General features: G+C 62.4%; 53 protein-coding genes (2 of these 53 only partly in view). 39 read left to right on the forward strand and 14 right to left on the reverse strand.

Annotated elements, in window-relative coordinates; all coding sequences use genetic code 11:
- The 3 genes from AWB70_RS17185 to AWB70_RS17195 all read right to left on the reverse strand — a co-directional run.
- On the reverse strand, positions 1 to 82 hold the beginning of the coding sequence (locus AWB70_RS17185; RefSeq protein ID WP_053570532.1) for a MarR family winged helix-turn-helix transcriptional regulator. 374 nt of this gene lie to the left of the window's left edge; the window shows 82 of its 456 coding nt (coding positions 1-82); its start codon is at positions 80 to 82; its stop codon lies beyond the left edge, outside the window.
- Positions 83 to 245: 163 nt separating this feature from the next.
- Positions 246 to 515, reverse strand: coding sequence for a hypothetical protein (locus AWB70_RS17190; RefSeq protein ID WP_053570531.1), 270 nt, complete (start codon positions 513 to 515; stop codon positions 246 to 248).
- Positions 516 to 560: 45 nt separating this feature from the next.
- Positions 561 to 1007, reverse strand: coding sequence for an Ohr family peroxiredoxin (locus AWB70_RS17195; protein WP_053570530.1), 447 nt, complete (start codon positions 1005 to 1007; stop codon positions 561 to 563).
- Positions 1008 to 1265: 258 nt separating this feature from the next.
- On the opposite strand from AWB70_RS17195, the gene AWB70_RS17200 reads away from it, so the two are divergent.
- Positions 1266 to 2933 (forward strand): Na/Pi cotransporter family protein, encoded by a 1668-nt coding sequence (locus AWB70_RS17200; RefSeq protein ID WP_053570529.1) that lies wholly within the window; start codon positions 1266 to 1268, stop codon positions 2931 to 2933.
- A 6-nt stretch (positions 2934 to 2939) separates the two neighbouring features.
- Here the strand turns inward: AWB70_RS17200 and AWB70_RS17205 are convergent, their stop codons facing one another.
- Positions 2940 to 3719, reverse strand: coding sequence for a DeoR/GlpR family DNA-binding transcription regulator (locus AWB70_RS17205; RefSeq protein ID WP_053570528.1), 780 nt, complete (start codon positions 3717 to 3719; stop codon positions 2940 to 2942).
- Positions 3720 to 3880: 161 nt separating this feature from the next.
- On the opposite strand from AWB70_RS17205, the gene AWB70_RS17210 reads away from it, so the two are divergent.
- From AWB70_RS17210 to AWB70_RS17230, 5 genes are read left to right on the forward strand one after another with little or no spacing between them, the layout of a single operon-like run.
- Entirely contained in the window at positions 3881 to 4999 is a 1119-nt protein-coding gene (locus AWB70_RS17210) for an ABC transporter substrate-binding protein (RefSeq protein ID WP_014193425.1), read from the forward strand.
- A 20-nt stretch (positions 5000 to 5019) separates the two neighbouring features.
- On the forward strand, positions 5020 to 5958 hold the full coding sequence (locus tag AWB70_RS17215; RefSeq protein WP_053570527.1) for an ABC transporter permease: 939 nt from the start codon (positions 5020 to 5022) through the stop codon (positions 5956 to 5958).
- Positions 5955 to 6746, forward strand: coding sequence for an ABC transporter permease (locus AWB70_RS17220; RefSeq protein ID WP_053570526.1), 792 nt, complete (start codon positions 5955 to 5957; stop codon positions 6744 to 6746). The genes AWB70_RS17215 and AWB70_RS17220 overlap by 4 nt, the downstream gene beginning before the upstream one ends.
- 19 nt (positions 6747 to 6765) lie before the next feature.
- Positions 6766 to 7842, forward strand: a complete 1077-nt coding sequence (locus AWB70_RS17225) for an ABC transporter ATP-binding protein (protein WP_053570525.1) — start codon at positions 6766 to 6768, stop codon at positions 7840 to 7842.
- A 20-nt stretch (positions 7843 to 7862) separates the two neighbouring features.
- Positions 7863 to 9401 (forward strand): hypothetical protein, encoded by a 1539-nt coding sequence (locus tag AWB70_RS17230; protein WP_053570524.1) that lies wholly within the window; start codon positions 7863 to 7865, stop codon positions 9399 to 9401.
- Positions 9402 to 9508: 107 nt separating this feature from the next.
- Here AWB70_RS17230 and AWB70_RS17235 read toward each other — a convergent pair whose 3' ends face one another.
- Entirely contained in the window at positions 9509 to 10117 is a 609-nt protein-coding gene (locus AWB70_RS17235) for a carbonic anhydrase (RefSeq protein WP_053570523.1), read from the reverse strand.
- A gap of 263 nt (positions 10118 to 10380) precedes the next feature.
- On the opposite strand from AWB70_RS17235, the gene AWB70_RS17240 reads away from it, so the two are divergent.
- From AWB70_RS17240 to AWB70_RS17280, 9 genes are all read left to right on the forward strand, one after another.
- On the forward strand, positions 10381 to 11379 hold the full coding sequence (locus tag AWB70_RS17240; RefSeq protein ID WP_053570522.1) for a GlxA family transcriptional regulator: 999 nt from the start codon (positions 10381 to 10383) through the stop codon (positions 11377 to 11379).
- 127 nt (positions 11380 to 11506) lie between these two features.
- The gene (locus AWB70_RS17245) at positions 11507 to 12148 is read left to right on the forward strand and encodes an HD domain-containing protein (RefSeq protein WP_053570521.1); all 642 of its coding nucleotides are present in this window, start codon (positions 11507 to 11509) and stop codon (positions 12146 to 12148) included.
- A gap of 113 nt (positions 12149 to 12261) precedes the next feature.
- Positions 12262 to 13143 (forward strand): NmrA family NAD(P)-binding protein, encoded by an 882-nt coding sequence (locus AWB70_RS17250; RefSeq protein ID WP_053570520.1) that lies wholly within the window; start codon positions 12262 to 12264, stop codon positions 13141 to 13143.
- Between the two features lie 53 nt (positions 13144 to 13196).
- On the forward strand, positions 13197 to 13661 hold the full coding sequence (locus AWB70_RS17255; protein WP_053570519.1) for a MarR family winged helix-turn-helix transcriptional regulator: 465 nt from the start codon (positions 13197 to 13199) through the stop codon (positions 13659 to 13661).
- Positions 13662 to 13730: 69 nt separating this feature from the next.
- Positions 13731 to 14357 (forward strand): helix-turn-helix transcriptional regulator, encoded by a 627-nt coding sequence (locus AWB70_RS17260; RefSeq protein ID WP_232355603.1) that lies wholly within the window; start codon positions 13731 to 13733, stop codon positions 14355 to 14357.
- 232 nt (positions 14358 to 14589) lie between these two features.
- Positions 14590 to 15885, forward strand: a complete 1296-nt coding sequence (locus AWB70_RS17265) for an acyl-CoA dehydrogenase family protein (RefSeq protein ID WP_053570518.1) — start codon at positions 14590 to 14592, stop codon at positions 15883 to 15885.
- 77 nt (positions 15886 to 15962) lie between these two features.
- Positions 15963 to 17279 carry an acyl-CoA dehydrogenase family protein gene (locus AWB70_RS17270; protein WP_053570517.1) on the forward strand — a complete coding sequence of 439 codons (1317 nt, stop codon included), beginning with the start codon at positions 15963 to 15965 and terminating at the stop codon, positions 17277 to 17279.
- 125 nt (positions 17280 to 17404) lie between these two features.
- Positions 17405 to 18436 carry an alpha/beta fold hydrolase gene (locus AWB70_RS17275; protein ID WP_053570516.1) on the forward strand — a complete coding sequence of 344 codons (1032 nt, stop codon included), beginning with the start codon at positions 17405 to 17407 and terminating at the stop codon, positions 18434 to 18436.
- Between the two features lie 57 nt (positions 18437 to 18493).
- Positions 18494 to 18874, forward strand: coding sequence for a DUF3331 domain-containing protein (locus tag AWB70_RS17280; RefSeq protein WP_060854111.1), 381 nt, complete (start codon positions 18494 to 18496; stop codon positions 18872 to 18874).
- A gap of 8 nt (positions 18875 to 18882) precedes the next feature.
- Here the strand turns inward: AWB70_RS17280 and AWB70_RS17285 are convergent, their stop codons facing one another.
- Entirely contained in the window at positions 18883 to 19629 is a 747-nt protein-coding gene (locus AWB70_RS17285; RefSeq protein WP_014193410.1) for a response regulator transcription factor, read from the reverse strand.
- Positions 19630 to 20095: 466 nt separating this feature from the next.
- Here AWB70_RS17285 and AWB70_RS17290 point away from each other — a divergent pair, with 466 nt between their 5' ends.
- The 7 genes from AWB70_RS17290 (at position 20096) to AWB70_RS17320 (ending at position 31245) form a co-directional block, all read left to right on the forward strand.
- The gene (locus tag AWB70_RS17290) at positions 20096 to 20935 is read left to right on the forward strand and encodes an enoyl-CoA hydratase/isomerase family protein (RefSeq protein WP_053570514.1); all 840 of its coding nucleotides are present in this window, start codon (positions 20096 to 20098) and stop codon (positions 20933 to 20935) included.
- A gap of 142 nt (positions 20936 to 21077) precedes the next feature.
- Positions 21078 to 27044: an ATP-binding sensor histidine kinase gene (locus AWB70_RS17295; RefSeq protein WP_053570758.1), complete on the forward strand. Its 5967-nt coding sequence runs from the start codon at positions 21078 to 21080 to the stop codon at positions 27042 to 27044.
- A gap of 31 nt (positions 27045 to 27075) precedes the next feature.
- A complete protein-coding gene (locus tag AWB70_RS17300) occupies positions 27076 to 27933 on the forward strand; it encodes an alpha/beta fold hydrolase (protein ID WP_053570513.1) in 858 nt (285 codons plus the stop codon).
- Positions 27934 to 28079: 146 nt separating this feature from the next.
- Positions 28080 to 28427, forward strand: coding sequence for a BON domain-containing protein (locus AWB70_RS17305; RefSeq protein ID WP_063786727.1), 348 nt, complete (start codon positions 28080 to 28082; stop codon positions 28425 to 28427).
- 65 nt (positions 28428 to 28492) lie between these two features.
- The gene (locus AWB70_RS17310) at positions 28493 to 29812 is read left to right on the forward strand and encodes an epoxide hydrolase family protein (protein ID WP_053570511.1); all 1320 of its coding nucleotides are present in this window, start codon (positions 28493 to 28495) and stop codon (positions 29810 to 29812) included.
- 55 nt (positions 29813 to 29867) lie between these two features.
- The gene (locus AWB70_RS17315) at positions 29868 to 30251 is read left to right on the forward strand and encodes a nuclear transport factor 2 family protein (RefSeq protein ID WP_053570510.1); all 384 of its coding nucleotides are present in this window, start codon (positions 29868 to 29870) and stop codon (positions 30249 to 30251) included.
- 55 nt (positions 30252 to 30306) lie between these two features.
- A complete protein-coding gene (locus tag AWB70_RS17320; RefSeq protein WP_053570757.1) occupies positions 30307 to 31245 on the forward strand; it encodes an aldo/keto reductase in 939 nt (312 codons plus the stop codon).
- Here the strand turns inward: AWB70_RS17320 and AWB70_RS17325 are convergent, their stop codons facing one another.
- From AWB70_RS17325 to AWB70_RS17335, 3 genes are read right to left on the reverse strand one after another with little or no spacing between them, the layout of a single operon-like run.
- The gene (locus AWB70_RS17325) at positions 31246 to 32796 is read right to left on the reverse strand and encodes an efflux transporter outer membrane subunit (protein WP_053570509.1); all 1551 of its coding nucleotides are present in this window, start codon (positions 32794 to 32796) and stop codon (positions 31246 to 31248) included.
- On the reverse strand, positions 32793 to 33869 hold the full coding sequence (locus AWB70_RS17330) for an HlyD family secretion protein (protein ID WP_053570508.1): 1077 nt from the start codon (positions 33867 to 33869) through the stop codon (positions 32793 to 32795). The genes AWB70_RS17325 and AWB70_RS17330 overlap by 4 nt, the downstream gene beginning before the upstream one ends.
- A gap of 11 nt (positions 33870 to 33880) precedes the next feature.
- The gene (locus tag AWB70_RS17335) at positions 33881 to 35452 is read right to left on the reverse strand and encodes an MFS transporter (RefSeq protein WP_053570507.1); all 1572 of its coding nucleotides are present in this window, start codon (positions 35450 to 35452) and stop codon (positions 33881 to 33883) included.
- Between the two features lie 490 nt (positions 35453 to 35942).
- Here AWB70_RS17335 and AWB70_RS17345 point away from each other — a divergent pair, with 490 nt between their 5' ends.
- Complete coding sequence (locus AWB70_RS17345) at positions 35943 to 37175, forward strand: MFS transporter (protein WP_053570505.1); 1233 nt, start codon at positions 35943 to 35945, stop codon at positions 37173 to 37175.
- A gap of 37 nt (positions 37176 to 37212) precedes the next feature.
- Here the strand turns inward: AWB70_RS17345 and AWB70_RS17350 are convergent, their stop codons facing one another.
- The 3 genes from AWB70_RS17350 to AWB70_RS17360 all read right to left on the reverse strand — a co-directional run bounded on the left by AWB70_RS17350 (position 37213) and on the right by AWB70_RS17360 (position 39044).
- On the reverse strand, positions 37213 to 37947 hold the full coding sequence (locus AWB70_RS17350) for an enoyl-CoA hydratase/isomerase family protein (RefSeq protein WP_053570504.1): 735 nt from the start codon (positions 37945 to 37947) through the stop codon (positions 37213 to 37215).
- The gene (locus AWB70_RS17355) at positions 37944 to 38396 is read right to left on the reverse strand and encodes a DUF2000 domain-containing protein (RefSeq protein WP_082378148.1); all 453 of its coding nucleotides are present in this window, start codon (positions 38394 to 38396) and stop codon (positions 37944 to 37946) included. The genes AWB70_RS17350 and AWB70_RS17355 overlap by 4 nt, the downstream gene beginning before the upstream one ends.
- Positions 38397 to 38495: 99 nt before the next feature.
- Entirely contained in the window at positions 38496 to 39044 is a 549-nt protein-coding gene (locus AWB70_RS17360; RefSeq protein ID WP_053570755.1) for a DUF2889 domain-containing protein, read from the reverse strand.
- A 179-nt stretch (positions 39045 to 39223) separates the two neighbouring features.
- On the opposite strand from AWB70_RS17360, the gene AWB70_RS17365 reads away from it, so the two are divergent.
- The 14 genes from AWB70_RS17365 to AWB70_RS17430 all read left to right on the forward strand — a co-directional run bounded on the left by AWB70_RS17365 (position 39224) and on the right by AWB70_RS17430 (position 53178).
- A complete protein-coding gene (locus AWB70_RS17365; protein WP_053570503.1) occupies positions 39224 to 40369 on the forward strand; it encodes a CoA transferase in 1146 nt (381 codons plus the stop codon).
- A gap of 19 nt (positions 40370 to 40388) precedes the next feature.
- Complete coding sequence (locus AWB70_RS17370; RefSeq protein ID WP_053570502.1) at positions 40389 to 41606, forward strand: CaiB/BaiF CoA transferase family protein; 1218 nt, start codon at positions 40389 to 40391, stop codon at positions 41604 to 41606.
- Entirely contained in the window at positions 41603 to 42787 is a 1185-nt protein-coding gene (locus AWB70_RS17375; protein WP_053570501.1) for a thiolase family protein, read from the forward strand. Before AWB70_RS17370 ends, AWB70_RS17375 begins: the two co-directional genes overlap by 4 nt.
- A gap of 8 nt (positions 42788 to 42795) precedes the next feature.
- Positions 42796 to 43230, forward strand: a complete 435-nt coding sequence (locus AWB70_RS17380; protein ID WP_235024275.1) for a Zn-ribbon domain-containing OB-fold protein — start codon at positions 42796 to 42798, stop codon at positions 43228 to 43230.
- Positions 43231 to 43443: 213 nt separating this feature from the next.
- Positions 43444 to 44091 carry a GntR family transcriptional regulator gene (locus AWB70_RS17385; protein WP_045456864.1) on the forward strand — a complete coding sequence of 216 codons (648 nt, stop codon included), beginning with the start codon at positions 43444 to 43446 and terminating at the stop codon, positions 44089 to 44091.
- Positions 44092 to 44140: 49 nt separating this feature from the next.
- Positions 44141 to 44920, forward strand: a complete 780-nt coding sequence (locus AWB70_RS17390) for an SDR family oxidoreductase (RefSeq protein WP_053570500.1) — start codon at positions 44141 to 44143, stop codon at positions 44918 to 44920.
- A gap of 200 nt (positions 44921 to 45120) precedes the next feature.
- Positions 45121 to 46428 (forward strand): MFS transporter, encoded by a 1308-nt coding sequence (locus AWB70_RS17395; RefSeq protein ID WP_063786726.1) that lies wholly within the window; start codon positions 45121 to 45123, stop codon positions 46426 to 46428.
- A 1-nt stretch (position 46429) separates the two neighbouring features.
- Entirely contained in the window at positions 46430 to 47482 is a 1053-nt protein-coding gene (locus tag AWB70_RS17400; RefSeq protein WP_053570498.1) for an amidohydrolase family protein, read from the forward strand.
- 99 nt (positions 47483 to 47581) lie between these two features.
- Positions 47582 to 48481 (forward strand): MBL fold metallo-hydrolase, encoded by a 900-nt coding sequence (locus tag AWB70_RS17405; RefSeq protein WP_053570497.1) that lies wholly within the window; start codon positions 47582 to 47584, stop codon positions 48479 to 48481.
- 66 nt (positions 48482 to 48547) lie between these two features.
- Complete coding sequence (locus AWB70_RS17410) at positions 48548 to 49723, forward strand: ABC transporter substrate-binding protein (protein ID WP_053570496.1); 1176 nt, start codon at positions 48548 to 48550, stop codon at positions 49721 to 49723.
- 87 nt (positions 49724 to 49810) lie between these two features.
- On the forward strand, positions 49811 to 50680 hold the full coding sequence (locus AWB70_RS17415) for a branched-chain amino acid ABC transporter permease (RefSeq protein WP_014193385.1): 870 nt from the start codon (positions 49811 to 49813) through the stop codon (positions 50678 to 50680).
- Positions 50677 to 51708 carry a branched-chain amino acid ABC transporter permease gene (locus tag AWB70_RS17420; protein ID WP_053570495.1) on the forward strand — a complete coding sequence of 344 codons (1032 nt, stop codon included), beginning with the start codon at positions 50677 to 50679 and terminating at the stop codon, positions 51706 to 51708. The genes AWB70_RS17415 and AWB70_RS17420 overlap by 4 nt, the downstream gene beginning before the upstream one ends.
- Positions 51705 to 52490 (forward strand): ABC transporter ATP-binding protein, encoded by a 786-nt coding sequence (locus tag AWB70_RS17425; RefSeq protein WP_053570494.1) that lies wholly within the window; start codon positions 51705 to 51707, stop codon positions 52488 to 52490. The genes AWB70_RS17420 and AWB70_RS17425 overlap by 4 nt, the downstream gene beginning before the upstream one ends.
- Positions 52468 to 53178 carry an ABC transporter ATP-binding protein gene (locus tag AWB70_RS17430; protein WP_053570493.1) on the forward strand — a complete coding sequence of 237 codons (711 nt, stop codon included), beginning with the start codon at positions 52468 to 52470 and terminating at the stop codon, positions 53176 to 53178. Before AWB70_RS17425 ends, AWB70_RS17430 begins: the two co-directional genes overlap by 23 nt.
- 67 nt (positions 53179 to 53245) lie before the next feature.
- Here AWB70_RS17430 and AWB70_RS17435 read toward each other — a convergent pair whose 3' ends face one another.
- Together AWB70_RS17435 and AWB70_RS17440 are read right to left on the reverse strand one after the other, a co-directional pair.
- Positions 53246 to 54157 carry an SMP-30/gluconolactonase/LRE family protein gene (locus tag AWB70_RS17435; RefSeq protein ID WP_053570492.1) on the reverse strand — a complete coding sequence of 304 codons (912 nt, stop codon included), beginning with the start codon at positions 54155 to 54157 and terminating at the stop codon, positions 53246 to 53248.
- Positions 54158 to 54192: 35 nt separating this feature from the next.
- Positions 54193 to 54828 (reverse strand): flavin reductase family protein, encoded by a 636-nt coding sequence (locus AWB70_RS17440; protein ID WP_053570491.1) that lies wholly within the window; start codon positions 54826 to 54828, stop codon positions 54193 to 54195.
- Positions 54829 to 54992: 164 nt separating this feature from the next.
- Here AWB70_RS17440 and AWB70_RS17445 point away from each other — a divergent pair, with 164 nt between their 5' ends.
- Together AWB70_RS17445 and AWB70_RS17450 are read left to right on the forward strand one after the other, a co-directional pair.
- Positions 54993 to 56306, forward strand: a complete 1314-nt coding sequence (locus AWB70_RS17445) for an MFS transporter (protein ID WP_053570490.1) — start codon at positions 54993 to 54995, stop codon at positions 56304 to 56306.
- 50 nt (positions 56307 to 56356) lie between these two features.
- Positions 56357 to 57342 carry the 5' portion of an acyl-CoA dehydrogenase family protein gene (locus AWB70_RS17450; RefSeq protein WP_053570489.1) on the forward strand. The gene runs 217 nt beyond the window's last position, so only the first 986 of its 1203 coding nucleotides appear in the window; its start codon is at positions 56357 to 56359; its stop codon lies beyond the right edge, outside the window.

Raw genomic sequence — 57342 nt, forward strand, 5'->3', positions numbered from 1 at the left:
CAAACGCCAGATTCGTCGAATAGACGGCGAAGCATAGAAAGTCGGAGAGGGGCAGGGGGGCGGGCGGGATAGCGGTTTTCATTGATGACCTCGGTCGGCACGAGACGCATTGTGCGTAAATGAAATACTTATCGCATACGATTATATCGCAAAAGATTCGATCAGGCTTGGGCCCGATCGATGGAGCGCCACTGGGCCATCGCGACCGACATGCACGATGGCCCAGTGGTGACCAGGGTCACGCGTCAGTGGTGCGTATAGAGCGAGTCGTTCGTTACCGAAGTGGCGCGCATGCCCGCCTCAGAGCGGCCTTGGCTCGCGCCGCCATATTCGGTGGTCGAGCCGGCGGCGTCGCGCCCGGCGGCCAGCGTCTGTGCGCTCGGACCGCTTTGCGACGCCGGCGCGCCGACCGTTCCCCGGTAGCCGGGGGACGGACCATAGCCGCTCGCGAATGCGGGGGCGGTCACGAGCGCCGAAGCGGTGAGGAACAATGCAGCGATGGAATTGCGTTTCATGAGCGATCTCGGCAAATCAGGTTAGAGAGAGGATGGGTTGCGATTTCACGCCGTGACGACGTTCATCTCGACTTCAATGTTTCCGTGCACGGCTTTCGAGTACGGGCAGATCTGATGTGCGGCCCGCGCGATCGCCTCGGCCACTTCCTGATCGATGCCGGGGATGCGCACGGTGAAATGTGCGCCGAGGAACCAGGCGGCGCCCGTTTGACCAATGTTGACCTGGATATCGACGGAATGATCCTCGGGCAGCGTGACCTTCTTTAGCGACGCGGCGATACCGAGCGCAGCGATATAACAGGCCGACCACGCGCCGGCGAACAGCTGTTCGGCAGTCGGATGCGGCTCGGCCGCGATGAAGTCGTACGCCTGGCCGCCGGGCGCCGAGAGCTTCAGATCCACGACACCGTGCTCGCCGCGCTGAAGGGCGGGGTCGCGATTGATGGTGGTGTGGGTCTTGCCAGAGAAGAGGACTTTTTCGATCTTTGCCATGGTGGATTCCAGGTTGGGTGCGAGTGATGTTTATATCGCATGCGATGTAATCGCATGCGTCGCAGAATGCACGATCTCAAAAGCGATGTCAAGCGTATGAGATTAAATCGTATGCGATTCTTTGTGGGGCGCAAAGCCGTGTTGAGTCGCCGTTATACGCCGCTAACGCTGAATCCACCTCGTCCAGCCCCGACATTGCAACGCCGCAGAACTGTGTAACACTACTGTCATAATTCGAAGATACGAAATGGATCGGCCGTGCTAATTCTGCTCAATCTCTTATCTGGCGTCGCGCTGTTGGTGTGGGGTTCACATATTGTCCGTACCGGCATTCTCCGGGTGCTCGGCGCCGATCTTCGCGCGATTCTGGGGCGCAGCACCGGCAGCAAGATGCGAGCATTTCTGGCGGGTATCGGCGTCACGAGCCTCGTACAGAGCAGTAATGCCACTGCGGTGATCATCACGTCGTTCGCCGCGCAAGGCCTGGTGCCGCTGGCGGCCGGACTGACGGTCATGCTCGGCGCGGATGTCGGAACTGCGCTGATGGCGCGCGTGCTCACGCTCGATCTGTCATGGCTTTCGCCGATTCTGATTCTGTTCGGCGTCCCGCTTTTTCTGACCCGCAAGCAGACGCGAGCGGGGCAGGTAGGGCGCACGATTATCGGCCTCGGACTGATTTTGCTGGCGCTGCACCTCATCGTCGAAGCCGCACAACCGATGACGCAGGGTGCGGGCGTGCGCGTGATGTTCGGCGCCCTCACAGGCGACACCATGCTCGACGCGCTGGTGGGCGCCGGCTTCGCCATGCTCTCGTACTCGAGCCTCGCCGCCGTCCTGCTGACGGCGACACTGGCTTCATCAGGCGTGATCTCGCTGAAGGTCGCCTTGTGCCTGGTCGTTGGCGCGAATCTCGGCAGCGGGCTCCTCGCCCTGCTCAATGCCTTTCCGCAGAACGCGGCCGCACGGCGGCTCTCCGCGGGCAGCTTTGCGTTCAAGCTGGCGGGCGCGATCGTCATCCTGCCGTTTGCGTCGCTGCTCGCACGCGGATTGCCGGTTCTGATCACCAATCCACGCGAGGCGGTGGTGGGCTTTCATGTGATCTACAACCTCGTGCGCTGCTGTGCTTGCCTCGCGCTCGTCGACCGTGTCGCTGCGATCAGCCGACGCGTGCTGCCCGATCGTGCCGTCGCGACGGGCGAACTGCGTCCGCTCTACCTCGATCCCGCCGGACTCGTGACGCCGAGTCTGGCACTGGCGAACGCGTCACGGGAGGTGCTGCGCATCGGCGACATCGTACGGGTCATGCTCGACAACGTGTCGGATCTTCTGCGACGCAACGATCTCGCTGTCGCTCGCGAGACGATGCGCATGGACGACGACGTCGACCAGCTCTATGCCGAAGTCAAAAGCTATCTGACGCTGATCTCCCGCGAACAACTCGACCAGGCGGAAAGCCGTCGCTGGACCGACATCATTTCGTTGACGATCAATCTCGAACATGCCGGAGACATCATCGAGCGAATCGTGAGTGACATCGAAGAGAAGAAGATCTCCCAGCGCCTGGCGTTTTCCGAGCAAGGCCTCGGCGAGCTCGATGATCTGCACGCGCGCCTCGTCAGCAATCTGCGTCTTGGACTGTCCGTGTTCCTCAACAACGATCTGCGGTGCGCGGAGCAGTTGCTGGCGGAAAAGGAGCGTTTTCGCGATCTGGAGCGGGCGTACTCCCACAAGCATCTCGATCGCCTCGCGGGGCAGTCCATGAGAAGCATGGAAACCAGCGCGCTGCATCTCGACCTTATCGGCAACATGAAGCGCCTGAACTCGCTCTTCTGCTCGACGGCCTATCCGGTGCTCGATGCGGCGGGCGCGCTGCATGACACACGCTTGCGCAAGCGTTCGCTCGACACGCTGCACGTCAAGGAGTGAGGCCGCTTACGCAAGCACCAGATTGCCGACTGTCTTCTTCAGGGCCCGAAAATCCGCTGCCTCGCCCGACTTGCGGTCCGTCACCAGGACGTCGATCTCGCGCGGTGCGCAAAACGTGATGCGGCTGCGCTGGCCGATCTTGCTGTGATCGGCGAGTATGGCGACGCGGTCTGCATTCTCGACCATCGCACGCGCGATCTCGGCTTCCGCCCGATCGAAGTTGCTCGCGCCGTGCTCCTGGTCGATGCCGACGGGCGATAGCATCGCGAGATCCGCCCGATAGCGCTGAATGTCGAGCACGGTCGTTGCGCCCGTGGTGGCCGCCGCCCGGTCGCTCAGCGTGCCGCCGAGCAGGATGACCTCGTTGATGGCGCGTGCGCGTTCATGCGGTTCCGATGCGCGGCGCAAGCGGAGCGCGACGTCGACCGAATTCGTGACGACAGTAAGGTTGGCGAGCTTCGCGAGCTGGTCGGCGAGAATGGCGGTGGTGGTGCCGGCATCGACGAATACGGTCTGAGCGTCGTGGATGATGCCGATGGCCGCCCGGGCGATGGCCATCTTCGCCCGGACGTGGGCATGCGCGCGCTCGCCAATCGGCGCCTCGTCGCCGGCGGGCACGGCACCCCCATGCACGCGCCGCAGAACGCCTGTCTCTTCCAGATCCAGCAGGTCGCGGCGCACCGTCTCGCGCGATACGCCGAGATCCGCCATGATCCGCTCGTTCGAGACCCGGCCCAGCATCGACAGGAGCGCGCAAATACGCTGATGACGGTCTTTCTGCCACATATGAAATGTTCAATTGTGGGGACGCGACGCGCTTCAGCTTACATCCACCAAAACGCGGCGTTGCACTTTTTTGGCAGCTTGCAAATTTGAGGATTTGAATCTAGCCTGCACAGCAGTCGGCGGATCTCTTCAACGCACTATCTTCCTTGTTGGGAGCAGCGATGACGATGAAGCGTATCTGGACGGGCCGCGTTCTTTTGATCTGCACGGCGGCCGGACTGGCTGCGGGCGGCGTTCACACTGCATCGGCTGCGCCACCCGACGCGCTCGTTGCCGCCGCCAAGCAAGAAGGGCAGTTGACCACGATCGCGTTGCCCCATGACTGGTGCGGGTACGGCGCGCTGATCGACACATTCCAGAAGAAGTACGGCATCCACGTCAACGAACTCAACCCCGACGCAGGCTCGGGCGACGAGATCGAAGCGATCAAGGCGAACAAGGGAAACAAGGGGCCGCAAGCACCCGATGTGATCGATGTCGGTCTGTCGTTCGGTCCATCCGCGAAAAAGGAAGGCCTGCTGCAGCCTTACAAGGTATCGACATGGGCTTCGATCCCGGCGTCTTCCAAGGATGCGGACGGCTACTGGTACGGTGACTATTACGGCGTGCTTGCCTTCGAAGTCAACGCGGACATGATCGACAAGCCGCCGGCCGACTGGGGCGATCTGCTCAAACCGGAGTATCGCAATGCGGTCTCGCTCGCGGGCGACCCGCGCTCGGCGAATCAGGCCATTCAGGCTGTCTACGCGGCAGGCCTCTCGCAGAGCAAGGGCGACGCAACGAAGGCCGACCAGGCAGGCCTGAAGTTTTTCGCCGATCTGAACAAGAGCGGCAACTTCGTGCCGGTGATCGGCAAGGCGGCGTCGCTCGCGCAAGGCACGACGCCCATCATCGTGCGCTGGGACTACAACGCGCTGGCTGACCGCGACACGCTCAAGGGCAATCCAAAAGTGCAGGTGATCGTGCCGAAGACGGGCGTGGTGGCCGGTGTCTATGTGCAGGCGATCAGCGCTTACGCCCCGCATCCGAACGCCGCGAAGCTGTGGATGGAATTCCTCTATTCCGACGAAGGGCAGCTCGGCTGGCTGGCCGGTTATTGCCACCCGATGCGCTATAACGAACTCGTCGCGCAAAAGAAGGTGCCGCAGGCGTTGCTCGCGAAGCTTCCGCCCGCATCGGCTTATAGCAATGCGGTGTTTCCGACACTCGATCAGCAGAACGCCACGAAGGATGCCGTGACCAAAGGCTGGGATCAGGTCGTTGGCGCGAATGTGAAGTAGGCACACGCGAGACCGCCGGGATGAGCGCATCTCCGCAGCCAGGCGCCCCGGGCCCGAACTTGCTGACGCCGGCCGGGCCCGCGCCGGAATCCGGACCTGTGCGCGAAAGCGGCGGCGCGAACTGGCTGACCTATCTCGGCCTCGCGCCGTTTTTCGCGTTCGCGCTGCTGTTTTTGCTATTGCCGACGGCTTTTCTGATGATCGGCGCGTTTCAGGACGCGCAGGGGCACTTCACGCTGGCGAATCTTCGCGAGCTGTTTCAGCCGGCCGTGCTCGATGCGTACTGGATCAGCGTGAAGGTGAGCGTCGCATCCGCGGCGGGCGGCGCGATCTTCGGCGTGCTGCTCGCGTGGGCCGCCGTGCACGGCCGGTTGCCCGCGTGGATCCGCCCGACGCTCATGACCTTTTCGGGCGTTGCGTCCAACTTCGCGGGCGTGCCGCTCGCCTTCGCGTTCATCTGTACACTCGGGCGCGTGGGCCTCGTGACGGTGCTGGCGAGGAAATATCTCGGCTTCAATCTCTATTCCACCGGATTCAGCATTCTCAGCTTTTTCGGGCTGACCATCACGTACCTTTACTTCCAGATTCCGTTGATGGTGCTCATCGTCACGCCGGCGCTCGATGGTCTGAAGCGCGAGTGGCGCGAAGCATGCGACTGCCTCGGCGGCACGGCAGCGCAGTACTGGCGCTACGTCGGATTGCCGGTCCTCTGGCCGAGCCTTCTGGGCGCGACGCTGCTGCTGTTCGCCAATGCATTCGGCGCGGTGGCGACGGCCTACGCGCTGACCGGCAGCTCGCTCAACATCGTTCCGATCCTGCTGTACGCGCAGATTCGCGGCGACGTGCTGCACAACCAGAATCTCGGTTACGCACTCGCACTCGGGATGATCGTCGTGACGGGTTTGTCGAACGGCGCCTACATCTGGTTGCGCGCACGCGCCGAAAGGGGACGCCGATGAAATCGCAGTCCCGCGCGGGCGCCTGGATCGCGATGATCATCGGCACACTGTATTTTTTGATTCCGCTCGCCGCGACCTTCGAGTTCAGTCTGCGGATGCGTCGTGACGCGTACAGTTTCGATGCTTACCGGGTCGTGCTCGGCGATCCCCATTTTCAGGCTTCATTCGGCTATTCGGTGCTGATGGGGTTGCTCACCATCGTGATCGGCGTGCTGCTTGTCGTGCCCACCGCGTACTGGGTGCAATTGCGTTTGCCGAAGCTGCGGCCGGTCGTCGAGTTCATCACGTTGCTGCCGCTCGTGATACCGGCCATCGTGATCGTCTTCGGCTACCTGCGCATCTACAACAGCAGTTCGCTTCTCCCTCTCACCAGCAATGAACGCGCGACCGATCTCCTGCTCGTGTTCGGTTATGTCACGTTATCGCTGCCGTATATGTACCGCGCCGTCGATGCGGGCATGCGCGCCGTGGACGTGCGTTCGCTGACCGAGGCCGCTGAATGCCTCGGCGCGGGCTGGACGACGATCCTATTCCGCGTGATCTTCCCGAACGTGCGCTCGGGAATTCTGTCCGGCGCGTTCCTGACGTTCGCCGTCGTGATCGGTGAATTCACGATCGCGAGCCTGCTGGATCGCCCGGCGTTCGGCCCGTACCTGCAACTGATCGGTGCGAACCGCGCTTACGAGCCCTCGGCGCTGGCGATCATCGCCTTCATCGTGACGTGGGCATCGATGGGGTTGATCCAGGTGTTCGGCTCGGCGCGTGCGCTGGCCGGCCATAAAACCTGAGCCGACGAGGCCGCGACCGATGGCATTCCTCGAAATCGACAATCTTCACAAGACGTTCGGACCGAACGTCGCGCTGCATCGGTTCGACATGAAGATCGAGCAGGGCGAGTTCATCACGTTTCTCGGTCCGTCCGGGTGCGGAAAGACCACCGTGCTGCGCATGATCGCCGGATTCGAAACGCCCACGCGTGGCACGATCCGCCTCAACGGGCGTGACGTCACGCACGTGCGCACGCGCGATCGCGCTGTCGGCATGGTGTTTCAGGCTTATGCGCTATTTCCCAACATGACGGTGGCGCAGAACATCGGCTTCGCGTTGAAGGTCGCGAAGCGCTCGCAGAAGGAGATGGACGCGCGCGTGGCCGAGATGCTCGACCTGATCAAGCTGCCGCATCTCGCGGGGCGTTATCCGTGGCAGTTGTCAGGCGGGCAGCAACAGCGCGTCGCGCTGGCGCGTGCGCTTGCGAGCAAGCCGCAGGTGTTGCTGCTCGACGAACCGCTTTCCGCGCTCGACGCGAAAATCCGCGTCTCGCTGCGCGAAGACATCCGGGCGCTGCAGCGCGATCTCGGCATCACGTCGATTTTCGTCACGCACGATCAGGAAGAAGCGCTGTCTATCTCGGACCGCATCGTCGTGTTGAACGACGGGCGCGTCGAGCAAGTGGGTTCGCCGCTCGACATCTATAACTTTCCACGTACGCGCTTTGTTGCGTCGTTCGTGGGGACGCTCAATATCTTCGCCGGCCGGGTGATCGATCCCGCAACGGGGCGCATCGCGGTCGAAGGTCTGGAGCTGGTGACTTCGCGGTCGCTGTCCCCGGACGATGCCGGCAAGGAGCGCACGCTTGCGCTGCGGCCCGAGGCGATCCTGCTGGAGCCGCCATCGAACGGCCGTAATTCGCTGGCGGCGACGGTCGAAGAGATCAGCTTCCTCGGTTCCGTGGTGCGTATTCGCGCGCGGGTCAACCGCGCAGTCGTTTCGCTCGATGTCTTCAACGATCCGAACCGGATTCTTCCCGAGCGCGGGCAGCCGGTGGCTCTTGGGTTTTCGCACGACAACCTGCTCGTGCTGGATGAGAGCGTGCAATCCGTATAAACACGACACCAAGGCGCGACATGGCGACTCGCTCAGCATCACTTCTGATCTCAATCGCAATCACGCTGATATTTTCAGGTTGCGCATCGCACTATGCGTATCGGGGCAAGATCCTCGTTCCCGAGCCACCCGAGCAGACTTGTCCTGCGGATGAGCAGGGCGACGTCGATACGAAATGCGCCAATGTCACTCCAGAGGTCGTCGATTCGAAATACGAGCTGCATTTCGTCGAATTCGACGATCAGGGCTGGACTTACGCCGATGATGAATCGAAGCCCGACGAACATCCTTCGCAACAGATCGACAAGCTGATGCAACGCCTGCGCACTTTGCTTTCAAGAGGCGAGAAGGTAAAGCTTATCTTGTTCGTTCATGGATGGAAGCACAACGCGATGACGGAGGACAGCAACGTTCGCGACTTTCGCAGGCTGCTTGAACGCGCGGCCGCGGACGAGCTCTATCACGAGGGCGACAAAGATCGCATGCGCAAGGTGATAGGCGTGTATGTCGGGTGGCGGGGCAACCCGTGGCAGACCGTGAGTGGCAATCCGCTTCTGAATATCACGTTCTGGACCCGCAAGGACGCGGCGTCGCGCGTGGCGGCTGGATCGGTGCGCGAGCTGTTTGCGAGGCTTCGTTCGATGCGCCGGTATTACAACACGATGGCGCTGCAAAATTTCGATCCGGTGCCCCCCGTGCGGTCTCTGATGATCGGCCACAGCTTCGGCGGATTGATACTCTATACGGCGACGTCGGGCCCATTGATCGAGTCGCTCTCGGTCAAGAAGGATCTCAAGGGGCTGGAGGATCCCGAATGGAGCGTCAATCTAGGCGACGACTCCGCGCAGGCTTTCGAATCCGTCGATCGCGTGGCGGATATGATCGTGCTCGTCAATCCGGCCTTTGAGTCTTCGCGGTTCCAGCCGCTCTACACTGTGGCTCAGCGCCGCGATCCCGCGCCACGATACGAGGCGCCAGTGCTCGTGTCGATCACGTCGGCCACAGACCAGGCCACCCGTCTGGCCTTTCCCGCCGGGCGCTTCATCAACACGCTTTTCGAGCGGCCGACTTCGTCCGACGAGCAGGCTAGCGCGATCAAGCAGACCCCGGGCAACATGCAGGATTACGTGACCCATCACCTCAACAGGCCGAAGGACGGTACGTTCACCGAGCCGTGCGGGACCTGGACGACCGTGGGGAACCTGTTGACGATAAAGGGTCCGGAGCTGGACGCCAGAGTCACGAACAACAAGAGGCTTGAGAACGACATGGCCGACGACCAGATAGCATCGATCACGAAAAAGCAGCGCGATCACGAGCCCTGGACCAGAAAGTTCTGCGGCGGCGCCACGCTTGAGGTTGCGGGCGGTCCCGGCACGGGCAACATCAATACGGCGGTCTGGAACGTCGTGGCGCAGGACACGGTCATCGACGGGCACGGCGATGTGATGAACCCCGCATTGCTCGATGTCGTCCGGCAGCTTTTCAGCGACACGGACGAGGGCAGGAAAGCAAAGGCGAAATCGGTCTCGGTGAAACCGGACGCGATCGCTCAATGAGGGCATCGCATGAAAATACTTTATAGGCCTGACGGACCACTCAATAGAACCAAGAACCGATTCTTCGCATAGTCCGGCAGCGGGCCGCGTGAATCTCGCGCATTCATTCAAGCAACACCCTCAGCCGGAATGTCGCGCACCACCTCGGACAACTTGCCCGAATTGATCTCGTAGAAGAAGCCGTAAAGCTTGACGTTTTTCGGCACGGCCGCGCTGGCACGAAGCAACTGAACGTCGTGTTTTATCGAGTCCTCGAAGTTGGAAATGGCCAGGCTATCGTGATCGAACATCGTCGATATGTCGGCGTGGTGATGCTCATGGAACTCGCCAACGAGGTCTTCAGGATGGAAAGCCGTTGCGCCGCAGAACGAATGATGGACGACCACGACGTTTTGAACCTTGAAGAGATAGTCCATCGTTGCGACCGATTGCAATGCTGAAAACGCGCGGCCTCCTGCGTTCGACACGGCAAACAGCGTACGCGTGTTTCCGATCCGGTTGCCCGCGTCGTCAAGAATGTTCTCGCCTGGATAGACCTCATCCCCAAGATAGTCTGCGACAGCCTGCGGGATTTCACTTGCCCTCGGATCGAAGCAGTGAATCACGATGGTCTTCATCGGGATGAAACCGCTGAATCCTTGAAAGTTCGACCGGTCGAACCACGCCAGATCGAACCACGGTTGTGTCCTGAACTCGAATTCGCTGTATTGACTCATTTGCCTTGCTCCACGCTGTACGTTTCTCGACTGATCGGAAGGGCAGCGACCCGGCGCTGCATGTGCGGCGAGTATAGGTTGGTGAATCGGCGGCACGAATGACATTGAGCCCTCGATTCCTGCCATTGCGTCGCCGCGCGAAATATCGCTGCGCGGCACGGCCAGACGCTGGCAGAAAACGAGGTATGGTTGTCATTGCGCTCCTGCGCCGGATGCCTGTAGCGTGTTCCCCTCGAAACATCCGCACTTCGATATGTCCGCCCATGCCAGGAACCGACCATTCAGATAAGCGAGCGCCGCGTAAGGTGGTCATCGTCACGTATGACGGCGCGAAGCTCATGGACATATCAGGCCCGCTGCAGGCCTTCAGCGACGCTTGCTTTGAAAGCGGTCGCCCCGCGTATGACGTCGTCCTGGCGTCCGAAGCGGGCGGCGCGGTGGCCACGGACACGCGCGTGAAGCTTGAAACGGTGCGCCTCGATGACGCGGTGATGGCGTCCGTCGACACGCTGCTCGTCGCCGGCGCCGACCTGATCATGCCGGCGGCCGCCACCGCATCGCTGAGAGCGAGGCTCGTGAACTACCTGGACTGGCCGCGCCGGCTCGGTTCAGTCTGCACAGGCGCGTTCATCCTCGCGCAACTCGGCATCCTCGACAGCCGGGACGTGACGACACACTGGGGCGCTTGCAGCCGGCTGGCGCAACAGCATCCCGCCATCAACGTGAAACCCGACGCGATTTTTGTCACGTCTGACCATATCTGGACTTCCGCGGGCGTCTCCGCCGGAATCGACATGGCGCTGGCCATGATCGAGGCCGATCTGGGCCATCTGACAGCGCTCAATGTCGCTCGCGGCATGGTTCTTTTTCTAAAGCGGCCAGGCGGCCAGTCGCAGTTCAGTATCGAGCTGCGTCAGCAGATGCGCGACGCGCGCGGCCGGTTCGAAGACCTTCATGACTGGATTCGCACCCATCTCGACGCGGATCTGTCGATTCCCGCTCTGGCGGATGCGGCACGGATGAGTCCGCGCAACTTCGCTCGCGTTTATCTTCGGGAAACCGGTGAAAGCCCCGCGAGAGTCGTCGAGCGGCTGCGCATAGAAGCTGCCAGACGTCTGCTCGAATCTGCGCACGACCCTATTCAGGTGATCGCTCGCCGGACGGGTTTTGGCGACGATGAACGCATGCGCCGGGCATTCACGAAGGTGCATGGCGTGTCTCCGCAGGATTATCGCCGCCGCTTCGGAGCGCCGAAGGTATGACGCGCATCGCGCCCAAGAAACCTGCAGGCGCAGCCGAACGACAATGTCCCGATACGAGGGGTGTTTGTCATTGCTGACGAAGACGGGCTGCATTATTTTCACCGGATAGAACATTCAAGGACTATCCATGAAACATGCTGTCACCGTCGGAGGCATTACCGCGCCGGACTCGGAACTTGCACGTAAAGCGGCCGCGCTCGTCGAAACATCCCATACCAGGCCGCTCTTGAATCATGTTCACCGGACATGGTGGTTCGCGGAGTTCATCGGCAAGAAGCGGCAAATGAAATACGACCGCGAACTCGTGTATCTTGCCTCGCTGCTTCACGATCTCGGTTTGTCCGAGCATCACGCCGCGGACAAGCGCTTCGAAGTGGATGGCGCCGACGCTGCGAGCAGATTCCTGCATGCGCATGACTATCCGAAAACAAAAATCGATGTGGTCTGGGATGCGATCGCGCTTCACGCTTGCGCCGATATCGCCGATCGCAGGGAGCCGGAAGTCGCGCTCGTTCACTTCGGCGCCCACGTCGATGTGATGGGGCTCAGGATGGACGAGATCCCCGTGCAACTGATCGACGATACGCTCGCGCTTTATCCGCGGCTGGGATTCAAAAAGGCGTTCACGCAGGCCCTCGCCGAAGTTGCGAGAAAGAAACCGCACACTGCCATCGGTACGGGCCTGGCCGACATTGGACGCCGCCTTGCACCGGCTGTCGAGATCCCTGATGTGTGTGACTTGCTCCTTGCGGCACCGTTCGAAAGCTGACCCGCATTGCGTGCCGTTTTTTTCGGGAACAAAAACTCTCTTGCATTTACGTGTGTATGCACCTATATTGTGTTTAAGGGCATATGCTCTCAATCTATGAGTAGAGGAACGCTATGAGCGAATCAAGTATTCTTGTCAGCGGCGCAACGGGCCGCACGGGTGGCGCAGCGATCGACGAGTTGCTCCGGATGGGCAGGCGCGTACGTGCTTACGTGCGATCGGACGATGAGCGCGCAGCAGCGCTGAGGGCGCGCGGCATCGAGATCGCGGTGGGAGACTTCTCTGATATCGATGCGATTCGTGCCGCCATGGAAGGGGTCAGTTCTGCCTACTTCCTGCATCCCATCGCACCGGGAATTCTCGGCGCCGCGGCATACTTCGCACAAGCCGCGAAGGAAGCCGGCGTCTCCGCGATCGTGAACATGTCGCAGATCTCGGCGCGGCGGGAATCCACCAGTCATGCAGCGCAAGATCACTGGATTTCAGAACGAATCTTCGACTGGTCGGGCGTGCCGACCACGCATCTGCGCCCCACCTTCTTCGCTGACTGGCTGGTCTATCCGCATTTCGCCAAGCAAATCTGGGCTAGAAAGAAGATCGACTTTCCCTTTGCGGATGGACGTCACGCTCCCATCAGCTCGGACGATCAAGGACGCGTGATTGCACACATCCTCGCCAATCCCGCAAGCCATGGCGGCAAGACTTACACGCTGCACGGCCCGGTCGAGATGAATCACACGGAAATCGCTGCCGCCATGAGCCAGGTACTTGGCGTGAACATAGAATACGCGCCGACTTCCATTGAAGACTTCAAGCAGCAGATGGAGGAGGTGTATAAGTTTCCGCCCTTTCTTGTTCAGCATCTTGTCGAAGTGGCGCAACACTATCGGGAAGGGGTGTTCGAAGGCACTAACGATGTCGTCGAGACGATCACAGGAAGGCCCGCGCTTTCAGTCCCTGCTTTCATCGAGCAGAATCGGAGCGTTTTCGCCTGACGACCGCGCGAAGCGTCGGGTCATTTGAACGGCTTTTTATGAGGAAATGCGAGATGCAGGAAGTGCAACCGGTCGGAGTCGAACAGTGCAATTGCTTTGCTGTGAGAAAGGCCGCGCGCCAGATCTCGCGTCTCTACGACGCCTTCCTTGAGCCTTCTGGCCTTCGCATCACGCAATTCCTTATCCTGGCAACGCTGGATGAGCAGCAGAGCGCGTCGATCAATGCCCTGGCCGAGCGCCTCGATATCGAGCGCACGGCCATGGGAAAGATGATCGGCTTTCTGGAGCGGGATGGTTTTGTCACGATGCGGCCGGCGCCAACAGATGGTCGCGTCCGTATCGTCGAACTCACCGCGGAGGGCAGGGCTCTTTTCGAACGGGCGACGCCGCTCTGGCTCGAAGCGCAGCATCAGTTCAGCGTCATGAACGGGGCAAAGAAGGTAGCCGGGCTGCGTCGAAGTCTTGCAGGGATGAAGGTCGATGGCGGACCGTCATCCTCGCTGGAAGAGCTGAGTTGATCGGTATATTCTTGAGTCAGGCACGCAGATCTTCTTCTGCCAACTTGAATCGATATGGCTACCGATCCGATGTCCAGCACCCGTCAGGGGATTCTGGACTTCCTGCTCGAGCGAAAGAGTGGTTCGACGGTCGATGAAATCATCGAAGCTATCGGCTTGAGCAGGACTGCGGTCAATCAGCATCTGATCGCTCTGGAACGCCGCAATCTCATCGAAAAGGGCACGCCCAGAAAAACCGGCGGACGGCCGGTCCAGGTCTATGTGCTCACTCAGGAGGGCACGAATCAGTTTCCCAAGCAGTATTCGTGGTTTTCCGCTTTGCTGGTTTCGACTTTGCGCGATGAACTGGGCCCCGAGCGGCTCGATCGCTACATGTTCGATCTGGGTGTCAAAACTTCGGCGAGCATGATTCCGCGCCTTGTCGGCAAGACGCGTTCCGAGCGCGTCACTGAAACCGTCAAGATCATGAACGAAGCAGGCTTTCGGGCTATGGAGATCGGTCCGGACCGCGTGTCTACGCTATCGCGCGTCGAATGCACCAACTGCGTGTACCACGATCTGACAAAAACGTATCCCGAGGTGTGCCGTTTCGATATCGGCTTTCTCACGGGGCTGATGGGCACCGAGGTCGAACATCAGGCCTGCATGCAACGCGGCGGCGACGCCTGCCGTTTTCGCTTCAAGCCATTCCCCTAGATCGCAGCCGGTCTGTTATCGAACGTTCGCTCGATATCGGTGTGGGACACCGTCTCTCACAGCGATTCTGCTGTCACTCGCGCTCCGCTTTCGCAAAGTTGTAACAGTCGAGCCTTTCAACACTTTTGACTATTGTGCCTGTCGAAAGCAATGCCTATTGTGATGCCACGGGCCTTGCTGCCTGGCCAGCGTGACACGCGCGGTCCAGATATCTATTCGATGGAGGCATCAGATGGCCATTGATTTCACGATGTCCTTGGCGCAAAAGGCGGTGCAAGCGAGAGCACGGGCGTTCTCGGAGAACGTTCTGGCACCGTTGATTCGTACGGCTGATCCAGATGCCGATCTGGCCACGGCATTCGTGAAGAAGAAGCCGGCATACGTCGAGGCTTATCGGCAAGGTATTGCGACGGCGATGCTGCCAGCGGCATATGGAGGAGGGGGTTATTCATGTCTCGACTTCACGATAGCCACGGAGGAGATATCGGCGATAGATCCGGGATTCGCATGCACCGTGCTTTGCAATGGTCTTGGACTCATGCCGGTCATCTGGTACGGCACGGAAGAGCAGAAACGACGCTTCGTCGGCGCGGCCACATCGGATCCCAGCGAACAGTATCTCGCCGCCTGGACGGCGGCCGAGCCGCGTCGATCGCCGCTTGCGGTGAATGACATCGAAGACCCGCGTTCGCTGTCCGACATCGAATTGACCGCGGCCCTGCGCGGCGACCGCTATGTGCTGAACGGAAGAAAGAAGTGGTCGTCGGCCGCCGGATGGGACGGACTCGGCGCCGATTGTCAGACGGTCATCGTTCGCACGGACAGGAAAATCGTGGGCGCACGAGGCCTTTCTGCGATTGTCGTGGAACGCGGCACGCCGGGCATCGCGTGTCATGCGCCGGCACGCGACGACGATCGAATGGAAACGACCGCCACCATTGAATTCGACGATGCCGAGGTCGCCGCGGAAAATCTGCTGCCGGGTAGCGAAAGCAATGGAGATCGGGTCATCGACCGAAACTTCGCATGGTTCGGACCGATGGCAGCTATCGCGGCGGCCGGCGTTGCGCGCGCGGCTTATGAAGTGGCTCTGAGATTCTCCAAACGATACGCGGGCCGCTCGCTCGCGCCCCTAAGCCGCTTGGAGAATGTGGGCATCATTCTGGGTGACGTCGCGGCCAAAATAGAATCCGCTCGCTACTTTGCGTGGCGCGCGGCCGACTATCTCGACAAGCACGATCAGCATGGCGAAATCTTCGGCGCGATGTGCAAGATCAACGTCACCGAAATGATGTTCGACTGCGTGTTCAAGTGTATGCAGGTCGTCGGTTCCCGCGAAGGCGATAGCGAATTCGGTTTCAACAGACATTTGCACGATGCCGCATTGCTGCCCATTTATGACAGCGGCAATATGGCCGCGCAGCGGCGTCGTGTGCGGGGCATCATGGCGCACGAACGGTTCAATCCGCGGGCCGCGCTCGATGACGACGCTGTCTTTTCCCTGTCGCTCGCAGAGGGCGTCGGATGAAGCGAGGTCATTGACTCAATCAACATGAGCGTACGCTCGATATGCTTCGAACGATGCAGACGTCAGGGGCTCATTCAATGCCAATCGACTTCACACTGACCGGCGCGCAACGGAAGTTGCAGAAAAACGCGCGCGAATTCGCCATGGAGATTCTCCACCCGGTGGTCAGGCGAGCGGATGAGGAACGTGATACACAGAAGGCATTCGCCATCACGAAGAGTGCCTATCTCGAGTGCTACAAGCTCGGCTTTGCAACGGGATTCCTGCCGCGAGAGTATGGCGGCGGCGGTATCAGCAATGTGGACTTGCAGGTCGTCGCGGAAGAGATCACTGCTGTCGATCCTGGCTTTGCAACCGTTTTGCTGGTGAACGGCCTCGCGCTGATGCCGATCGTCTGGTTCGGATCCGACGCACAGAAGCAGAAGTGGCTGCGACAGGCCACGAGCGATCCACGCGGAGAATACATCGCCGGATGGACGGTCAGCGAGGCGGTCGGTGAAACGGGCGGCACTGCAAATTTCGATCATCCCTCGGCGCATCCGGCGGGCATCGGTCTGGTCGCGAAGCATGACAAGGGTCGCGGCGAGTATGTGCTGAACGGCACCAAGTACTGGCCGTGCAATGCGGGCGGATGGGATTTGAAGGGCGCGGACGTGAACGTCTGTATCGTGCGCACCGATCCGGAAAAAGGCGGGCGGGAAGGACTGAGCGCGATCGTCGTGCCCCGAGGCACTGCGGGTGTCGCTTACGGCGAGCCGATTTCCAAGCTCGGGCATCGTTTATGCCAGAACAATGCGATGACGTTCTCGGACTGCCGCGTTTCCGAAGAGAATGTGTTCGCCGTAGGGGACGGCGACCTCGTCGTGAGTAAGGCATTCACGTGGTCCGGGCCGGTGGCGGCCATCGCGGCGGTCGGCGTTGCGCGATCGGCATATGAGTTTGTCCTGAACTGGTCGAAGACGCACAGCGCGGGCGGCGGCTCGCCCATGATTCATCACCAGGCGGTCGGCTACATGCTCGCGGATATCGCGATGAAGATCGAGGCATGCCGGGCCTTTTCGTGGAAAGCGGCGCATTATCTCGACCAGTTCGATTCGGAGGGCCATGCCGTCGCAGCGATGGCCAAGGTGTTCTGCGGCGAAGCGCTGTTCACCGCGGTCTTTCGGGCGCTTCAGATCATGGGCGTGAACGCGCTCGACAGGCAGCATCCGATGGAAAAATTCCTGCGCGAAGCCGCCGTGTTTCCTTTGTACGATGCGGGCAATATAGGAATGCAAATGCGCAAGATCTGGGGTGTCATGCTGGACGACCAGTTCGATCCGCGGGCGATTGCCGACACCCGCCAAATGACCTTCCGTAAATCGATGGAAAGCGCGGGCGCCTTGCTGCCATGAAGCGGCGCGAAATACTATTGGATGCGTCGAGCATATCAATCGACGATGCGGCAATACCAATGGAAGGCTGTCAATGCCGGCCTCGCTTCATAGACTGTTAGACAGGTCGACGCGGAGAGCCGGACATGGACGACATCATCAGCAGGCAACGCCGCCGCACGCTACGCGCCGGTATCGCCATAATGGGCGCGGGAGCATGGCATGTCGCAACCGGGGCGCGCGCACAGTCAACGCAAACGCAGGCGTCCGGTAGCGGTGCGACGCTCGACGATATCCGGCAGATCGACGCTGGCGTCCTCAATGTGGGCTACGCGCAGGCAGGTCCGCCCGATGGTCCCGTGGTGATCCTTCTGCACGGCTGGCCGTACGATATTCATAGCTACGCCGACGTCGCGCCCCTGCTCGCATCGAACGGATATCGCGTGATCGTGCCTTACTTGAGAGGCTACGGCTCCACGCGCTTCCGCTCGCCGGAGACGCCGCGCAACGGGCAACAGGTCGTCACCGCGATCGATGTCGTCGCGCTGATGGATGCGCTTCGAATCGATCAGGCCGTGCTCGGCGGATACGACTGGGGCGCGCGCAGCGCGGATATCGTCGCCGCGCTCTGGCCCGAACGCGTGAAGGCACTGGTTTCGGTGAGCGGCTATCTGATCGGCAGTCAGAACGCCAACCGCAAGCCGCTGCCGCCTTCGGCCGAACTCCAGTGGTGGTATCAGTACTATTTCGCCACGGAGCGCGGAGCGCTCGGCTACGCGGCGAATGTCGATGCGTTCAACAAACTCATCTGGCAACTCGCATCGCCACGATGGACGTTCGACGACGCGACCTATCGACGTTCGGCCGCCGCGTTCCGTAATGCGGATCATGTGGCGATCGTGATCCACAACTACCGATGGCGCCTCGGCCTCGCGCAAGGCGAGCCGCAATACGACGCCCTTGAACAGCGACTGGCCGCCGCACCCACGATCTCTGTGCCGACGGTCACGCTGGAGGGCGACGCGAACGGCGCTCCGCATCCCGAACCGGCGGCATACACGCGGAAGTTCAGCGGCAAGTACGCGCACGAGACGATCGAGGGCGGCGTTGGCCACAACTTGCCGCAGGAAGCACCCCGTGCTTTCGCCAATGCGATCGTGCGCGCTGCCAATCTCTGACAGCCGCCGATCAACACGACTGCTGCGCACTCAAAGAGGCCGGTTATGCCTTTCCACATGAAGACATCCGACGCATGGTCACGGACGATCGTGATGATGCATTCGTGCATGAATCCTGCCGGCCTCGCTATGCCGCCGCGCGAAGTACACGCGCTGCGCGACAAGGCCGCCGATGCATTCGGCGATGCACTCGTGGTGAGCGTGATAGAGCGCCCCACACCGACGACCGCCACGATCTGCTGGCGCGATCCGACACGCTGCAGCTATCGCGATCAGTCATGGAGAATCCGGCGCGCGCGTAGACGCGGACGGTGCGCAATGAGCGGCGAGTCGATTGCGGCAGGCGATTTCGTCTATGCACCGATACGAACGTCCAGCGTGTGCAACGGGCACGCGATGATCCTCGCGTCCGTGATCGAGCAATACGCGTTGTCTTGAGGAGCGGTTCAAGCCGTACCCTGATGCGCGGTCAGCGCGGTCGCGACGCGTCCAATCGAATCCGGAGCCAACGAGGGCAGGATCGTTGAGGCGACGCACGCGATTCCGATGCCGAGCACCTCCGCCTTCCTGACCAGATCGGGCAAATTGCGCGAAGCCATCTTCCTCATGACCTGCCCACGATAAATCTTCACGGTGACTTCGCTCAGGTTCATATCGTACGCAATCTGCTTGTTCAGCATGCCCGCGACGACCCGTTGCATCACGTCCTTTTCGCGCACGTTGAGTGACTCGTACGACGAAAGCACGAGGGCGAGCGCCGCTTCGGAGGCTCGGCGTGCCGCATCGCGCTTCAGTGCGTCCGCGATCGCATCGAGCATGTCCTGGTCGCGGAAAGGCTTCTCGAAGAAGTCGAGCGCGCCGGCTTTCATCGCCTTGACGGTCATCTCGATGTCGCCGTATGCGGTCATGAAAAGTATCGGCATGCGCACGCCGTAACGCGCTACGTCTGCCTGAAACGCGAGGCCGCTCGCGCCGCGCAATCGAACGTCGAGGATCAGGCAGCTCGGCACATCGTACTTGGGGAACGCAAGGAACTCGGCGGGCGAATCGAAGGTCTGGACGCGCAGCCTGACCGAACGAACGAGGCTTTGCAATGTGAAGCGAATGGACTCGTCGTCATCGACGACATACACCACTGGCGTGTGCTCGTCCGGCCCCGTATCACGGGACGTGGATTGCGGTACGGAGTTCATCTTTGCTCCTGTGCAGAGACCTTGCGCACATGAATCCGGGGCAAGAGTCGGGATCTATACGACAGGAAAATCACGGCAGGAAAGGGGAAGGGTCGAAGCGGCCGACTCATTCGGCCCAGTCATTTGGCCGATCGGAAGCCGGTAGATGTTATCCTCCGCGATGCAAATCACTTTAGCAGGATTCGATAAAAAAATTCTGCCGCGTTATGGGCATTGTGGGTAGCGATTCGGATTCCGACGCACCGTCACGGGTCGAATATGCTGCGGCGAAGCGGCTGCGTCTCGCGCTACACGCGACCTCGTATAGCGCGATATACGTTGGTATAGACGCGCCTCCGGCACGCTGTTTCGGCCACTATAGTTTCCTCATCACGCGACCGAAAAAGACAGCATCGCATCGCGGCCGCAACACGTTGTCGAGAATGTGCTGTCACTGAATCGGATACTGCCCCGCTAGGAGAGCGACATGACCTTGGATAGCAACAACGCGCAGATCGGAATCGAACGTCGCAGCCCGTCGTACTGGCGCGTCATCGTGAATAACCCGCCGTTCAACATATGCGGGCCGGATATGCTGCCGCAACTTGGCGCGGTGGTCACCGCGCTCGAAACAGACCCGCATGTGAAAGTGGTGGTGTTCGAAAGCGCAGTGCCGGGCTTTTTTCTCACGCATTACGATTTCATTCCGCCGCTCGAAGCGACGACGAGCATGGCGGCGGGTCCGACCGGTTTGCCGCCGCTGCCCGACATGCTCGTGCGTATCGGCCGGTCGTCGGTGATCTCCATCGCGAAGATTCGCGGCCGCGCAACGGGAGTCGGCAGTGAACTGGCGCTTGCGAGCGATATGCGCTTCGCCAGCCGCGAGAAGGCGTTGCTGTCGCAATGGGAGATCGGTGCGGCGCTCGTCCCCGGAGGCGGGCCGATGACGCGGCTGTCACGATTGATCGGCCGGGGGCGCGCGCTCGAAGTGCTGACGAGCGGAAACGACTTCGACGGCGCGCTTGCGGAACGATACGGATACGTCAACCGTGCATTGCCCGACGACGAACTCGACGACTTCGTCGATGCACTTGCCACGCGCATCGGTTCGTTCGACAAAGAATCGCTCGCGGTCATCAAACAGCATGTCAATGCAGAGACGCTGCCGCCGGATACGTCCGTCGCACCCGAGTGGGATGCCTTCATTGCCGCCGTTCAGCGGCCTGCCGCTCAGGAAAAGATCGCGCAATTGATGCAGATGGGCCTGCAAAAGAATCCGGACGTGGAAGCGAGGCTTGCGGAATACACCGGATCGCTGTGGCGCTGACCGTTCTACCGGAAAGCGACGAACGCGACGGAAGGTTTGGCGGGCTCCTTGCGTGATAGGCTACTTTTCGCTTCGGGAAACGATACGTGTCGTCGGATGCGAATCGATTTTGTCGGAAGAGAGCGGCGAAAGGGAGCATCTCATGGACCTCACCGGCTTTTCGCTCGAACCCTTGCATGACGACGGCGACCTCCTCACGTACCGCGCGAATCGCCCGGATTCGCCGCTCACGCTGCTCGCGCGAGTAGCGAATCAGCCGGCGTCGCAAAGTATTGTCCGGCTCGAACACGAATACAGTCTGGCGCCGTTGCTTGCGCCCGAGTGGTCCGCGCAACCGCTCGCGCTCGATCTCGGCCGCGTGCCGCCCGTGCTGATTCTCGACGACAGCGGCGGCGATCCGCTTATCCGGGCGCTGGGCAAGCCGCTTGCACTCGCGCGCTGCCTGCGCATCGGCGTGAACCTCGCGCGGGCCATGGTCGAAATGCACGCGCTTGGCATCGTGCACAAGGACATCAAGCCCGCGAACGTGCTCGTCGATAGCAACGACGAGGTGCGCCTGACCGGCTTCGGCATTGCATCGCTGCTGCCGCGCGAGCATCAGCCGGCCGTGCCGCCGGAAGTCATCGCGGGAACGCTGACCTATATGTCGCCTGAGCAGACCGGACGCATGAACCGATCGATCGACGCGCGCAGCGATCTGTACTCGTTCGGCGTGCTGTTCTACGAGATGTTGACAGGCGCGCCGCCATTCGCCGCATCCGACGCGATGCAGTGGATCCATTGCCACATTGCGCGCCGCCCCGTGCCCGCGACGGAGCGCGTTCAAGTCTTGCCTGCGGTCGTCGGACGCATCGTCGACCGGCTGCTCGCCAAGACCGCGGAAGAGCGATACCAGACCGCGCTCGGCGTGCTCGACGATTTGCGGACCTGTCTCACGGCATGGGAAACAAGTGGCGACATACCGGATTTCATGCTCGCGACGCGCGATGCCTCCGACCGCTTGCTCGTCCCGGAAAAACTCTACGGGCGCGACGCACAGATCGATGCGCTGCTCGCGGCCTTTGACCGCGTCGTGAAGCAGGGCGACGCGGAAGTCGTTCTTGTCTCGGGTTATGCGGGCATCGGGAAGTCGTCCCTGGTCAACGAGTTGCAGAAGGCGCTCGTACCATCGCGTGGCCTCTTTGCATCCGGCAAGTTCGACCAATACAAGCGCGATATGCCGTATCTGCCGCTTACGCAGGCGTTCCAGTCGCTCGTGCGCGTGCTGCTCAATAAAAGCGATGCGGAGTTGAAGCACTGGCGGCTCGCACTGACACAAGCGCTCGCACCCAACGGCCAGTTGATGATCGGCTTGATTCCGGAGTTGGCCTTGATCATCGGCGAGCAACCGGCGGTGCCGGCATTGCCGCCGCAAGAAGCGCGCAACCGCCTTCATATCGCGTTTCGACGTCTGCTTGGCGTGTTCGCGCGACCGGAGCATCCGCTTGCGTTGTTCATCGACGATCTGCAATGGCTCGATGCGGCCACGCGGGAACTCATCGAAGATCTCGCGGCGCACACGGACGTGACGCACTTGCTGTTGATCGGCGCATATCGCGCCAATGAAGTCGAGCCGGGACATCACCTCGCGCAACTGATCGGCGCAATGAGCGGCGCAACGGGCGACGCGGGCATGAAGGTGGAGCATATCGATCTCCAGGCGCTCGGCACTCACAGTACGACGGAACTCCTCTGCGATGCACTACGCTGCGGCGCGCAGGACGCGGCGCCGCTCGCGCAACTCGTGCATGAAAAGACCGGCGGCAATCCATTCTTCCTGATCCAGTTCCTGACGATGCTCGCCGATGAAGGACTGCTCGCATTCGACCATCATGCCGGCAACTGGACGTGGGATCTGGCGCGTATCCGCGCGAAGGGATTCACCGAGAATGTCGCCAGCCTCATGACGGCCAAGCTTGGCCGCCTCCCGCACGCGACGCGCGAAACGCTGAGCCGCCTCGCGGTGCTGGGCAACGTGGCGAAAATCGACGCGTTGATGCGCGTCTATGGCGAACCCGAGGCCGCGATCGACGCAAAGCTGTGGGAGGCCATGAAGAGCGGTCTCGTTCGTCGTGCCGGCGATGCCTATGTATTCGCGCATGACCGGGTGCAGGAGAGCGCTTATGCGCTGATTCCGCAAGACGAGCGGGCCGCGATACATTTGCATATCGGCCGCGCGCTGGCTTCAGGCGAGTCGTCGAACGATCACGGCGAGCGCCTCTTCGACATCGTCAATCATCTCAATCGCGGGGCCGAGTTGATGACCGATGCGAGCGAGCGCGAACGCACCCTCGTGCTGAACGGCGAGGCGGGACGGCGCGCGATGAGTTCGGCCGCGTTTGCCGCGGCGCGCAACTACCTTGCGCAAGGGGTCGCGCTCTTGTCCGCCGATGCGTGGACGCACCACTACGCGCGTACCTTCGATCTCTATCTGGCGTTCTCGGAATGCGAATACCTGGCTGGCCATTTCGCGGTTGCTGACGCGCTTTTGGGCATGATGCTCGAACGCGCATGTTCGAGCCTGGACCGGGCCAAAGTCTTCGGCTTGCGGATGGAGTTGTACCAGGTCGCGGGCCGGTTCGACGACAGTTTCGACGTGGCCGTTCTCGCGTTGCGCGAACTGGGCGTGCTGCTGCCGCTGCACGACGACGCGGTCGGCGCCGAGGTCGATCGGGAACTGCGCGATGTTTCGGACGGTCTCGCAGGACGCGCCATCGAAACGCTGGTCGAAGCGCCAGTCGCGACCGAGCCGGCCACATGGACGATCATCGACTTGCTCGTGGAGTCGATGCCCTGCGCATTCATCGCGCGTCCGGCTTTCTATCCCCTCATCACGTTGAAGGCGGTGAATCTGTCACTGCGGGCGGGCAACACCGACAAGTCGAGCTTTGCCTATGGCAACTACGCGCTGATGCTGGTATCGAGTATCGGCGACATTGCGTCCGCGGTGCAATTCTCCGAGATGTCGCTCACGTTGAACGAGAAGTTCGGCAACCGGCGCTTCAAAGGCAAGCTGCTGCATCTTCATGGCAATCACATCAATTTCTGGCGTCGTCACATCGTGACCGATCTGCCGATTCTCGAGCGCGCGAACACCGCGTGTCTCGAAGTCGGTGATCTGGCGTTTGCCGGATACCTTGCCTTCACCACCGTCTGGCAGACGATCGAAAAGGGTACGCCGCTTGCCGAAGTGCTGCAGCTTTCGGAGCGCCACGCATCGTTCGCACGCCAGAGCCGAAACGACGCGGTGTACGAGACGATTCGCCTGCAACAGCATTTCGTGACGACCCTGCGAGGCGAAGTCGGCAACAGCACACCGGCGGAGGTCCGCTTCGACCCCGAGGCGGCGTTTTCGGTCATCGTGCGGGCAAACTTCGGCTGCGGTATTGCGTTCCGGCACATCATGGACCTGATGCTGGCGTATCTGGAAGGGCGTTACGACGACGCGCTCGATGCCGCTCAGCGCGCACAGAGCAATCTCGATGCCGCGATGGCGCTGCCGATCGAAGCGACGTTTCACTTCTTTCAAGCGCTGACTTTGGCAGCGCTCGACGCATCGGCAAGCGAAGAAGAGCGGATTTCGCGGCGCCGCACGTTGCACGCCGTGTGCGCCAGGTTCGCGGATTGGTCGAGCCATTGCCCGAGCAACTTCCAGCATCGCCACGCGCTGTTATCCGCCGAGGCCGCGCGACTGGAAGGCCGCGCGTCCGATGCCATGCACCACTACGAAGAAGCGGTGCGCTCGGCGCGCGAGCATGGCTTCATACATCATCAGGCGCTCGCGCATGAACTTGCCGCGCGCTTTTTCATCGAGCGTGGTCTGGAGACGATCGCGGACACGTATCTGACGAACGCACGATCCTGCTATGAGCGCTGGGGCGCGCACAGCAAGGTTCGCCAACTGGCGCGAGACCACGCGCAGATTCAGCGCTCGCCGGCGAAGTTCGACGGAACCATCGCGACCACCAGCGAGCAACTCGACCTGGAGACGGTGGTCAGCGTGTCGCGCGCGATCTTCAGCGGCGTCGATCTGACCCAATTGATTCACACGCTGATGAAGCTATCGCTGGAGCATGCGGGTGCGAATCGCTGCCTGTTGCTGCTCAAGCGCCGCAGGGAAATGCGCGTCGAAGCCGAGGCAACGGCGAGTGCGGATCGCGTCGAAGTGCGCTTGCTCAGGTCGCGCGTCGATCAAGTGGACCTGCCGGAATCCGTGCTGCGCTACGTGATGCGCGCGAGTGACAGCCTGCTGCTTCACGATGCATCGTCGACGAATCCCTACTCGTCGGACGAGTACGTCATGCGTCACGATTGCCGTTCTATCTTGTGCTTGCCGCTCATCAAGCAGACCCGCCTGATCGGCGTGCTTTATCTCGAGAACAATCTGGCGTCGAACGTCTTCACGCCCGCCCGCACCGCTATTTTGCGGCTGCTTGCATCGCAGGCGGCGATGTCGCTCGAGACCGCGCGCCTCTATGCCGATCTGCAACATGCGGAAGCGCTGCTGGCCGACGCGCAGCGACTGAGCGACACCGGAAGCTTCGACTGGCACGTTTCGAGCGGCGAGATGGCCTGGTCGAAGCAAAGCTTCAGGATATTCCAGTACGATGCCGACACGGTGCCGACGCTCGAACTGATGCTCGCGCGCGTTCATCCCGACGACGTCACCTTCGTGCGCCTGATGCTCGATCGGGCGATGCGTGAACGCCAGCCCTTCGATATCGAGCACAGGCTGCTGATGCCGGATGGCTCGACACGGCACCTGCAACTCGTGGCGCACGTGGTTGACGAGATCGACGACGGCATACGCGTGCTCGGCGTACTGAAGGACATCACGACGCGCAAGCAGGCCCATGCCGCGTTGCTGCGCAGCGAGCATCGCTATCGCAGCCTTTTCTTCGACATGCCCGTGGGACTCTGGCAGATCGACGCCCAGCCGCTTATCGCCTTGCTGTCCGATCTGCGCGCGCAAGGCGTGGAGAGTCTGTCCGACTATATCGACGATCATCCCGGATGGCTGAACCGCGCAATGGAGCTGCTCGTCATCGAGGAAGTCAATCATCATGCGGCGGCCATGTTCGGCGCGCACGACACGAACATGCTGCTCGGCCCATTGCCCTGGGTGTGGCGAGAGAGCCCCGGCACCTTCCGGCGCGCGCTGGAAAGCCGTTACGGCGGCGCATCGTTCTTCCAGGAGACGACGAGAATTCCGACGCTCGACGGACGGATCATCGACGTCCTGTTGACGATCGCACGGCCCATCGCGGCCGAGGATCTCGGTATCGCGCTGATCAGTCTTGTCGATCTGACGGAGCGCATCCGCGCGCAGGACATGTTGCAGCGGCTTCAGGCGGATTTCGCCCACGCGGCGCGCATTGCCACGCTCGGCGGACTGAGCGCATCCATCGCGCATGAACTGAAGCAGCCGCTGGCCGCGATTACGATGAACAGCGCGCTCAGCACCCGCTGGCTCGATCGCAAGACACCCGACGTGAACGAAGCGCGCCTCGTCAATCAGCGCATCAGGATCGATGCGCAGCGCGCGGTGGATATCGTCGATCGCATCAGGGCGATGGCGATGCGCCGCAGACTGACGCGCGCCGCCGCGCCGCTCGATGAACTCATCGACGAAGCGCTGTTGTTTCTTCAGCATGATGTGGGCTCACGCGGCGTCACGATCGAACGCAAGCGCGCGAGCCCCGCGCCCGTTGTCGTCGTCGATCGCGTGCAATTGCAACAGGTTATCGTGAACCTGGTCGTCAACGCGATGCAGGCCATGGAAGCGGCCGCCGTGAGCGCCTGCATCGTCACGGTACGCACCCACATGTCCGAGTCTTCCAGCGTCACGTGCTGCGTGGAAGACAGCGGTCCGGGACTCGATGAAGAGGACATGGCGCGCATCTTCCAGAGCTTCTTTACGACGAGAGAAAGCGGCATGGGCATGGGCCTCGCAATCTGCCGGTCGATCATCGAGGCGCATGGCGGACAGATCGATGCCGACAACGCGTCGGCGCACGGCGGCGCGCGCTTTTTCTTCACGCTTCCCATGGCGCAGTCCGGCCCATCATGAATCCGATTCACATGTTGCGGAGCCGATCATCATGCATGTTCGATATCAATCCATCGCTGTCGGCGAGTTATCGATTTTTTATCGTGAATCCGGCTGCGACAATCGACGCGTCGTGCTCCTGCTGCACGGATTTCCCTCGTCGTCACGCATGTTCGAACCGCTGCTGAGAAGCCTCGGCGACGAATATCGCCTGATTGCACCGGATTTTCCGGGCTTCGGTCATAGCGACGCGCCTTCCCCCGAGACATTCGCCTACACGTTCGATCACATTGCCGAGGTGATCGGGGACTTCGTGGATGCGCTGGGACTTGAGTCGTACACGCTCTACGTGCAGGACTACGGCGGGCCAGTGGGTTTTCGGCTTGCGCTCGCCCATCCCGAACGTGTAGAGGCGATCATCGTGCAAAACGCCGTGACGCACGAGTCGGGTCTCGGGCCGTTATGGGATACGCGTCGCGCGTTCTGGGCCAATCGCCACAAATATCAGGCTGCGGTCGAGCAGAACCTGATGTCGCTCGCGGCCGCGAAAGCGCGTCATGTCGGCACGAGCCCGTACGCCGATCGATACGATCCCGATTTGTGGACCGACGAATTTGCGTTTCTGTCGCGCCCGAACCAGACGAGAATACAGAGCGATCTCTTCTACGACTACCGGACCAACGTCGCTTCCTATCCGAAGTGGCAGGCATGGCTTCGCCGCCATCGGCCGCGCATGCTGGTCGTATGGGGACGTTACGACCCATCGTTTCTGCCGGGCGAAGCGCATGCGTACCGGGACGACGTTCCCGATGCGGAGGTTCATTTGCTCGATGCCGGGCATTTCGCGCTCGATGAGAAGGCCGATGAAATCACCGAGATCGCCCGCGATTTTTTACGCCGTTCAAGTTAGCGAAAACATACCGGCGGCATGATTCGCCATACCCTGGGACGATTGAAGGAAAGCGCGCGCCGTCCTGTAATGAAGCATGCCGACTGGCGTCCTGCGTTGTGCCGGTCGTTCTTCGTTACTGAAAGGAGGATGGCATGCGAATCCGAATGTCGAGTATCACCGTCGCTGCGGCCGCTTCATTGATGTTTCTATCGGCCGTTACCATTCCGCGGGCATCGGCCGCGGATTCATCGTCCGATAGCACGGCAGCGGGCAGCAAGAAGACAGTCCGCACTGAGAATCGCGCACTGAGCCATTCCGTGCGCCAGTCACTCACGAAAGTGCCGGGTCTGGACTCGTCGCATATCAATGTGCTTGCACGCGGCGGCACGATCACGTTGGCGGGGTATGCACCGGATCAGTCGCAGATCGATTCGGCACAGACGGCCGCATCGAAAGTTGCAGGTGTTCAGCGGGTCGACAACCGGCTCACCGTCCTCGAACCAGGCAATTGAATCGCGGCGCACACAGGCAGCATGACAGCGGCGCGCGTGAAAAAACGAACCCCGAGAGGAGTGACATGGCAGACAGTACTCGACCCGAAGCGTCGTCACGTCGTCGCTTCATGGAAACGGCGGTTGCGGCTGCGGCAGCGGGTTCCGCGAGCAGATTCGTCTTCGCCGATACGGCTATCACCACCACATCCGGACCGCCCGGCAGCGACAAGACCGCGTTGCGGCGCTTGCACGTGCATGTGCCGGAGGCGCAGCTTACGGAGCTTAGACGACGCGTCAAGGCGACCAAGTGGCCTGTTCGCGAGACGGTTCCCGATGCCTCTCAGGGCGTGCAGTTCGCGACGATGCAGAGCGTCGCGCATTACTGGACCACGACGTATGACTGGCGAAAAGTCGAGGCGAAGCTCAATGCGCATCCTCAGTTCGTCACCGAGATCGACGGCGTCGACGTTCATTTCACACACGTGCGCTCGCGCCACGCGAATGCGTTGCCGATCATCATCACGCATGGCTGGCCCGGCTCCGTCATCGAGCAGATGAAGATCATCGATCCGCTGACGAACCCGACTGCTCACGGCGGCGCGCCGGCGGATGCGTTCGATGTCGTGATTCCGTCGCTGCCGGGATACGGCTTCTCCGGTACGCCGACGACGACGGGCTGGGACCCGGCTCGCGTCGCGCGCGCCTGGGTCGTGCTGATGGAACGCGTTGGCTACACGCGATATGTTGCGCAGGGCGGCGACTGGGGCAATGCAGTCACCGAGCAAATGGCGCTGCTGAGGCCGCCCGGTTTGCTCGCCATGCATACCAACATGCCGGCGACCGTTCCCGACGATATCGCCAGTGCTTTGAAAGACGGCAAGCCCGCGCCGGCGAATCTGTCCGAAGACGAGAAGCATGCATTCGATCAACTCGACTTCTTCTACAAGCATGGCCTTGGCTATGCGCTGGAGATGGCCAATCGTCCGCAAACGCTGTACGGACTCCAAGACTCGCCGATAGGGGCGGCAGCCTGGATGCTCGATCACGACGCAAGCAGCCAGGCAATGATCGCGCGCGTTTTCCAGGGACAGCCCGAAGGCCTGACGCGCGATGACGTCCTCGACAACATTACGCTGTACTGGCTGACGGGCACATCCATTTCGTCGGCGAGACTGTACTGGGAGAACAAGTTCAACTTCTTCGCGCCGAAACATGTCGAGATTCCGGTCGCCGTCAGCGTATTCCCCGACGAGATTTATGCCGCGCCGCGCAGCTGGACGGAGCGGGCGTATCCGAAGCTGATCCATTACAACCGTCTTTCCAAGGGCGGACATTTTGCGGCGTGGGAGCAGCCTCAGCTTTTCACTCAGGAGATCCGCGCGAGTTTTCAGTCGGTACGCTAACTGAATGATCGACGAAGACTACGATATAGAAATCGACGAAGCATAGGAGAACGCCATGCACGATGAGACGATACGTAAAGCACTGGATGCACACTGGCTCGCCTCGGCCGCCGGCGATCTCGACGCGGAGCACGATATCTACGACGACAGCGCCGTTTGCGACTATCCTCAATCAGGCGAACGTATCTGTGGCAGAGCGAATCTCCAGGCACTGCGTTCGAGCCATCCGGACCGGCCATCGGGCTTCGAGGTGAGGCGGATACAGGGAGCAGGCGACCTTTGGGTGACGGAATACGTCATCACGTATCGGGAGCGCGCGGCTTATACGGTGAGCATCATGTCGTTTGCGAACGGAAAGGTCACGCACGAGACTCAGTACTTCAGCGAAGCGTTCGAGGCGCCCGCGTGGCGGAGTCAATGGGTGCAGCGCATTCCCTGACGCCTTAGGGCACGGCGGCGTCGATCCAGAGCACACCGACTGCGGAGGTATGAACATGAACATGCCCGATGATTTCCGGCTGAAGAAGTTGCCGCTCGAACACGGTGGTGGTCAAATGCCCGCCATCGGTTTCGGCACATTGATCGCCGATTCGGCCCTTACGTCGAGCGCAACCCGAACCGCGCTGAAGGTGGGCTATCGACACTTCGACTGCGCCGAGCGATACCGCAACGAACGCGAAGTCGGTGACGCTTTGCAAGCGGGACTGTCGAGCGAAGGGCTTTCGCGCGCCGACATCTTCGTCACCACCAAACTGTGGAACACGAATCATCGGCCGGAACGTGTCGAAGCGGCGTGCGATGCAAGCTGCGAACGGCTTCGGACCGACTATCTGGATCTGTATCTCATTCACACGCCTTTCGCCTTTCAGCCCGGCGACGAGCAAGATCCGCGCGATGCGAAAGGAAATGTGCTTTACGATGAAGGCGTAACACTGCTCGATACCTGGAAAGCGATGGAGCGCCTCGTCGATAACGGCCGATGCCGCGCCATCGGGCTATCGGATATCGGTCTCGAAGATCTGCGCTCGCTCTACGAATCTGCGCGAATCAAACCGGCCGCGGTGCAGGTCGAAGCCCATCCGTATCTACCCGAGAGCGAGTTGCTGGCGTTTTGCAAGGCGCATGGAATCATATTTCTCGCCTTCGCGCCTTTGGGACACGGAATCAGACCGGGACCGCTCGATGATCCGGTCGTCGCCCGGCTTGCCACGCGATTGAGCAGAACGCCGGCACAGTTGCTGCTCGCATGGGCCGTGCAACGCGGCACCGCGCTGCTGACGACGCCCAAGACCGAAGAGCGCGCGCGCGAGAACTTCGATATCTCCGCGTTGCCGGATGACGCATTCGACGAGATCGATGGCATCGAGACGAGGCAGCGTTTCAATGAAGTCGTCAAGACCGGGAGCCCCGGATTCATTCCTCGAATCAGTTAGTCAGCGAGGCTCGCTTGTCAGCGGGGTGGCATCGCCATAGGTCGACTCCCATCCGCCGCCGAGCGACTTGCACAGTGTGATGAGATTCTCCGCAGCCGTCGCCTTGCTTTCCTCGAGCTTGCTCTGCGCATCCAGCAACTGTCTCTGCACGTTGAGCACGTCGAGATAGTCGAGCGCGCCCGCCTTGTAGCGTTGCTGCGCGATACCGAGCGCACGCTTGTTCAACGTAACAACGGTCGTCAGGCGCTCATGCCGCCGCTGTTCGGCATCGTAGACGAGCAGGGCATCATCGACCTCGCGCCATGCTTCGAGCACCGTGCGCTTGTAGACGATCGCCGCCTCCTGCTGCTGCGCCTCGCGAAGCTGCAGTGTTCCCTTGAGCCGTCCGCCCTCGAAGATCGGAAACGTGATGGAAGGCCCCACGACGAATTGTCCCGACGCCCAATCGGCGAGATTCGAAAGCTGAAGACTTTGGAATCCCGCGCTGCCATTCAAGGCAATGCGCGGATAAAAATCGGCTTTCGCCATGCCGATGGATGCGGTCGCGGCATGCAACCGAGCTTCGGCCTTTTTGATGTCGGGCCGGCGCTGCGCGAGCTCGGACGGAAAGCCGACCGGAACCTGACGCGGAAGCGTGGGCACATCACGCGTGTCGGCGAGCATGTGTTGCAATGCGCCCGGTTGCTCGCCGAGCAGAACGCCGATGGCGTTGATGCTCGTATCGCGATGGGATTCGAGCGTAGGAATGAGGCTTTCGATGATTTCCATCTGCGCGAGGGCGTTGGCGACGTCGAGGTCAGTGGTGACGCCTTCTCGCACACGAACTTGCGTGAGCTTCACCGCGTCCCGCGCGATGCCGAGGTTCTGCCGCGCGATCTCCAGCAGGCTTTGCGTACTGCGCAAATCGACGTAATCACGCGCGAGTTCCGCGCGCGCCGCCAGAAGAATCGCGTTTCGATCTTCGTACGATGCATGGTTCAAAGCCGTGGCCGCTTCGACACTGCGTCTGACGCGGCCCCAGATGTCGATTTCCCACGATGCATCGAAGCCGGCCTGATACAGGTCATACGCCGGCGATCCTTTGGAGCCCGGTATCGCCGATACACCGAGCGGCGCGCTGCCGGACGCCGATTGCGGCTGGCTCTGCGAGGGTGTCACGCCGAGCAGCGAGAGGATGCCGTTTTCGCTGCCGCGCTCGCGGTTATAGGACGCGGCGGCATCGAGTGTCGGCAACCCGGCAGCGCCGACGATGCGCCGCTGCGCACGGCTTTGAAGCAGGCGCGCAGTTGCCGCGGCCACGTCCAGATTGGAGTCCGCGAGACGCTGTTCCAGCGCGTTCAGCATGGGATCGTCGAAGAGGGTCCACCAGTCGGGTATGAAGGGCGCCGCAACTGCCTTGCTCGGGGCCTGCGCCGTTAGCGTGCGGTCGAAAGCATCGGGCGCGGCGGCCTTGGGGCGCTCGAAGTCCGGGCCGACCATACAGCCCGTGATCGAGACGCATGCGAGTACGGCAAGCGCGATCGCGCGTAAGGAGTGCTCGTTCGGATTCATTTGGCCTCGACTCCCCGTGCGAGCGTTTCATTGCGCCGGCCCGTCGCGACCTCCGCCTCGACTGAAAGCCCCACGCTCAAACCCGATGCCGCTTCCTGTCCGTCATCGATCGTGATCTTGACCGGCACGCGCTGAACGATCTTCGTGAAGTTGCCGGTCGCATTATCGGGCGCGATGGGCGCGAAGCTCACACCGGTAGCGGGCGCGAGGCTTTCGGCGCGGCCGCGGATCACGACGCCGGGAAAGCTGTCCACTTTGATGCGCACCTTTGCGCCGGGCCGCATCCTTGCGATCTGATTCTCCTGGAAGTTGGCGACCACGTACGCTTGCGCCAACGGAACGACGGCGAGCACCGGCGCACCGGGCGTCACGAATGCGCCGACGCGCGCGGATCGGCGGCCGATCTTGCCATCGACAGGTGCAAGAATCTCCGTATACGAGACGTTGAGCTTCGCCTGCTCCAGCGACGCTTCGGCACGCGCTTGCGCGCCCGCGGCCTTGTCGCGTTGCGTTCGAAGCACGTCCAGATTTTGCTCCGTCGTCTTCAGCGCGGCACGGTCATGCGCTTGTTGCGCGAGCTGCTGGGCGAGCGTGCTCGACGCGCGCTGCTGCTCTTGCGCGGTGCCGGCGCCCGCATCCGAAAGGTTTTGATAGCGTGATGCGTTGGCGCGCGCGAATTGAATGGCGGCGTCGTCGGAGCGCAGCGTCGCGCGGGCCTGATCGACGAGCGAAGGTTGCCGCGCGATCTCGGCATCGAAGTTTGCTACCGATGCGCGGGCTGCGCGGACATCGGCTTCGGCACTCATCAGCGCGGCGCGAAAGTCTCGATCGTCGATGCGCACGAGCAGTTGTCCCGCCTTCACGATCTGATTGTCGTTGACCATGACATCGGAGATCTGGCCGGCGATACGTGGTGCAACGAGTGTGAAATCGGCCTGCACATACGCATCGTTGGTGGATTCGACGTCCGGATGCGAAAACAGCCTGATCGAAATCCATGCCACGACAGCGAGCGCAACGACCGATCCCACGGCGATGATGAGCCTGGAATGAGAGCGAATGAAGGATGGCATGATGACGTCCCTTAAGGGGAGGGCGACGGCTTGACGTACCACGGCGGATAGATACGCACAGGCAATACGGGAACGAGCACGAGCAGCGCAACGGCGACGCACGCCATGACGCGATATAGATCGGCTGATGCCAGCACGAGCGCCTGCTCATGCACGCGATGCGCGAGTTCGCCAACACCGTGCGTCGCGTCGATGCTCTGACTGGTAATCAGCGCGCGGTTACCGAGCTGATCGACGAGCAAGTTGGAATGAAAACGTTCACGAGCGGTGCCGATTCCTTCGATAAGACCGGTCGCCACGGCGGCGGAGAACGTCTTGACGGTGTTGAACATCGCGGACGCGAAGGGCCCCTCGGTCGGCGGCAAGCCGGTGGTGACGCCCATCAGAATCGAGAGAATCACCATCGGTTGCGCCATGATCTGCAAAGACTGCAACCAATAGAAGTTGTCGCGAATCCATTCGGAGGTCATGTAGTTGCCCATCGCGCACGTTGCGATCATGAACAACAGGCCGAGCGTCAAGACCCATCGCACATCGACGCGGCGCAGGTTGAGTGTCGCGGCCGTCAGCGGAAGCACGATCAATAACGGCAGTGCCACGAGCATCGACAGCGGCGCGGACTGCAGGGCGCGATACCCGTGCACGCGGGCGAGAAACTGACCCGGAATCGCGGAGACGCCGACCAGCAGTGTGACGGCGCCGGCGAGCGTGATCAGGCCATGCGTGAAGTTTCTGCGCGCCAGCAGTTGCAGCTTGAAGAACGGCATCGGATGAAACCACTCGTTGACCAGGAACGCGACGAGCAGCACGGTGCCACCGAGAAACATTGCGCAGATGAAATCGGAGCTTAGCCAGTCGAGTCGATCGCCTTGCAGGAGCGCGATCACGAGCATCGCCGCCGCTGGAAACCCGGTAAGCAAGCCTGTCCAGTTGAAGGATCGAAACCGTTCGAGCTTCAACGCATCGTCGGGAAGACCCCACGCAATCGCGACACAACTCACGAGGCCGAGCGGCAGAATCTGCCAGAACACCATCTTCCAGTGGACGTATTCCGTCCACAGCGCGGCGAGCGGCGTGCCGAGCGCCGGCCCGAACGTCGCGGTCAGCGCATATCCGGCGAGTCCGTAAAGCTTGATTTTCGGCGGTAGGTAACGCAGCGCGACGATGATCAGCATGGGCGGCAGGCAGCCGCCCGAGATGCCCTGCAGGACGCGCAAGACATACAGCGCCGTCAGCGAGGAGGCGAACGGGCACAGCAACCCGATGAGCATCGTGGCGAGCACGGCGCCTAGCGTGAAGCGCTTGAGCGTGAACGTGATGCCGAACCACGGCGCGAAGATCATCGTGGCGACGTTGGCCGCTTCGAACCATGCGGTGAACCAGGTTCCATCGTCATGTCCGATGGAGAAGGCGCCTTGAATATCGGACAGGGGGAACGCCGTGACCTGTTCGTTCAGGATCGCGAGAAGAGAGGCGAGCAGCATGCCAATCAGCCCCACCGCGACGCGCAACGACAGCCCCGCATCTTGCGGCGCAGCCTGTGGGGGTGCGGGTTCGCGTGCGACCAGGTTGTTGATATTCATGATGGTTGACCTGTTGCGCGTGTTCGGTCAGACATCGCATCACGGCATCGTGCGTTCCGATGACGAGACCCGTTTCTTATCCGGTTAATACACATGGTCTTCAGGAGAACGCACGTGCGGGAAGGCGAGAGAGGCCGCATTACCAATGACATTGCCTTGCGCGAGCGTCCCGCAGCGGAATGCATGGTTCCGTTTGCGCGAGTCACCGTTTTTTATTTTGGGCTGCGTAGAGTGTACGCGCGAGAAATTGCGGCTGCAGTTTTCGTGCAGACAATGAAGTTCGCCAATATCGCTACGTCGCGCTTGCGCCGGATGTTCGACAACTTCATCGGGATTGAACCGCCTATCGGAAGAGTGACTTCCGAATCGCATGGATTCTCTCTCGATTCAATCGAATATAGACTTCAGTGCATGTAAGGGCGCGTCGAGCGCCTGGTGCACGTGTGGAGTTGGCATGCGATATGTAGTCTCGAATCAATCTAAGGTCGAAATGAGTCAACTCATTACGGCCACGGCGCCGACCGGCTATGCCGCGCGCAATGAACAATACTGGCGGCGCAACCTTGCCGTCTGCGTGTTCGGCTCCTTCACGACGCTCGTGAGTCTCAGCATGCTGCTGCCGTTCTTGCCCCTGTATGTGCGGCAACTCGGCGTCGAGTCGCAGTCGGCGGTCATCGAATGGTCGGGTGTCGCTTTCAGCGCGACGTTTCTTGGCACCGCCGTCACGGCTCCGTTATGGGGACGCCTCGCCGATCGGTATGGCCGCAAACCGATGCTCGTGCGCGCGGCGCTCGGCATGGCTGTGGTGATGTCGCTGATCGGCGTCGCGCATTCGGTCCAGCAACTGGTCGTACTGCGTCTGATCGCCGGGCTGATAGGCGGCTACGCATCGGCTTCCACGGTGATGATCGGAACGCAGGCGCCACGCGAACGGGCGGGCTGGGCGCTCGGCATTCTGTCGACGGGCGCGCTCGCGGGCAATCTTGTCGGGCCGCTCATCGGCGGAATGCTGCCGGGGATTTTCGGCATTCGCGGCACGTTCTTCGCGGGGGCGGCAATGATTGCGGTGGCGGCGCTCCTGACCATTACGCTCGTGAAGGAAGATTTCAATCGCGGCGATGCGAAGGCGAGCGCGACGCGGACGGCATCGGCCGAGACGCCCAAGGCGAATTACGGCGTCGTCGCCGCGTTACTCGCGACCGCGATGATGGTGCTGCTCGCGAATATGTCGATCGAGCCGATTATCACCGTATATATCGGCGGTCTCAATGTGACGCCGGATCATGTGGCTAGCATCGCGGGTGTCGTCATGGCGTGCTCCGCCCTCGGCAGCATGCTGACGGCGGCGCGGCTCGGCGCGCTCGCCGACCGCATCGGAAGCTGGAATGTGATCGTCGTATGTCTGGTGTTGACGGGCATTACGATGATTCCGCAGGCGTTCGTGCACCAATGGTGGCAACTCGCCGGACTGCGCGTGCTTATGGGCATGACGCTCGCCGGGCTGCTGCCGTCGATCGCCAAGCTTGCACGCAGCGCCGTTCACGAAAGTCGCGCTGGACAGATGCTCGGATATCTGCAATCCGCGCAGTTCGGCGGGCAAGTGATTGGACCGGTGATCGGCGGGCAGATCGGTGTCTTGTTCGGCCTGCATTCCGTGTTCTTCGCGACCGGCGGCGTGCTGTTGGCGTGCGCGGGACTCGCGCATTGGGCGCGTACGCGATGAGCGGGACGCGCGCACCTTCGGAAGCGCGCCGATCTCTTTAGCCGTGAGAGATCGATGTCCCAACGACAGCCGGGATAAACGTGTTGAGATGGTCGAGTTCCTTCTCGATCGCCTCTCGCGCCGGCAATGTCGCCCCCTCCTGCAACAGGCGCCGCGCAGCTTGCAGCGCACCCGGCGGTTTGGCGGCGAGGCACATGGCGTAATCGTTCGCCGCGGCGCGGACATCCGCGTCCGCTACGACGCGCGAAACAAATCCATGCCCCAAGGCTTCTGCCGCTGTAATCGGGCGACCGCTCAACAACCAGTCGCGCGCCGTCAGATCGCCGACACGGCGGCCTAGCAAAGCCGTTGCTCCCGCCTCGGGAACGATGCCGAGATCGGCAAACGGAAATCGAAACATCGCGCTCTCGCCCGCGACCACCCAGTCGGCGTGAAGCAGCATCGTGGCGCCGAACCCCACCGCCGCGCCATTGACCGCCGCGACCAGCGGCTTGGGTTGATCCGAGAACGCGTCGATGCAGCGCCGGACCGCACCGTCGGCGGCCTGCGGCCACAGCGTCTCGAACGCGGCGGTGTCGTGGCCTGAGCAGAAGCTATCGCGGGTTCCGTGCAGCAGCACGCAATGCACCCGTATGTCGCGCTGCGCGAGGAGCAGCGCATCCGCCAACGCGTCGAACATCACGGCATCGAGCGCGTTCCGCTTCTCGGGGCGGTTCATTCCAATGGACCAGATCTGGCCATTGAGTTCATGGGTAATTCTGGCTTCCATCATGCGAACAGCGAGAAGCCGCCAACCAGTTTGCCTATCCTGTTTCTCGGGCCAACAAGGCCGACCGCCAGGTACTGGAGCGATTCTCCAGGATGTGTGAGGACGGCATCGAGAAACGCGTCGTAGTCGGTAGTGGCCTGTCCTTGTACGGGAAAGTCGACGACGTCGCAGTGCTGGAGCGACTTCCGGCGCAATTCGCTCAGTTGCAGGGACGTCGCCTTGAGCACGGGAATGCCGACAGGAATGAGCCCGGGGTGCGCAGTGCCATCGCCCTCCCGCAAAGGGGCGCCAACGAGACGGCTGTGACGCTGACCCAGCGTGAACGCCACGACCGCGGCTGCGTTCGACGCTTTACCGGGCGTCAGCGATTCATCGACGACGATGACACAACGCTCCGGCTTTTGCGTGGCCTCTGGCGGGTTCAAAGCGGGCATTTCGGTTTGCAAGGACACTGCTCTCTCCTGAAGGACTAGCCATAAAGCGAATGCTATTGGCTTCGTCTTCAAAAGTATTGGACGATTTTGCAGCGGTCGAGAAAGGTGCCCGTCCAATTAACTTTTCTTTGCAGAGTCGAACCAGCGCGGATAGTAGCGCTGGACGACTTCCCCGTCCGTCGCGAGGGCATGACACCGGTTCAGCTGAAACGGCCGCTCGCGATTCTGCGCATCCCGTGCGCGCTGATTCGCCATGGTCTGGAAGGCGAGCGTAGCCAGGACGCCGATCAGATCCGTCATATGCGTGCAGCCGTGCGTGCCGCCAAGGCGTTCCTTCACCGCCGCGCTCAAGCCCGGCGCAATGCGTAGTCCCACGAGTTTTCCGTAGTCGGGCGCGATGCGGTCGCACACGTTCTCATAAGGAAGGGCATCGAAGCACGCCTCGGCGGCGACGATATGCATGTCGGTATCGATCGTGATTCTCAGCGACATGTCGTGAATGGGCTCGCCAGCGCGACGCGTGCCGGCGGGTCCGATCTTGTCGTGTGTTTTGACATCGACGAGGCGCGCTTCGAGGTCGTAAAGACCGCCCGGCCTCGCATAGCCATTCGCTTCGATACGCCGTGTGTGCAGCAATTCCCGCTCTTCAATCGTGGACAGTGGCATCAGCAAGCTCAATGAAGGGCGATGCCGGAGCAAGCCGGCTTCGCATGTGAAGGGACGATTGCAATCGAGTTGATGCATACGGTATCGCAACGCATCCGCAAGCTAAGACTCCCATCGACCCGCTTGCGCGCATATAGAATATAAATTATATTTTGTGCACGGGGAACCAAGGAGGAGCAGTGAATAGTCCATTTGAAGACGTCCAGATACTGGACCTGACGTGGGAATTCGGCCGCTACGTGGGCCGGCTATTCGGGGATCTCGGTGCGCGGGTGACGCGTATCGAACCGCCGGGCGGATTGCCTGACCGGCGGGCGGCGACATCGGCGGACGCAATCGAACGCGAGCCGGCGGTCTATGAATTCGAGTTCTTGAACGCGGGCAAGGACAGCATGACGCTGGATCTGACCTCCGCGAAAGGCCGCGAAACGTTCGCGGCGCTGGCGCAGTCGGCGAACGTGATCCTGCTCGAGCGCGGCGGTCCGTTGTATGACGAACTGTCGTGGGTGCGGCAGCAGGCTCCGCTGGCGGTCGTGACATCGATCTCGCCTTTCGGACGCACGGGTCCGTGGGCGGATGCGCCCGCGACCGATTTGACGCTGCAGTCGGCGGGCGGCATCGCCTGGCTGTCGGGCCGTCTGACCGATGCGCCGCTGCGCTTGCCGGGCCTGCAAGCGACGATGGTCACGGGGGTATACGCGGCAACGGCGACATCGCTGGCGCTGTACGACACGCTGGCCACGGGCCGCGGTCACGAGGTGGACGTATCGGCGCAGGAGTGCATCGCCCACTCGTTGCAGAACTCCATCCAGATGTGGGACTTCGAGCGCAAGGTGTCGATGCGTGGCGGCGAAGGCACGCGAGACGCGAGCGAGGACATGTTCGCCTGCCGCGACGGGTTGATTTTCCTGGCGGCGCCGCGCTCGCTGGGCGTGTCGTGGAACGCGCTCGTGGACTGGATTCAGGAGACGGGACATCCGTCGGCGGAAGAGCTCACGAAGGAGCGCTGGGCGGATCGCGTATGGCGGCTCACGGGCGAGGCGAAGTCGATATTCCGTCAGACGCTGGAATCGTTCACGCGGGACTACACGCAGGATCAGCTCACGCAAGAGGCGCTGAAACGCAAGATCGTGATGGGTCCGGTGGCCCGGGTCACCGACGTGCTCGACGACCCTCAGCTCAGACACCGCGAGTACTTCGAGCAAGTGGCGTTGTCGCTCGCTGGCGCGCGCGTGAGCTTTCCCGGCGCGCCTTATCGATTGTCCGAGCCCGTATGGAAGCTCAGGCCCGCCATCGCCGGCAATGAACAGCCGCAGCCGGCGTGACACAAGAAGAGGAGACTTCATGAAGCCTGATTTCCTTGAAGGCGTTCGCTTTACCGATCTCACATGGGCCGGAGCAGGTCCGTTCGGCACGAAGGTGTTCTCCGATTTCGGCGCTGAAGTGCTGAAGATCGAAAGCACCACGCGCCTCGATTCAGTGCGCACGGCCGGTCCTTACAAGGATGGCGTCTTCGGACTAAACCGCAGCGGTTACTTTGCGTCGCGCAACACGGGCAAGAAAAGCATTTCGCTGAACCTGAAGACCGAGGAAGGCAAGCGCATCGTGCGCGAGCTGGTCGCAAAATCGGATGTCGTGTCGAACAACTTCGGCCCCGGCGCGATGGACCGCTTCGGCTTCGGCTACGAGGCGCTGCGCGAGATCAAGCCCGACATCATTTATCTGTCGATGCCGATGTACGGACAGGACGGCCCGCGCGCGAACCTGCTCGGCGTCGGCATGACGATCAGCGCCGTCACGAGCATCATGTGGCAGACGGCCTATGGTCCCGCCGATCCCGTCGGTCCGGGCACGCATTATCCGGATCACGCCGCGAATCCCTATCACGCGGCGTTCGCGGTGCTCGCCGCGCTCGCGCATCGGCGCAAGACCGGGCGCGGCATGAAGATCGATCTGTCGCAGGTCGAATCGACGATCAATTTCGTCGGCCCGGCCATCGTCGAGGCGAGCGCAACGGGCCGCGAGCCGCCGCAGATCGGCAATCGCAGCCGCAGCCATGCGCCGCACAACATCTTTCGCGCGCGCGGCGACGATCAGTGGGTCGCCGTGGCCGTCACGGACGACGCGCAGTGGCGCGCGCTCACCGCGATCATCGGGCGCGCGGATCTGGGCGACGATGCCTCGCTTTCCACCGCGGCCGGCCGCCTGGCCGCGCAGGATCGCGTCGAGCAGGCCGTGTCCGAATGGTGCGCAACGCATTCGCCCGACGAGATCGTGGCCGCGCTGCGCGCGCAACGGATCGCCGTGTCCGAGGTCGCGCATTCGCGCAGGCTCATCGAAGCCGATCCGCAGCTTGCGCATCGGAACTACTGGCAGCACGTGCAGCATCCGGAGATCGGCGCGGTGCTGCTCAACTCGCCGCCGTATCTCATCGACGGCGAGCGCGTCGAGCTTCAGCCGCCGCCGCTGCTCGGCCAGCATACCCGCGAGGTGCTCGGCCGCCTGCTTGGTATGTCCGGAAAGCAACTGGACGAACTGAACGATCAAGGAGTGTTTTCGTGAGCGAGTGGAAAGCGGCAAGCCCGTCGAAAGCGCTGCGCCGGGCGGCAGCGGTGGTCGGCGTCGGCCATTCGGACTGGGTGGGCGACTGGAAGCGCGTGCGCGGCGGCGAGAAGCCGACCGATAGCTACGGCTACGGCGCGATCGCGCTGCGCCAGGCGCTCGACGACGCGGGCATCGGCAAGGATGAAATCGACGGTCTCATCGTCGGTCCGACGACGGCCTACGAGCGGATGTCGGAAGTGCTCGGCATCGATCCGCGCTGGGGCGATCAGGCCGATGCGGTACTGTCGGTCGCTCAGGCGGTGACGGCGATTCAGGCAGGCCTCGCGGAGACGGTCGCCCTCGTCTACGGCAACGATCAGCGCTCGGCGCAGATCCAGTACGGCGGCCCGCAGGCAATGGGCGGCGATGCGTTTCTCTCGTACGTGTATCACTCGCCATGGGGCCTCACCTCGCAAGGCGCGCTGTATGCGCTGACGTTCCGCGCCTTCTGCGAGGCACGCGGCTTCGAGCCCGATGACCTCGGGCACGTGGCGGTCGCGCAGCGCGCGTGGTCCTCCATGAATCCGAACGCGGTGATGCGCAAGCGGATCACGCTCGACGAATACCGCGAGGCCAAGTACATCTGCGAGCCGCTGCGCCTGTACGACTACTGCATGATCAACGACGGCGGCGTCGCGCTGATCGTCACGACGGCCGAGCGGGCGGCGCGCTTCAAAAAGCCGCCCGTGTATATCGAGGCGATCGGGCGGCGCGATCTGAACCGCGGCGCCACCAGCCTCGAACCGCGCCTGACCGACTTCTACCTGTCCGCGCAGCAGGACTGCGCACGTCAGGCCTACGAGATGGCCGGTTTTGGCCCGAAAGACATGGACCTGTTCCAGGTGTACGACAGCTTCTCCGTGCATGTGCCGCTCGCGCTCGAAGGTTACGGCTATTGCGCGGTCGGCGACGTCGGGCGGTTCCTGCGCGAAGAGGGCATCGGGCCGGGCGGCAAGCTGCCGACCAATACGGGCGGCGGGCACTTGTCGGAGACCTATATGCAGGGCTGGGCGCATCAGATCGAATGCGTGCGCCAGGTGCGCGGCGAATGCGGCGAGCGTCAGATCGACGATTGCCGGCACGCGCACTACACATCCGATGTCGCCGGCAAGGCCGTTTCGATCATCTATAGCCGATAGGAAATCACATGACTGAGACACCCGCCGAAGCGCCGCGCACGCCGCAACCGGTGATGGGCATGTACGACGCACCGATGTGGCAGAGCATCCGCGATGGCGCGCTCAAGCTCCAGCACTGCGCGTCCTGCGACACCGTGCTTTACCCGCCGGGGCCGGTTTGCCCGCACTGCCTCTCCAGCGAACTCGAATGGCGCGGCGTGTCGGGGCGTGGCACGGTGCTGTCCTGGGTCGTCTTTCACAAGACCTATCTGGACGCATACCCGGCGCCCTACAACGTGATTGCGGTACGTCTGGAAGAAGGTGCCGTGCTTGTCTCGAACCTTGAAGCCCCGCTGCCCGAGGGAAGCTGGATCGGCAAGCAAGTCCGCATGATCTTCAAGCCGATGCCGGACGGTTTCGTGCTGCCCAAATTCGTGCTGGATACGGACGGGACCCGCTCCTGAGCGAGCGCGCATTCGAGCGTCTGACAAGGCGGTTCGCGAGCGTTCTGGCGCACGCCGGGTGCGGCTGGCCGAGGATCATATATTTTATTTGCCCCTTACAATGTGCTCCTTGCCGGACGGCGAACCGCTCCGGCAGACACGACAGGCACGGGCCAGCCGCGGATTTGCGCGGCGCGGCCGCGAGCGGACAAGGCAGGACACTCTGGGGTTCATATGGTGTTTCGAACAAAGCTGGATCAGGTGGCCGAGCGGCTGAGAGAGCGGATCATCTCGGGCGAGTACCGGCGGGGAGAGAAGCTGAAGCAGGCGGAGATCGCGGAGGAACTCGGCGTATCGATCACGCCGGTGCGCGAGGCGCTCAAGGCGCTCGAAATGGAGGGCTTTGTGCTGAGCATCCCGCACAAAGGCCTGCTCGTGCCGGAGATAGACCGCAAGAGCGTGCGTGAGATCTTCGAGTTGCGCGTGGTGCTGGAGCGCCGGCTCACGGAGTGGGCGCTCGAAAAGATCACGGACAACGAGATCGCCGAGCTGCGCACGATCCATCGCGAGTTGAGCAAGTTGACGAAGGCGCGCGAGCCGTTCCCGGTGCGTGCGGCCAACGTCCGGTTTCACTTTCGAATCTATGAAATCGCCGATCGCCCGCAGACGCTGCAGTTCGTCCGGGTGTTATGGGCCAAGTATCCGTTCAACTTCCACGACGACCAGGCAGCCCGCTTCAAGCAACTGCTGCACGAGCACGAAGAGATTCTGCGCCGGCTCGAAGAAGGCGATCGTGCCGGCGCGCTGGCGGCGATGGTCGAGCACATCGAGGCCGGCTGGCATCGTGTGGAGAAGAACGCCACGGAACCGGCGAAAGAATGACCGCGCCGGAACGGGAAGCTGGACCTTTTCCAGGAGACGCAGGGCAACCATGAGCACTTCTCGCAATCCCGTTTCACCTCTCGGCGCGCCGGGCGCGCGCCGCACGCTGATCGTGACCGGCGGCTCGCGCGGCATCGGCGCGGCCGTCTCGCGGGGCGCCGCGCGCAGCGGCTATCGCGTCTGCATCAATTATCGCAATGGGGTGGAGGCCGCCGAACGGCTCGCCGACGAGATCGTGTCCTCGGGCGGCGACGCATTCGCGTGGCAAGCCGATACGTCCGACGAGCGCGCCGTCGTCGCCATGTTCGACGAGGTCGCGCGACGCTATGGCCCGCTGACCGATCTCGTCAACAATGCGGGCGTGAGCGGCGGCTCGACCCGTCTCGCGGACCTCGACGTCTCCGCGCTGCAGGAAACCCTCGCCGTCAATGTGATGGGCTATTTCCTCTGTTGCCGTGAAGCCGTGCGATGCATGTCGACGGAGCGCGGCGGCGCGGGCGGGCGCATCGTCAACGTATCGTCGGTGGCGGCTGCGCACGGATCGGCGGGCCGGCGCGTGCACTATGCGGCATCGAAAGGCGCGGTCAATTCGCTGACCATCGGCCTCGCGAAGGAAGTGGCGCGCGAGGGCATCCGCGTGAATGCGGTTTCTCCGGGCCTCGTGTACACCGATTTCAACGAACCCGGACGCATCGAGCGTCTCGCGGACGAAGTTCCGATCGGACGCGGCGGATCGCCGGAGGAGATCGCCAACGCGATTCTCTGGCTGCTGAACGACGACGCGGGGTATGTGCTGAGCGCCAACCTGGTGGTGTCGGGCGGCCGGTAGTCACATCGGGGAAATCTTCCCGAACTGATTCGGATAACAAACTGTTTTGCGTCGCCTGGACGACGATGAGAGCGTCGGTGCAAACCCTCGTTCGACAGAAGCGCGTTGTCCGGATGGAAAATATAATTTATATTTGCGACATCACTTTCAGGAATCGCGTTGCCGGCCAGCGAAGCCCGGCAAGCAAAAAGGAGACGATTGTGCGCTGGAGATCTCGCTACTGGGTGTATCTGATGCTGTTCGCGCTCGCCGCGATCAACTATCTGGATCGCGTCGCGCTGTCCGTGTCGGCCGGCCACGTCCAGGCGGCGCTGGGCATCGACAAGGTTCAGCTCGGCTATCTGTTTTCTTCCTTTCTCTGGGGTTACACGCTCTGCCTGATCCCGATGGGCCTGCTCATCGACCGATTCGGCTCGCGCTCGGTGACGGCCTTCAGCATGGCGCTCTGGTCCGCCGCGACCGCGCTGACCGGCGCGGCCACATCGATGGGCGGCGTCGTCGCCGCGCGCGTGGTGATGGGTGTCGGCGAATCGTGCTGCTATCCGGCGGCTTCGCGGATCATCCGCGAATGGGTGCCGAGCAGCGAGCGCGGCACTGCGATGACGGTGTTCAACTCGGGCGCGTACTTCGGTCCGGCGCTGGGTGCGGTGGGCTTGTCCTGGCTCGTATCGGTGCTCGACTGGCGCATCTCGTTCGCCATCTGCGGTCTCGTGGGTTTCGTGTGGCTGGCCGTGTGGCTCGCATTTTTCCGTCAGCCCGAAGAGGCCTCGTGGATTTCCGATGAAGAGCGCGAAACGATTCGCCGCGAGCGCGAGACCGTATCGCAAGCGCAGGCGGTCGCGTCGCAGCCGATCGGGCTGAGCCGCATCATCGCGAGCCGCACGATGTGGGGCCTCATGCTCACGCAGGGCGCGGGCGCCTACACGCAATATCTGTTTCTGACGTGGCTGCCGAACTACCTGCAGGCTGAACGCGGCATGACGCTGCTCAAGAGCGGCACCGTGATGGCGCTGCCGTACATCGGATCGATCGTTGTTTCCGTGGCGCTCGGCATGTTGAGCGACCGCCTGCTGACGGCGCGCGCGGTGGAAGCGGGACGCCGGCGCATCGTGCTCGGCTCCGTCGTGCTAGGCGGCGCGGTCATCCTGTTCGTGCCCTGGGTGTCCAGCATCGAAGGCATTCTGCTGCTCATCACGATGGCGCTGGGCAGTGTCGCGACGGGCAACGCGCTCAACATCACGCTGCTCGGCGACCTGTTGCGCTCGAAGGCCGATCTCGGCCGCGCGACGGGCCTGCTGCTGATCGGCGGAAACGTGTTCGGCTTCCTCGCACCGATCGTGACCGGCTATGTGGTGCAGGCGACCGGGCGATTCGACACCGCGTTCGCGGCGGCGGGCGGCCTGCTCGTGATGGGCGCGCTGTCATCGTGGTTTCTCACGCGTTCGCCGATCGGCGAGCGTCCCGGCGCGGCGCTGCAAGGCGATGTGACGGGGCAGATCGGAGGCTGACATGAACGAACCGCTCACCGCGCCGCGCGACATCGCGAAGGCTGCGCCGCACATTGCGATACGCCCGGAATGGCTGGCGCTTCGCACCGAACCGGCACTGGAACCCGACCTGCCGATCATCGATGCGCACCATCATCTGTGGGAGTTTGCGGACAAGCGTTATCGCTCGCGGGATCTGCTCGACGATCTCGCGAGCGGTCACAATGTCCGCGCGACGGTGTTCGTCGAATGCAAGACGCACTACGACACCGATGGCCCGGAAGAACGCGCGTCGGCGGGTGAAATGCGCTTCGCATTGGCCGAAGCGCGCGAGGCCGAGGCGCTCGGCACCTTCACGCGCGTCGGGGCCGCGTTCGTCGGCAACGTGGATCTGACGCTCGGGGCGGCGGCGGGGCCGGCGCTCGATCACCTGATCGACGTGTCGGAAGGGCGCTTGCGCAGCATCCGCAATATCGCCGTGTGGCACGCCAACCCGGACGTGCGTCCATCGGCCGCGACGCCGCCGGCCAGGCTGCTGCTCGATCCGTCGTTTCAGGCCGGCATTGCGCAGTTGGCGCCGCGCCAGCTTGCATTCGATGCATGGCTGATTCACACGCAACTGCCCGAGCTATGTCAGCTAGCGGACAAATTCGGCGATACGCCGATCGTGCTCAATCACGTCGGCGGCCCGCTGGCGCTCGGGCCGTACCGCGGGCACCGCGACGCAGTGTTCGCGGCATGGCGCGATGACATGGCGCGGCTGTCGAGCTACGCGAATGTGCACGTGAAGCTGGGCGGCTTCGGCATGCCGCTCTTCGGCTTCGACTTTGAGAGAACGGCGCTGCCGCCTGATTCCGCATCGGTGGCCGAGGCGATCCGGCCGTATGTCGAGACTTGCATCGAGACGTTTGGCGCTTCGCGCTGCATGTTCGAGAGCAATTTCCCGGTGGACAAGGGCTGTTTCGGCTACGGCATCGCGTGGAATGCCTACAAGCGCGTGACGGCGAATCTGCCTGCGTCAGACCGCGCTGCGTTGTTTCACGATACCGCGGCCCGCTTCTACCGTATCCGATAAGGCGGCGCACGCAGAATTCGCATCGTTTTCAAACATTAAGCATACCGTAATATATATTCGGAAGAACGCAACCGAAGACCGAATGACCAGGAGACAGCAGTGCAAGCGCAGAGAATCGGCAACACCGAAATCCGCAAGTTCGACGAAATCAGCCGGCTGCCGCTCGAAGCGCGCTGGTTGTTCCCGTCGATCGACGAAGCCATTGTCGAAGCCAATCGCGACTGGCTCGGCCCGAACCTCGTCGAACCGGGCTCGACCCGGCTGTACATGAGCTTTCATAGTTACGTCATCCGCACGCGGCATCACACCATTCTCGTGGATGCCTGCAACGGCAATCACAAGCAGCGGCCGTCGATGCCCGCCTGGAACGACCTGAACACGCCCTATCTGGCCAATCTCGCCGCGATCGGTGTGGAGCCGGAAGAGATCGACATCGTGCTCTGCACGCACCTGCACGCCGATCACGTCGGCTGGAACACGCGGCTCGAAAACGGCCGCTGGGTGCCGACCTTTCCGAACGCGCGTTACCTGATGGCGCGCGTCGAATTCGAATATCTGTTCGATCAGCATCGCAGGCATCCGGAAACGCCGGTCAATCGCGGTTCGTTCGAGGACAGCGTGCTGCCCATCCACGAGCACGGACGCGCCGATCTGGTCGAGCTCGATCATGTGGTCGAACGCGAACTGGGCGAGGGCGTCTGGCTCTCGCCCGCCTGCGGCCATACGCCGGGCCACGTATTCGTGAATGTCGGCGACCACGGCCGCGAGCGCGCCGTGTTCACCGGGGACGTGATCCATCACCCGATCCAGTTCGCCGATCCGTCGCTGACGAATCTCGCCGATTTCGACGCGAAGCAGGCCCACGACACCCGGCTCGCGCTGATGCACCGCTATGCGGATACCGACACGCTGTTGCTGACCGGGCATTTCCCGTCGCCGACGGCCGGCCGCATCGTCAGTCACGGCGACCGGTTCCGCTTCGCTTTCGACGGCAAATGAATTAAAGAACGGCCTGAACCGCGGCGGCCGGGCAGGCGGCACGAAAACCATAAAGGAGATATCCGTATGATCAGTAAGACGCTGAAGACCATCGCGATTCGCGCGTTGTGCGCGGCGGCCATGAGCGGCGCCGCGTGCGTCGCGCACGCCCAGGAGACGATGAAGATCGGCGTGATCGCGTCGTTATCGGGGGGCGGGACCGCGTGGGGCCTCGGGCTCCAGCGCGGCGTGCAGATCGCAATCGACCAGCTCAACGAAGCGGGCGGGTTGAAGCTCGCCGGGAAGACCTACAAGCTCGAACTGATCGCGTACGACGACCAGTACAACGCCGCGCAAGCGAAGACGGCCGCCGACCGGCTGGTCAACCGCGATCAGGTGAAGGTGATCTTCGGGCCGGTCGGATCGCCGGGCGCGCTCGGCTCGCTGCCGGTCACGCAGCCCGCGAAGGTCCTGCAGTTCGTCGACGGTTATGCGCCGCAGATCCTTCGCAATCAGTGGAAGGGCGCGTACGTATTCCGCGTCAACAACAGCACGCAGGAATTCTCGACACCGATCGTTCAATGGCTGCACAAGAACTCGCCGAACGCGAAGAAGATCGGCATGATCGCGCCGAACGACGCGACGGGCCAGTCGGGCGTGCCGATCCTCACCGAGGCGTACAAGAAGAACGGCTTCGAAGTATGGACGGATGCCTACGAGCGCGGCACGAAGGAATTCACGCCGCTGCTGCTGCGCATGATGGCGCAAAACGTCGACGTGTTCGATCTCAACGCGAATGCGCCGGGTGAGGCGGGGCTGCTCGTCAAGCAGGCGAGGCAGGTCGGCTACAAGGGCATCATCATCCAGTCGGGCGGCGCGGGCATCGACGAGCTGATCCAGATTGCCGGGCCGCTCGCCAACGGCATGATGAAGTACGACGTGATCGATGAATCGCTGCCGCGCGTGAAGCCGTTCGTCGCCGCCTATCAGAAGAAATACAGCGGCGTGATGAACGGCCTGGCCCCGGTGTACTACAACGCGGCGAACATGCTCTTCGAAGCGATGCGCCGCGCCGACTCGACCGACACCACGCAGATCCGCGACCAGCTCGAAAAGATGACGGGCTACGACGCGCCGATCTTCGGCAAGGTCGTGTGGACCGGCGCGAAGGACTATGGCGTCGATCATCAGTTGCTGCACACGTTCGTCATCAAGGAGGTGACGAACGGCAAGGCATCGGTGAAGGCCGTCATCACGCCGTAAAGGCGCCCCTGCCGCGCGGCCGGCCGGCGAAGTCCGCCGGCCTCGCGCGTGCCGGGTTTCATCGCTGACGAGATTCAGGAGCGTTTCATGTTCTCTCCCGCAGTTCTTGGCCAGGTATTCGTGGACGGTATCGGCCTGAGCGCCATCTACATCCTCATTGCGCTCGGATTCACGCTGCTGTTCGGCATCATGCGCGTCGTGAACTTCGCGCACGGCGCGTTCGCCATGCTCGGCGGCTATGCACTGTATTACCTGTACGGCGGCTTCGGTCTGCCGTATCTGATCGCGGCGCCGCTCTCGGCGCTGATCGTGGCGATCGTCGCGCTGCTGCTCGAACGCATCGTGTATCGCTTCTTCTACCAGCGGATGTTCCAGAGCATGATCGGCCTGCTCGGGCTCGACATGGCGATCATGTACACCGCGGTGATCGTCTGGAACGCCGAGGAGCGATCGGTGCCGCCGAGCACCGATGCGCTGCTGCAGTTCGGCGGCCTCGTGTTTCCGGCTCAGAAGCTCATCATCATCGGCATTGCGGCGGTTGCGCTGCTCGCCTTCTATGTTTTCACCCACTACTCGCGCTACGGTCTCGCGATGCGCGCAGCGGCGCAGGACGTCGATATCGCCGAAGCGCAGGGCGTGAACAGCACCGCGATCTATCGTCTCGCCTTCTTCATCGCGATCTTCATGGCCGCGCTCGCGGGCGGGTTCTACGCCCAGACCTATGCGCTCTCGCCGTTCGTCGGCGAGCCGCAGTTGATGATCGCGTTCATCGTCGTGATTCTCGGGGGCATGGGCAGTATTCCCGGCGTTGCGCTCGGCGGCCTGCTGCTCGGACTCGCAAACAGCTTTCTCGGCACCTTCTACGGCAGCGCCACGTCGATATTCGTGTCGTTTGGCGCTGTGATCCTGCTGCTGATCTTCCGCCCGTGGGGCCTGCTTGGAGCGAAAGAAGCATGAACAAACCCTCCGTTCTTCAATCCGCGCTGCGGACAGGGCTTCCGTTGCAGCCCGCGCCGCAGGCGAGCGCCTTGCGGCCCGCGCGCCGCTGGCTCGCTCATCCCGCGGTGATCGCCGTCATGCTCGTCGTGCTCGTGGCATTGCCGCTCTTCGGGCAGGACAAGTTCGTCCTCTCGGTGGCCGTCACCACGTTCATCACGGCCATCGCCGCGAGTTCGTTGCACCTCATCGTGCGCACGGGTCATGTGTCGCTCGGTCATGCCGCGTTCATGGGCATTGGCGCTTACGTATCGGCCATTTCGACGATGAACTTCGGCCTGCCGTTTCCGGTGTCGGTGTGCCTCGCGTTTCTCGCGCCCGCCGCGCTCGCGCTGATCGTCGGCCCGATTCTGCTGCGTCTGACGGGCAAATACTTCGTGCTCGTCACGCTGCTCTTCGGCGAGATCGTACGCACCGTGTTCGTCAACTGGACGAGCGTCACGGGCGGCTCGAACGGCATCTCCGGCGTGCCAGGGCCAAGCGAGTTCTTCTCGAACGCGGTGCCGTTCTATTACCTCGCGCTCGGCTTTGCAGTCGTCATCATCGGGATCGTCGGCCGGCTGCTCGGGTCCGAAATTGGCCGGATGATCGATTCGGTGCGGGAAGGCGAATCGCTCGCGCGCTGCTCGGGCGTGCCGGTGCTGAGCACGAAGGTCGCAGTGTTCGTGCTCGCGTGCGGGATCGTCGGCGTCGCGGGTGCGTTGCAGGCGCATTTCGTTCACTACATCGATCCGACTTCGTTCGCGCTCGAACAGTCGCTGAATCTCGTGGTGATCAACGTGATCGGCGGAATGTACACGCTGATCGGGCCGATCGTCGGCACGGTGTTCGTCGTGCTGCTGCCGGAATTCCTGCGCGGCTACGTGGAACTGCAGCACGTCGTCTTCGGCATCGTGCTGATCCTCGTCATGGCGTTCTTTTCCGGCGGCATCGCCGATGCGGGCGCGCTGTTCAAACGTCTCGGCCTGGGACGCGGAGGCCGGCAATGAGCGCGCGCCTGCTCCAAATAGAAAAGTTATCGCGGCATTTCGGCGGACTTGCCGCCGTGTCGGAACTAACGTTTCACGTCAACGAGCACGAGATACTCGGCATCATCGGGCCGAATGGCGCCGGAAAAACCACGGCGATCAATCTCGTGAGCGGCATGATCCGGCCAAGCAGCGGTCATGTGCGGCTCGAAGGCGAGGACGTGACGGGACTGTTGCCGCACGTTCTCGCGCGCAAGGGGCTCGTGCGCACGTTCCAGTCGACTACCGTGTACGGCGGGCGCACGGTCTATGAAAACGCCGTGCGCGGCGCCTTCCTCGGGATGTATCCGGGCGCGATGGCGGCGTTCTTCAATACGCGCCGTGCGCGTGCGATGCGTGCCGAAAGCGAGCACCGCGTGGCCGAGCTGCTCGAATGGCTGAACCTCGCCGAGGTCGCTTCCTTGCAAGCCGGCAGCCTGCCGTACGGCTATCAGAAGACGCTCGGCATGGTCATCACGCTTGCGGCGCGGCCGCGCATCGTGATGCTCGACGAGCCGGTCGCGGGTCTGAGCGCGGAGGAGGCCGATCACGTGCGCGACACGATCCTGAAGATCCGCGATCGCGGCATCACCGTGATCGTGATCGATCACAACATCCGTTTCATGAAGGGCCTGTGCGATCGCGTGATGGCGATGCATCAGGGCCATGAGCTGACGACCGGCGCACCGCTCGACGTGCTGGCCGATCCGAAGGTGATCGAAGCGTATCTGGGGAGGGGACATGCCGCAGCTCACGGTATCTGATCTGAACGTCCGTTACGGGCGCGTGATCGGCACGCATGGCGTGTCGTTCTCGGTCGAGGCCGGCGAGATCTTCGCGCTCGTCGGCAGCAACGGCGCGGGCAAGAGCAGCGCGATCAAGGCGATTCTCGGCATGGCGCACTATGCGTCCGGCTCGATCACGTTCGAAGGCGAGAACATGCGCGGGCTCAAGACGAGCGAGATCGTGCGCCGCGGCATCGCTATCTCGCCGGAAGGGCGGCGCGTGTTCGGGCAGTTGTCGGTGGCGGAGAACCTTCGCATGGGTGCGTTCACGCGCCCGCGCGAAGAGGCCGATCAACGCGTCGAGCAGATCTATGCGTACTTTCCGCGTCTCAAGGAGCGCTGGAGGCAGCATGCGGCGAGTCTGAGCGGAGGCGAGCAGCAGATGCTCGCCATCGGCCGCGCGCTGATGTCGAAGCCGAAGTTGTTCCTGCTCGACGAACCGTCGCTCGGACTGGCGCCGATCGTCGTCGAACGAATCGGCGATGTGCTCGATGAAATTCGGCGCGTGGAGCAACTGACCGTGATCCTCGCGGAGCAGAACGCGCACTGGGCGATGCATCTCGCGTCGCGCGCGGTGATTTTCGAGCTGGGCCGTTCGGTCAACACCGGTCCGACCGAGCAGTTGATGAAAGACCCCGCCGTGCAAAGCGCATATCTCGGTATCTGATTGCGGCGATCGCTGCATGAGAGACGGGCTGCCGCCGGCAGCCCGCTTCGTTAAGAAGACAACACGATCACGGCCACTGCGCGCCGCGCTGGCCCACATAGACCGCGATCAACGATGACGCCGTGGTCACGAACAGGCGATTACGTTTCGGCCCGCCGAACGTGAGGTTGGTCGCGACTTCCGGCAGATGGATCTTGCCGAGCAGCGCGCCGTCGGGGGCATAGCAGTGCACGCCGTCGCCGGCCGTGGTCCACACGTTGCCTTCGGTATCGACGCGAAAGCCATCCGCCACGCCGGGGGAAATCGTCGCGAACACGCGTGGACGCACGAGGCGCGCACCGTCCACGACATCGAACGCGACGATGTGATGCGGGCCGTTCGGGTCGTGCGAGACGCCCGAATCGGCGATGTAGAGAATCGACTCGTCCGGCGAGAACGCGAGCCCGTTCGGCTTCACGAGTTCGCTGGTGGCGATGCGCAGTTCACGCGTCGCGGGATCGAGCCGGAACACATGGTTCGCGCCGATTTCGCTTTTCGCCTTGTCGCCGGTGTAATCGCTGAGGATGCCGTAGTCGGGGTCGCTGAACCAGATGCTGTCATCGGACTTCACGACGATGTCGTTCGGCGAGTTGAGGCGCTTGCCTTCGAAGCGGTCCGCGAGTACCGTGATCGTGCCGTCGTGCTCCGTTCGCGTGACGCGACGGCCGCCGCTCTCGCAGGTCAGAAGACGTCCCTGACGGTCGCGCGTGTTGCCGTTGGCGTTGTTGGACGGATAGCGATACACCGTTGCCGGCGCGCCTTCCACCCAGCGCATGATGCGGTTGTTCGGGATGTCGCTCCACAGCAGGCATTCGCTGTCGGCGAACCACACCGGACCTTCGGGCCAGCGCATGCCGGTATGCAGCACTTCGATACGCGCATTCGCGACGATGCTCTGGCGGAAGCGTTCGTAATCGACTATTTCGAATTCTGGACTCAAGTTCGTCTCCTTTCTTTGGGTGTATCGACGGGCGGCTAGCGGTTGTCTTTCGCATTCCACGTATCGACGGGAATCGTGGGCATCTCGAAGACATCCGCCATGCGCAGGTAATGGTGACCGTGCATGCGGCCGACGAGCTGAAGCCGTTGCGTATCGATCCAGCAGCGTTGCGCGTCGAGCACCGCTTCGTCGGGGACGTGCATCGCGAGCACTTCGCCGAGCACGAGCGAACGCCGCGTGCCGAGCGCGATGATCTGCATCAGCCGGCATTCGAACGACACGCGGCTTTCAGCGATGCGCGGCGTGCGGATCAGCGTGGACGGCGCCGGCGTGAGGCCCGCTTCCGCGAACTCGTCCACCGCCGGACCGAACTCGATCGCGGTGATGTTCATCTGCTCGACGCAGTCGGCGCTCACGAGATTGACGACGAATTCCTTCTGCAAACGCACGTTCTCTCCGGTGTCCTTGCGGTCCGAATCGGAACGATGATTGATCGCGAAACCCAGCGTCGGCGGGTCTTCGGCGAAGACATTGAAGAACGAGAAGGGCGCGGCGTTGGGCTTGCCGTTCGCGTCGATGGTCGATACCCATGCGATCGGACGCGGCGTGACCGTCGACGACAACAGCTTGTAACGCTCGATCGGTTTGAAGCGGGAGAACTCGAAATACATGACGTTCCTTCGGCAAGCGCGCGGGCGCGTTGCGTCTCGTGTAAATATAGATTATATAATGCATTATATGTGTTGCATCCGTCAACGAAGCCCATAGAAGCATCGCATCGGAACCAGACGAAAGTCCACACGGCGACGAAACCGTCGTCAATCAGGAGACAAGCATGCAATCTGTCGATCCCGCTTCGGCGGTGTCTTCGCATCACGCTGCGGCACCGGGTGTCTCGATCTATGGGCGCATCACGCGCCGGCTTCTGCCCTTGCTGTTCATCTGCTATGTGGCGTGCTACCTCGACCGCGTCAACATCGGTTTCGCGAAGCTGCAGATGGCGTCGGATCTAAGCTTCAGCGATACGGTGTACGGGCTCGGCGCGGGCATGTTCTTCATCGGCTATCTTGCGTTCGAAACGCCGAGCAACATGATTCTGTATCGCGTGGGCGCGCGGCGATGGCTCGCCCGCATCATGGTGACCTGGGGCGTCATCTCGGCGGCGATGCTTTTCGTCCGGACGCCCGGCGCGTTCTACACAACGCGCTTTTTGCTGGGCGTCGCGGAAGCGGGCTTCTTTCCGGGCGTGGTGCTGTATTTGACGCAATGGTTTCCGTCGCGCCGGCGCGCTGGCGTCGTCGCGATCTTCATGACGGGCATTCCGGTATCGGGCGTGCTTGGCGGGCCGCTCTCGGGCTGGATCATGAGCAGCATGGGCGGCACCGGCGGCCTGGCATCGTGGCAATGGCTGTTTCTGATCGAGGCGCTGCCGTCCATCGTGCTCGCGGGCGTGCTCTGGAAAGCGCTTCCCGAACGCGTGGCCGATGTCGACTGGCTGAGCGCTGCGGAAAAAGGGTGGGTGCAGTCGCAACTCGACGCCGAGCACGATGCGAAGCCCGATGCGTCCCTGCGCCAGATGTTCACCGACGCGCGTGTATGGCTCTGCGTGCTGATCAACTTCTGCATCGCGACCGGGCAGTACGGCGTCAGCTTCTGGCTGCCGACGCTGATCAAGCGTCTCGGGCTGCACGACAACTTTCAGATCGGCTATCTCAGCGCGATTCCCTACCTGGCGGGCGTCATCGCAATGCTGATGCTCTCGCGCACCGGCGACCGGCTGCGCGAGCGCCGCTGGCATGTGGCCGCGCCCGCGCTGGTCGGCGCCGCGGGCTTCGTGCTCAGCACGTTCCTGCAGCACGACACGACACTCGCGCTGGCCGCGCTGACCATCGCGACCGGCGGCGTCATGGCGACGCTGCCGCTGTTCTGGTGTCTGCCGACATCCTTTTTGAAGGGCGCATCCGGTGCGGCGGGCATCGGGCTCATCAATTCGGTCGGCGCGCTGGCCGGCTTCGTGAGCCCGCTCTTGACCGGCGTGCTGAACGACTTCACGCATGACGCGCGCTATGGCGTCGCCATGCTGGCCGCGTGGCTCGTGCTCGGCGCGGCGCTGGTGCTGCGGTTGCCGCGGGCGCTGGTCAACCGGTAGGGCGCACGGCGGCCCGCGTTCCTCTCACGTATTTCACGAAGGACTTTTCGATGACGACAGAAGCGAATCACGAGTCAGGCGAGGACATCGGCATTTCCGTCACACGCGAGGATTACGCGGATCTGCGCGATGCGGTGCGCCGCATCTGCCGCGATTTTCCGGGCGACTACTGGCGCAAGCTCGACAACGAGCGCGGATATCCGACCGAATTCGTGAATGCGCTGACTGCCGGCGGTTTTCTGGGCGCGCTGATCCCCGAAGCGTACGGCGGCTCCGGCATGCCGCTGCGCGCCGCCGCCGTGATTCTCGAAGAGATCAATGCGAGCGGCTGCGTCGCGAGTCCCGCGCATGCGCAGATGTACATCATGGGTACGCTTCTGCGACACGGCAGCGAGACGCAGAAGCGCCGCTATCTGCCGGAGATCGCGTCGGGTGCGCTGCGGCTCCAGGCGTTCGGCGTGACCGAGCCGACCACCGGATCGGATACGACGCAACTGAGAACGCGCGCGGAACGGCGCGGCGACGTCTATGTCGTGAACGGACAGAAGGTATGGACGTCGCGCGCGCTCCATTCGGATCTGATGCTGCTGCTGGTTCGCACGACGCCGGCGGCGCAGTGCGCGAAACGAACCGATGGTTTGTCGACGCTGCTCGTCGATCTGCGCGAGGCGAAGGGCAGGGGCATCGATATCCGGCCGATCCCGGCGATGATCAATCACAACACGACCGAGATCTTCATCGAGAATCTCGAAGTGCCGGTCGAAAACCTGATCGGCGAGGAGGGCAAGGGCTTTCGCTACATCCTCGACGGCATGAATGCCGAGCGGATTCTCGTGGCGCAGGAGTGCATCGGCGATGGCCGCTGGCTGCTGAAAAAGGCCGTCGATTATGCGAACGAGCGCAAGGTGTTCGGACGTGCGATCGGACAGAATCAGGGTGTGCAGTTCCCGCTCGCGCGCGCCTACATGGAACTCGAAGCCGCCGATCTGATGGCGCGCAAGGCCGCGGCGCTATTCGAGGCGGGGCAGCCGTGCGG

Origin of the sequence: Caballeronia cordobensis (assembly GCF_001544575.2) — a bacterium.
GTDB classification, from domain to species: Bacteria; Pseudomonadota; Gammaproteobacteria; order Burkholderiales; family Burkholderiaceae; genus Caballeronia; species Caballeronia cordobensis.

What these genes read in the sequence shown, in the direction of transcription:
- AWB70_RS17430 (WP_053570493.1), top strand. Translation starts at nt 52,468, where the DNA reads ATGCCGCAGCTCACGGTATCTGATCTGAACGTCCGTTACGGGCGCGTG.
- AWB70_RS17350 (WP_053570504.1), bottom strand. Translation starts at nt 37,947, where the DNA reads ATGATGGAAGCCAGAATTACCCATGAACTCAATGGCCAGATCTGGTCC.
- AWB70_RS17445 (WP_053570490.1), top strand. Translation starts at nt 54,993, where the DNA reads ATGCAATCTGTCGATCCCGCTTCGGCGGTGTCTTCGCATCACGCTGCG.
- AWB70_RS17220 (WP_053570526.1), top strand. Translation starts at nt 5,955, where the DNA reads ATGAAATCGCAGTCCCGCGCGGGCGCCTGGATCGCGATGATCATCGGC.
- AWB70_RS17315 (WP_053570510.1), top strand. Translation starts at nt 29,868, where the DNA reads ATGCACGATGAGACGATACGTAAAGCACTGGATGCACACTGGCTCGCC.
- AWB70_RS17255 (WP_053570519.1), top strand. Translation starts at nt 13,197, where the DNA reads ATGCAGGAAGTGCAACCGGTCGGAGTCGAACAGTGCAATTGCTTTGCT.
- AWB70_RS17330 (WP_053570508.1), bottom strand. Translation starts at nt 33,869, where the DNA reads ATGCCATCCTTCATTCGCTCTCATTCCAGGCTCATCATCGCCGTGGGA.
- AWB70_RS17215 (WP_053570527.1), top strand. Translation starts at nt 5,020, where the DNA reads ATGAGCGCATCTCCGCAGCCAGGCGCCCCGGGCCCGAACTTGCTGACG.
- AWB70_RS17210 (WP_014193425.1), top strand. Translation starts at nt 3,881, where the DNA reads ATGACGATGAAGCGTATCTGGACGGGCCGCGTTCTTTTGATCTGCACG.
- AWB70_RS17390 (WP_053570500.1), top strand. Translation starts at nt 44,141, where the DNA reads ATGAGCACTTCTCGCAATCCCGTTTCACCTCTCGGCGCGCCGGGCGCG.
- AWB70_RS17410 (WP_053570496.1), top strand. Translation starts at nt 48,548, where the DNA reads ATGATCAGTAAGACGCTGAAGACCATCGCGATTCGCGCGTTGTGCGCG.
- AWB70_RS17230 (WP_053570524.1), top strand. Translation starts at nt 7,863, where the DNA reads ATGGCGACTCGCTCAGCATCACTTCTGATCTCAATCGCAATCACGCTG.
- AWB70_RS17240 (WP_053570522.1), top strand. Translation starts at nt 10,381, where the DNA reads ATGCCAGGAACCGACCATTCAGATAAGCGAGCGCCGCGTAAGGTGGTC.
- AWB70_RS17420 (WP_053570495.1), top strand. Translation starts at nt 50,677, where the DNA reads ATGAACAAACCCTCCGTTCTTCAATCCGCGCTGCGGACAGGGCTTCCG.
- AWB70_RS17305 (WP_063786727.1), top strand. Translation starts at nt 28,080, where the DNA reads ATGTCGAGTATCACCGTCGCTGCGGCCGCTTCATTGATGTTTCTATCG.
- AWB70_RS17280 (WP_060854111.1), top strand. Translation starts at nt 18,494, where the DNA reads ATGAAGACATCCGACGCATGGTCACGGACGATCGTGATGATGCATTCG.
- AWB70_RS17285 (WP_014193410.1), bottom strand. Translation starts at nt 19,629, where the DNA reads ATGAACTCCGTACCGCAATCCACGTCCCGTGATACGGGGCCGGACGAG.
- AWB70_RS17260 (WP_232355603.1), top strand. Translation starts at nt 13,731, where the DNA reads ATGTCCAGCACCCGTCAGGGGATTCTGGACTTCCTGCTCGAGCGAAAG.
- AWB70_RS17205 (WP_053570528.1), bottom strand. Translation starts at nt 3,719, where the DNA reads ATGTGGCAGAAAGACCGTCATCAGCGTATTTGCGCGCTCCTGTCGATG.
- AWB70_RS17195 (WP_053570530.1), bottom strand. Translation starts at nt 1,007, where the DNA reads ATGGCAAAGATCGAAAAAGTCCTCTTCTCTGGCAAGACCCACACCACC.
- AWB70_RS17300 (WP_053570513.1), top strand. Translation starts at nt 27,076, where the DNA reads ATGCATGTTCGATATCAATCCATCGCTGTCGGCGAGTTATCGATTTTT.
- AWB70_RS17275 (WP_053570516.1), top strand. Translation starts at nt 17,405, where the DNA reads ATGGACGACATCATCAGCAGGCAACGCCGCCGCACGCTACGCGCCGGT.
- AWB70_RS17265 (WP_053570518.1), top strand. Translation starts at nt 14,590, where the DNA reads ATGGCCATTGATTTCACGATGTCCTTGGCGCAAAAGGCGGTGCAAGCG.
- AWB70_RS17320 (WP_053570757.1), top strand. Translation starts at nt 30,307, where the DNA reads ATGAACATGCCCGATGATTTCCGGCTGAAGAAGTTGCCGCTCGAACAC.
- AWB70_RS17380 (WP_235024275.1), top strand. Translation starts at nt 42,796, where the DNA reads ATGACTGAGACACCCGCCGAAGCGCCGCGCACGCCGCAACCGGTGATG.
- AWB70_RS17325 (WP_053570509.1), bottom strand. Translation starts at nt 32,796, where the DNA reads ATGAATCCGAACGAGCACTCCTTACGCGCGATCGCGCTTGCCGTACTC.
- AWB70_RS17225 (WP_053570525.1), top strand. Translation starts at nt 6,766, where the DNA reads ATGGCATTCCTCGAAATCGACAATCTTCACAAGACGTTCGGACCGAAC.
- AWB70_RS17295 (WP_053570758.1), top strand. Translation starts at nt 21,078, where the DNA reads ATGGACCTCACCGGCTTTTCGCTCGAACCCTTGCATGACGACGGCGAC.
- AWB70_RS17270 (WP_053570517.1), top strand. Translation starts at nt 15,963, where the DNA reads ATGCCAATCGACTTCACACTGACCGGCGCGCAACGGAAGTTGCAGAAA.
- AWB70_RS17400 (WP_053570498.1), top strand. Translation starts at nt 46,430, where the DNA reads ATGAACGAACCGCTCACCGCGCCGCGCGACATCGCGAAGGCTGCGCCG.
- AWB70_RS17440 (WP_053570491.1), bottom strand. Translation starts at nt 54,828, where the DNA reads ATGTATTTCGAGTTCTCCCGCTTCAAACCGATCGAGCGTTACAAGCTG.
- AWB70_RS17385 (WP_045456864.1), top strand. Translation starts at nt 43,444, where the DNA reads ATGGTGTTTCGAACAAAGCTGGATCAGGTGGCCGAGCGGCTGAGAGAG.
- AWB70_RS17415 (WP_014193385.1), top strand. Translation starts at nt 49,811, where the DNA reads ATGTTCTCTCCCGCAGTTCTTGGCCAGGTATTCGTGGACGGTATCGGC.
- AWB70_RS17370 (WP_053570502.1), top strand. Translation starts at nt 40,389, where the DNA reads ATGAAGCCTGATTTCCTTGAAGGCGTTCGCTTTACCGATCTCACATGG.
- AWB70_RS17250 (WP_053570520.1), top strand. Translation starts at nt 12,262, where the DNA reads ATGAGCGAATCAAGTATTCTTGTCAGCGGCGCAACGGGCCGCACGGGT.
- AWB70_RS17335 (WP_053570507.1), bottom strand. Translation starts at nt 35,452, where the DNA reads ATGAATATCAACAACCTGGTCGCACGCGAACCCGCACCCCCACAGGCT.
- AWB70_RS17345 (WP_053570505.1), top strand. Translation starts at nt 35,943, where the DNA reads ATGAGTCAACTCATTACGGCCACGGCGCCGACCGGCTATGCCGCGCGC.
- AWB70_RS17245 (WP_053570521.1), top strand. Translation starts at nt 11,507, where the DNA reads ATGAAACATGCTGTCACCGTCGGAGGCATTACCGCGCCGGACTCGGAA.
- AWB70_RS17360 (WP_053570755.1), bottom strand. Translation starts at nt 39,044, where the DNA reads ATGCCACTGTCCACGATTGAAGAGCGGGAATTGCTGCACACACGGCGT.
- AWB70_RS17425 (WP_053570494.1), top strand. Translation starts at nt 51,705, where the DNA reads ATGAGCGCGCGCCTGCTCCAAATAGAAAAGTTATCGCGGCATTTCGGC.
- AWB70_RS17235 (WP_053570523.1), bottom strand. Translation starts at nt 10,117, where the DNA reads ATGAGTCAATACAGCGAATTCGAGTTCAGGACACAACCGTGGTTCGAT.
- AWB70_RS17290 (WP_053570514.1), top strand. Translation starts at nt 20,096, where the DNA reads ATGACCTTGGATAGCAACAACGCGCAGATCGGAATCGAACGTCGCAGC.
- AWB70_RS17310 (WP_053570511.1), top strand. Translation starts at nt 28,493, where the DNA reads ATGGCAGACAGTACTCGACCCGAAGCGTCGTCACGTCGTCGCTTCATG.
- AWB70_RS17190 (WP_053570531.1), bottom strand. Translation starts at nt 515, where the DNA reads ATGAAACGCAATTCCATCGCTGCATTGTTCCTCACCGCTTCGGCGCTC.